General features: G+C 66.9%; 57 protein-coding genes (2 of these 57 only partly in view). 24 read left to right on the forward strand and 33 right to left on the reverse strand.

Going from position 1 to position 53,870, the window contains the following annotated elements; all coding sequences use genetic code 11:
* The 3 genes from ACYVGE_RS14140 to rlmE all read right to left on the reverse strand — a co-directional run.
* Positions 1-11, reverse strand: the start of a protein-coding gene (locus ACYVGE_RS14140) for a hypothetical protein (protein WP_460730771.1). It extends 151 nt beyond the left edge of the window; the window shows 11 of its 162 coding nt (coding positions 1-11); the start codon lies at positions 9-11; its stop codon lies beyond the left edge, outside the window.
* Positions 12-81: 70 nt separating this feature from the next.
* Positions 82-2,001: an ATP-dependent zinc metalloprotease FtsH gene (gene ftsH / locus ACYVGE_RS14145; RefSeq protein ID WP_460730772.1), complete on the reverse strand. Its 1,920-nt coding sequence runs from the start codon at positions 1,999-2,001 to the stop codon at positions 82-84.
* 52 nt (positions 2,002-2,053) lie between these two features.
* Positions 2,054-2,686 carry a 23S rRNA (uridine(2552)-2'-O)-methyltransferase RlmE gene (rlmE, locus tag ACYVGE_RS14150; RefSeq protein WP_460730879.1) on the reverse strand — a complete coding sequence of 211 codons (633 nt, stop codon included), beginning with the start codon at positions 2,684-2,686 and terminating at the stop codon, positions 2,054-2,056.
* Positions 2,687-2,760: 74 nt separating this feature from the next.
* On the opposite strand from rlmE, the gene yhbY reads away from it, so the two are divergent.
* Together yhbY and ACYVGE_RS14160 are read left to right on the forward strand one after the other, a co-directional pair.
* Positions 2,761-3,066, forward strand: a complete 306-nt coding sequence (gene yhbY, locus ACYVGE_RS14155) for a ribosome assembly RNA-binding protein YhbY (protein ID WP_460730773.1) — start codon at positions 2,761-2,763, stop codon at positions 3,064-3,066.
* A gap of 25 nt (positions 3,067-3,091) precedes the next feature.
* Positions 3,092-3,472: an Mth938-like domain-containing protein gene (locus ACYVGE_RS14160; RefSeq protein ID WP_460730774.1), complete on the forward strand. Its 381-nt coding sequence runs from the start codon at positions 3,092-3,094 to the stop codon at positions 3,470-3,472.
* 52 nt (positions 3,473-3,524) lie between these two features.
* Here the strand turns inward: ACYVGE_RS14160 and ACYVGE_RS14165 are convergent, their stop codons facing one another.
* The 7 genes from ACYVGE_RS14165 to surE form a co-directional block, all read right to left on the reverse strand.
* The gene (locus ACYVGE_RS14165; RefSeq protein WP_460730775.1) at positions 3,525-4,103 is read right to left on the reverse strand and encodes a relaxation protein; all 579 of its coding nucleotides are present in this window, start codon (positions 4,101-4,103) and stop codon (positions 3,525-3,527) included.
* A gap of 48 nt (positions 4,104-4,151) precedes the next feature.
* Positions 4,152-5,555 (reverse strand): alpha/beta hydrolase family protein, encoded by a 1,404-nt coding sequence (locus ACYVGE_RS14170; RefSeq protein WP_460730776.1) that lies wholly within the window; start codon positions 5,553-5,555, stop codon positions 4,152-4,154.
* On the reverse strand, positions 5,552-6,208 hold the full coding sequence (locus ACYVGE_RS14175) for a hypothetical protein (protein WP_460730777.1): 657 nt from the start codon (positions 6,206-6,208) through the stop codon (positions 5,552-5,554). Before ACYVGE_RS14175 ends, ACYVGE_RS14170 begins: the two co-directional genes overlap by 4 nt.
* A gap of 302 nt (positions 6,209-6,510) precedes the next feature.
* Positions 6,511-7,323 (reverse strand): peptidoglycan DD-metalloendopeptidase family protein, encoded by an 813-nt coding sequence (locus ACYVGE_RS14180; RefSeq protein ID WP_460730778.1) that lies wholly within the window; start codon positions 7,321-7,323, stop codon positions 6,511-6,513.
* Positions 7,320-7,937, reverse strand: coding sequence for a YqaA family protein (locus ACYVGE_RS14185; RefSeq protein WP_460730779.1), 618 nt, complete (start codon positions 7,935-7,937; stop codon positions 7,320-7,322). The genes ACYVGE_RS14180 and ACYVGE_RS14185 overlap by 4 nt, the downstream gene beginning before the upstream one ends.
* Positions 7,934-8,611, reverse strand: coding sequence for a protein-L-isoaspartate(D-aspartate) O-methyltransferase (locus ACYVGE_RS14190; RefSeq protein WP_460730780.1), 678 nt, complete (start codon positions 8,609-8,611; stop codon positions 7,934-7,936). The genes ACYVGE_RS14185 and ACYVGE_RS14190 overlap by 4 nt, the downstream gene beginning before the upstream one ends.
* On the reverse strand, positions 8,608-9,387 hold the full coding sequence (gene surE / locus ACYVGE_RS14195; protein WP_460730781.1) for a 5'/3'-nucleotidase SurE: 780 nt from the start codon (positions 9,385-9,387) through the stop codon (positions 8,608-8,610). Before surE ends, ACYVGE_RS14190 begins: the two co-directional genes overlap by 4 nt.
* A 201-nt stretch (positions 9,388-9,588) precedes the next feature.
* Here surE and ACYVGE_RS14200 point away from each other — a divergent pair, with 201 nt between their 5' ends.
* Complete coding sequence (locus tag ACYVGE_RS14200) at positions 9,589-10,158, forward strand: Smr/MutS family protein (RefSeq protein WP_460730782.1); 570 nt, start codon at positions 9,589-9,591, stop codon at positions 10,156-10,158.
* A 59-nt stretch (positions 10,159-10,217) separates the two neighbouring features.
* On the opposite strand, the gene ACYVGE_RS14205 is transcribed toward ACYVGE_RS14200, so the two are convergent.
* From ACYVGE_RS14205 to ACYVGE_RS14245, 9 genes are all read right to left on the reverse strand, one after another.
* Positions 10,218-10,448, reverse strand: a complete 231-nt coding sequence (locus ACYVGE_RS14205) for a hypothetical protein (protein WP_460730783.1) — start codon at positions 10,446-10,448, stop codon at positions 10,218-10,220.
* A gap of 130 nt (positions 10,449-10,578) precedes the next feature.
* Positions 10,579-11,619, reverse strand: coding sequence for a tRNA pseudouridine(13) synthase TruD (gene truD / locus ACYVGE_RS14210; protein ID WP_460730784.1), 1,041 nt, complete (start codon positions 11,617-11,619; stop codon positions 10,579-10,581).
* 31 nt (positions 11,620-11,650) lie between these two features.
* Positions 11,651-12,142 carry a 2-C-methyl-D-erythritol 2,4-cyclodiphosphate synthase gene (ispF, locus tag ACYVGE_RS14215; protein WP_460730785.1) on the reverse strand — a complete coding sequence of 164 codons (492 nt, stop codon included), beginning with the start codon at positions 12,140-12,142 and terminating at the stop codon, positions 11,651-11,653.
* A 28-nt stretch (positions 12,143-12,170) separates the two neighbouring features.
* A complete protein-coding gene (gene ispD, locus ACYVGE_RS14220; protein WP_460730786.1) occupies positions 12,171-12,911 on the reverse strand; it encodes a 2-C-methyl-D-erythritol 4-phosphate cytidylyltransferase in 741 nt (246 codons plus the stop codon).
* A complete protein-coding gene (gene ftsB, locus ACYVGE_RS14225) occupies positions 12,908-13,255 on the reverse strand; it encodes a cell division protein FtsB (protein ID WP_460730787.1) in 348 nt (115 codons plus the stop codon). The genes ispD and ftsB overlap by 4 nt, the downstream gene beginning before the upstream one ends.
* 16 nt (positions 13,256-13,271) lie before the next feature.
* The gene (eno, locus tag ACYVGE_RS14230) at positions 13,272-14,558 is read right to left on the reverse strand and encodes a phosphopyruvate hydratase (RefSeq protein ID WP_460730788.1); all 1,287 of its coding nucleotides are present in this window, start codon (positions 14,556-14,558) and stop codon (positions 13,272-13,274) included.
* A 34-nt stretch (positions 14,559-14,592) separates the two neighbouring features.
* Positions 14,593-15,426 (reverse strand): 3-deoxy-8-phosphooctulonate synthase, encoded by an 834-nt coding sequence (kdsA, locus tag ACYVGE_RS14235; protein ID WP_460730789.1) that lies wholly within the window; start codon positions 15,424-15,426, stop codon positions 14,593-14,595.
* Positions 15,423-17,090 (reverse strand): CTP synthase, encoded by a 1,668-nt coding sequence (locus ACYVGE_RS14240; RefSeq protein ID WP_460730880.1) that lies wholly within the window; start codon positions 17,088-17,090, stop codon positions 15,423-15,425. Before ACYVGE_RS14240 ends, kdsA begins: the two co-directional genes overlap by 4 nt.
* Before the next feature lie 182 nt (positions 17,091-17,272).
* Positions 17,273-17,551: a hypothetical protein gene (locus ACYVGE_RS14245; RefSeq protein WP_460730790.1), complete on the reverse strand. Its 279-nt coding sequence runs from the start codon at positions 17,549-17,551 to the stop codon at positions 17,273-17,275.
* A 384-nt stretch (positions 17,552-17,935) separates the two neighbouring features.
* Here ACYVGE_RS14245 and parE point away from each other — a divergent pair, with 384 nt between their 5' ends.
* A complete protein-coding gene (parE, locus tag ACYVGE_RS14250) occupies positions 17,936-19,825 on the forward strand; it encodes a DNA topoisomerase IV subunit B (protein WP_460730791.1) in 1,890 nt (629 codons plus the stop codon).
* A gap of 379 nt (positions 19,826-20,204) precedes the next feature.
* Here the strand turns inward: parE and hutG are convergent, their stop codons facing one another.
* Both hutG and ACYVGE_RS14260 read right to left on the reverse strand, forming a co-directional pair.
* Entirely contained in the window at positions 20,205-20,987 is a 783-nt protein-coding gene (gene hutG / locus ACYVGE_RS14255; RefSeq protein WP_460730792.1) for an N-formylglutamate deformylase, read from the reverse strand.
* A 13-nt stretch (positions 20,988-21,000) separates the two neighbouring features.
* On the reverse strand, positions 21,001-22,260 hold the full coding sequence (locus ACYVGE_RS14260; RefSeq protein WP_460730793.1) for an NAD(P)/FAD-dependent oxidoreductase: 1,260 nt from the start codon (positions 22,258-22,260) through the stop codon (positions 21,001-21,003).
* Between the two features lie 287 nt (positions 22,261-22,547).
* Here ACYVGE_RS14260 and ACYVGE_RS14265 point away from each other — a divergent pair, with 287 nt between their 5' ends.
* Positions 22,548-24,131: a M4 family metallopeptidase gene (locus ACYVGE_RS14265; RefSeq protein ID WP_460730794.1), complete on the forward strand. Its 1,584-nt coding sequence runs from the start codon at positions 22,548-22,550 to the stop codon at positions 24,129-24,131.
* An 81-nt stretch (positions 24,132-24,212) separates the two neighbouring features.
* The gene (locus ACYVGE_RS14270; protein WP_460730795.1) at positions 24,213-25,313 is read left to right on the forward strand and encodes a M35 family metalloendopeptidase; all 1,101 of its coding nucleotides are present in this window, start codon (positions 24,213-24,215) and stop codon (positions 25,311-25,313) included.
* An 80-nt stretch (positions 25,314-25,393) separates the two neighbouring features.
* Here the strand turns inward: ACYVGE_RS14270 and ACYVGE_RS14275 are convergent, their stop codons facing one another.
* Entirely contained in the window at positions 25,394-27,145 is a 1,752-nt protein-coding gene (locus ACYVGE_RS14275) for an N-acyl-D-amino-acid deacylase family protein (RefSeq protein WP_460730796.1), read from the reverse strand.
* Between the two features lie 125 nt (positions 27,146-27,270).
* Positions 27,271-27,750 (reverse strand): FKBP-type peptidyl-prolyl cis-trans isomerase, encoded by a 480-nt coding sequence (locus ACYVGE_RS14280; RefSeq protein WP_460730797.1) that lies wholly within the window; start codon positions 27,748-27,750, stop codon positions 27,271-27,273.
* Between the two features lie 177 nt (positions 27,751-27,927).
* On the opposite strand from ACYVGE_RS14280, the gene ACYVGE_RS14285 reads away from it, so the two are divergent.
* Both ACYVGE_RS14285 and ACYVGE_RS14290 read left to right on the forward strand, forming a co-directional pair.
* Entirely contained in the window at positions 27,928-28,407 is a 480-nt protein-coding gene (locus ACYVGE_RS14285; protein WP_460730881.1) for a C40 family peptidase, read from the forward strand.
* Positions 28,408-28,585: 178 nt separating this feature from the next.
* Positions 28,586-29,197: a C40 family peptidase gene (locus ACYVGE_RS14290; RefSeq protein WP_460730798.1), complete on the forward strand. Its 612-nt coding sequence runs from the start codon at positions 28,586-28,588 to the stop codon at positions 29,195-29,197.
* 83 nt (positions 29,198-29,280) lie between these two features.
* On the opposite strand, the gene ACYVGE_RS14295 is transcribed toward ACYVGE_RS14290, so the two are convergent.
* Positions 29,281-29,763: an acyl-CoA thioesterase gene (locus ACYVGE_RS14295; protein ID WP_460730799.1), complete on the reverse strand. Its 483-nt coding sequence runs from the start codon at positions 29,761-29,763 to the stop codon at positions 29,281-29,283.
* Positions 29,764-29,856: 93 nt separating this feature from the next.
* On the opposite strand from ACYVGE_RS14295, the gene ACYVGE_RS14300 reads away from it, so the two are divergent.
* The 3 genes from ACYVGE_RS14300 to ACYVGE_RS14310 all read left to right on the forward strand — a co-directional run bounded on the left by ACYVGE_RS14300 (position 29,857) and on the right by ACYVGE_RS14310 (position 31,696).
* Positions 29,857-30,261 (forward strand): hypothetical protein, encoded by a 405-nt coding sequence (locus tag ACYVGE_RS14300; RefSeq protein ID WP_460730800.1) that lies wholly within the window; start codon positions 29,857-29,859, stop codon positions 30,259-30,261.
* Between the two features lie 80 nt (positions 30,262-30,341).
* Positions 30,342-31,208: a subclass B3 metallo-beta-lactamase gene (gene bla / locus ACYVGE_RS14305; RefSeq protein ID WP_460730801.1), complete on the forward strand. Its 867-nt coding sequence runs from the start codon at positions 30,342-30,344 to the stop codon at positions 31,206-31,208.
* Positions 31,208-31,696, forward strand: a complete 489-nt coding sequence (locus ACYVGE_RS14310; RefSeq protein WP_310053675.1) for an NUDIX hydrolase — start codon at positions 31,208-31,210, stop codon at positions 31,694-31,696. The genes bla and ACYVGE_RS14310 overlap by 1 nt, the downstream gene beginning before the upstream one ends.
* Before the next feature lie 13 nt (positions 31,697-31,709).
* On the opposite strand, the gene ACYVGE_RS14315 is transcribed toward ACYVGE_RS14310, so the two are convergent.
* Both ACYVGE_RS14315 and ACYVGE_RS14320 read right to left on the reverse strand, forming a co-directional pair.
* The gene (locus tag ACYVGE_RS14315; RefSeq protein ID WP_460730802.1) at positions 31,710-32,141 is read right to left on the reverse strand and encodes a GNAT family N-acetyltransferase; all 432 of its coding nucleotides are present in this window, start codon (positions 32,139-32,141) and stop codon (positions 31,710-31,712) included.
* 89 nt (positions 32,142-32,230) lie between these two features.
* Entirely contained in the window at positions 32,231-33,583 is a 1,353-nt protein-coding gene (locus ACYVGE_RS14320; protein ID WP_460730803.1) for a dicarboxylate/amino acid:cation symporter, read from the reverse strand.
* A gap of 248 nt (positions 33,584-33,831) precedes the next feature.
* On the opposite strand from ACYVGE_RS14320, the gene ACYVGE_RS14325 reads away from it, so the two are divergent.
* A complete protein-coding gene (locus ACYVGE_RS14325; RefSeq protein ID WP_460730804.1) occupies positions 33,832-35,529 on the forward strand; it encodes an alkaline phosphatase in 1,698 nt (565 codons plus the stop codon).
* Between the two features lie 116 nt (positions 35,530-35,645).
* Here the strand turns inward: ACYVGE_RS14325 and ACYVGE_RS14330 are convergent, their stop codons facing one another.
* A complete protein-coding gene (locus ACYVGE_RS14330; protein WP_460730805.1) occupies positions 35,646-36,098 on the reverse strand; it encodes a CopD family protein in 453 nt (150 codons plus the stop codon).
* Between the two features lie 188 nt (positions 36,099-36,286).
* Between ACYVGE_RS14330 and ACYVGE_RS14335 the strand changes: the two genes are divergently transcribed.
* The 3 genes from ACYVGE_RS14335 (at position 36,287) to ACYVGE_RS14345 (ending at position 40,564) form a co-directional block, all read left to right on the forward strand.
* Positions 36,287-36,877, forward strand: a complete 591-nt coding sequence (locus ACYVGE_RS14335; protein WP_460730806.1) for a class I SAM-dependent DNA methyltransferase — start codon at positions 36,287-36,289, stop codon at positions 36,875-36,877.
* 132 nt (positions 36,878-37,009) lie between these two features.
* On the forward strand, positions 37,010-38,257 hold the full coding sequence (locus ACYVGE_RS14340) for a polyhydroxyalkanoate depolymerase (protein ID WP_460730882.1): 1,248 nt from the start codon (positions 37,010-37,012) through the stop codon (positions 38,255-38,257).
* 240 nt (positions 38,258-38,497) lie between these two features.
* Positions 38,498-40,564: a prolyl oligopeptidase family serine peptidase gene (locus ACYVGE_RS14345; RefSeq protein ID WP_460730807.1), complete on the forward strand. Its 2,067-nt coding sequence runs from the start codon at positions 38,498-38,500 to the stop codon at positions 40,562-40,564.
* Between the two features lie 68 nt (positions 40,565-40,632).
* On the opposite strand, the gene ACYVGE_RS14350 is transcribed toward ACYVGE_RS14345, so the two are convergent.
* Positions 40,633-41,556 carry a sensor domain-containing protein gene (locus ACYVGE_RS14350; RefSeq protein ID WP_460730808.1) on the reverse strand — a complete coding sequence of 308 codons (924 nt, stop codon included), beginning with the start codon at positions 41,554-41,556 and terminating at the stop codon, positions 40,633-40,635.
* Entirely contained in the window at positions 41,553-41,930 is a 378-nt protein-coding gene (locus ACYVGE_RS14355; protein WP_460730809.1) for a PadR family transcriptional regulator, read from the reverse strand. Before ACYVGE_RS14355 ends, ACYVGE_RS14350 begins: the two co-directional genes overlap by 4 nt.
* Before the next feature lie 138 nt (positions 41,931-42,068).
* On the opposite strand from ACYVGE_RS14355, the gene ACYVGE_RS14360 reads away from it, so the two are divergent.
* From ACYVGE_RS14360 to ACYVGE_RS14380, 5 genes are all read left to right on the forward strand, one after another.
* Positions 42,069-42,533 carry a DUF1579 family protein gene (locus tag ACYVGE_RS14360; RefSeq protein WP_460730810.1) on the forward strand — a complete coding sequence of 155 codons (465 nt, stop codon included), beginning with the start codon at positions 42,069-42,071 and terminating at the stop codon, positions 42,531-42,533.
* A 251-nt stretch (positions 42,534-42,784) separates the two neighbouring features.
* Positions 42,785-43,606: a peptidylprolyl isomerase gene (locus ACYVGE_RS14365; protein ID WP_460730883.1), complete on the forward strand. Its 822-nt coding sequence runs from the start codon at positions 42,785-42,787 to the stop codon at positions 43,604-43,606.
* Positions 43,607-43,789: 183 nt separating this feature from the next.
* Positions 43,790-44,092, forward strand: a complete 303-nt coding sequence (locus ACYVGE_RS14370) for a hypothetical protein (RefSeq protein ID WP_460730811.1) — start codon at positions 43,790-43,792, stop codon at positions 44,090-44,092.
* A gap of 160 nt (positions 44,093-44,252) precedes the next feature.
* Complete coding sequence (locus tag ACYVGE_RS14375; RefSeq protein ID WP_460730812.1) at positions 44,253-46,085, forward strand: DUF885 domain-containing protein; 1,833 nt, start codon at positions 44,253-44,255, stop codon at positions 46,083-46,085.
* A 227-nt stretch (positions 46,086-46,312) separates the two neighbouring features.
* On the forward strand, positions 46,313-47,167 hold the full coding sequence (locus ACYVGE_RS14380) for a DUF72 domain-containing protein (RefSeq protein WP_460730813.1): 855 nt from the start codon (positions 46,313-46,315) through the stop codon (positions 47,165-47,167).
* Between the two features lie 105 nt (positions 47,168-47,272).
* Here the strand turns inward: ACYVGE_RS14380 and ACYVGE_RS14385 are convergent, their stop codons facing one another.
* The 3 genes from ACYVGE_RS14385 to ACYVGE_RS14395 are packed head-to-tail and all read right to left on the reverse strand — an operon-like array spanning position 47,273 to position 48,972.
* Positions 47,273-47,578 (reverse strand): antibiotic biosynthesis monooxygenase family protein, encoded by a 306-nt coding sequence (locus tag ACYVGE_RS14385; RefSeq protein WP_310053688.1) that lies wholly within the window; start codon positions 47,576-47,578, stop codon positions 47,273-47,275.
* Positions 47,579-47,617: 39 nt separating this feature from the next.
* On the reverse strand, positions 47,618-48,517 hold the full coding sequence (locus ACYVGE_RS14390; RefSeq protein WP_457098033.1) for a DMT family transporter: 900 nt from the start codon (positions 48,515-48,517) through the stop codon (positions 47,618-47,620).
* A gap of 59 nt (positions 48,518-48,576) precedes the next feature.
* A complete protein-coding gene (locus ACYVGE_RS14395; protein WP_460730814.1) occupies positions 48,577-48,972 on the reverse strand; it encodes a cupin domain-containing protein in 396 nt (131 codons plus the stop codon).
* A 158-nt stretch (positions 48,973-49,130) separates the two neighbouring features.
* On the opposite strand from ACYVGE_RS14395, the gene ACYVGE_RS14400 reads away from it, so the two are divergent.
* Positions 49,131-50,033 carry a LysR substrate-binding domain-containing protein gene (locus ACYVGE_RS14400; RefSeq protein ID WP_460730815.1) on the forward strand — a complete coding sequence of 301 codons (903 nt, stop codon included), beginning with the start codon at positions 49,131-49,133 and terminating at the stop codon, positions 50,031-50,033.
* Here ACYVGE_RS14400 and ACYVGE_RS14405 read toward each other — a convergent pair.
* The gene (locus ACYVGE_RS14405; RefSeq protein ID WP_460730816.1) at positions 50,030-50,395 is read right to left on the reverse strand and encodes a TfoX/Sxy family protein; all 366 of its coding nucleotides are present in this window, start codon (positions 50,393-50,395) and stop codon (positions 50,030-50,032) included. The genes ACYVGE_RS14400 and ACYVGE_RS14405 overlap by 4 nt on opposite strands.
* Before the next feature lie 121 nt (positions 50,396-50,516).
* On the opposite strand from ACYVGE_RS14405, the gene ACYVGE_RS14410 reads away from it, so the two are divergent.
* From ACYVGE_RS14410 to ACYVGE_RS14420, 3 genes are all read left to right on the forward strand, one after another.
* Complete coding sequence (locus tag ACYVGE_RS14410; protein ID WP_460730817.1) at positions 50,517-51,461, forward strand: DMT family transporter; 945 nt, start codon at positions 50,517-50,519, stop codon at positions 51,459-51,461.
* Positions 51,462-51,539: 78 nt separating this feature from the next.
* Entirely contained in the window at positions 51,540-53,210 is a 1,671-nt protein-coding gene (locus tag ACYVGE_RS14415; protein WP_460730818.1) for an ExeA family protein, read from the forward strand.
* A 3-nt stretch (positions 53,211-53,213) separates the two neighbouring features.
* On the forward strand, positions 53,214-53,870 hold the 5' portion of the coding sequence (locus tag ACYVGE_RS14420; RefSeq protein ID WP_460730819.1) for a general secretion pathway protein GspB. The gene runs 129 nt beyond the window's last position; the window shows 657 of its 786 coding nt (coding positions 1-657); its start codon is at positions 53,214-53,216; its stop codon lies beyond the right edge, outside the window.

Here is a 53,870-nt window from a genome sequence, read left to right on the forward strand (position 1 = left end):
TGTTGCTCCATGCGCGTCGTCCCCAAAGAAAAAGGCCAGAGCGGACTCTGGCCTTTTCGGATCGAAGCGGCAACCGGCGGATCAGGTCTGCGCGGCAGGACCCGCGATCGGCGGCAGCGGCGGCACTTCGCTCGACTTGTCGCTGCCGTTCTTGCCCCAGCCTTCCGGCGGCGGCGGCACGCGGCCTTCCATGATGGCGTCGATCTGCTTGGCATCGATGGTTTCGTACAGCAGCAATGCCTCGGCCATGTCATGCAGCTTGTCGAGGTTCTCCTTGAGGATCTGCGTGCTGCGTGCGTAGGCCTTGTCGAGGATGCTGTGCACCACTTCGTCGATCTTGCGCGCGGTTTCGTTCGACACGTTCTTGTGTTGCGTCACCGAACGACCGAGGAACACTTCGTCCTCTTCCTCGCCATAGGCGATCGGGCCCAGCTCGTCCGACAGGCCCCACTTGGTGACCATGTTGCGCGCCATCTTGGTCGCGCGCTCGATGTCGTTGGACGCGCCGGTGGTGACCTTGTCGGCGCCGAAAATGAGTTCCTCGGCGACGCGGCCGCCGTACAACGAGCACAGCTGCGATTCGATCGCGACCTTGTTGTAGCTGTACTTGTCGCCTTCCGGCAGGTACATGGTCACGCCCAGCGCGCGGCCGCGCGGAATGATCGTGACCTTGTAGACCGGATCGTGCTCGGGCACGACGCGGCCGACGATGGCGTGGCCGGCCTCGTGGTAGGCGGTGAGCTTCTTCTCGGACTCGCTCATCGCCATCGAGCGGCGCTCGGTGCCCATCAGGATCTTGTCGCGGGCGCGGTCGAAGTGGTCCATGCGGACTTCCTTCGCATTCTCGCGCGCGGCGAACAGCGCGGCCTCGTTGCAGAGGTTGGCGAGGTCGGCACCGCTGAAGCCCGGGGTTCCGCGCGCGATGGTCATCGGCACGACGTCGTCCGCCAGCGGCAGCTTGCGCATGTGCACGCGCAGGATCTGCTCACGGCCCTTGACGTCGGGCAGGCCCACCACGACCTGGCGGTCGAAGCGGCCCGGACGCAGCAGCGCGGGATCGAGCACGTCGGGGCGGTTGGTCGCGGCGATGACGATCACGCCCTCACCGCCTTCGAAACCGTCCATCTCCACCAGCAACTGGTTGAGGGTCTGCTCGCGCTCGTCGTGGCCACCGCCGAGGCCGGCGCCGCGATGGCGGCCGACCGCGTCGATTTCGTCGATGAAGATGATGCACGGCGCGTGCTTCTTGGCCTGCTCGAACATGTCGCGCACGCGGCTGGCGCCGACGCCGACGAACATCTCGACGAAGTCCGAACCGGAGATCGAGAAGAACGGCACCTTGGCTTCGCCGGCGATCGCGCGGGCCAGCAGCGTCTTGCCGGTACCCGGCGGGCCCACCATCAGCACACCACGCGGGATCTTGCCGCCGAGCTTCTGGAACTTGCCCGGGTCACGCAGGAACTCGACGAGCTCGTGCACTTCTTCCTTCGCTTCGTCGCAACCGGCGACGTCGGCGAAAGTGACCTTGACCTGGTCCTCGCCCTGCATCTTCGCGCGCGACTTGCCGAAGCTCATCGCGCCCTTGCTCCCGCCCTGCTGCATCTGCCGCATGACGAAGATCCAGAAGCCGACGATCAGCAGGATCGGCAACAGATTGAATACGATCGACCAGAACGACGGCCCTGTGTTGGGCGGCTTGCGGGTGATTTCGACCTGGTGCTGGAGCAGGTCGGTGACCAGCCAGTTGTCGGACGGGCCATAGGCCGTGCCCTTGCTGCCGTCCTTGCGCTCGAACTGCAGCGCATTGACCGCCAGGTTGGTGTCATCGGTGTACTCGACCGACTTCACTTTGTCGGCCTTCACGTCCTTCATGAACTGGGAATACGTGACCTCCGTGGAGGTCGCCCCCAGTCCGGTGCGCGGGCCGAACGCCTGGAACACCACCATCAATACGACGGCGACGATGACCCAGAGCAGCAGATTTTTTGCGAGATCGTTCATTGGTTCGCCCGTTCAGCGGTCCGTGCCGGCTTCAAATAATGTGTTGGAACTGTCATTTCATCTGCGCCAGCTTTCCCTGCGCCAGTGCATATACCTCCGGCGAACGCTTGCGCGAGGCCGCCGGCTTGCGGATCACGACCTTGGCGTAGCGACGGCGCAGGTCGCGCACGTAATCGTCGAAACCTACGCCCTGGAACAGCTTGATCAGGAACGTGCCCCCGACGCGCAGGTGACGGTCGGCAAAGTCCATTGCCAGTTCCGACAGATGCATCGCCCGCGGCAGGTCCACCGCGTCCACACCGCTCATATTGGGGGCCATGTCGGAGAGGACAAGGTCCACAAGCTGGCCATCCAGCGTGTTTTCCAGATGCGATAGGACCGCATCCTCCCTGAAATCCCCATGAAGGAACTCCACGCCCGCCAGGGACGGCATCTCGAGGATGTCCAGGGCGATCACGCGGCCCTTCGCACCCAGCGCCTGCCGCACCCATTGCGACCAGCCGCCGGGCGCCGCGCCGAGGTCGACCACGACCATGCCGGGCTTGAGCAGGCGGTCGCGCTCGACCAGCTCCTCCAGCTTGTAGGCGGCGCGCGAACGCAGCCCCTCGGCCTGGGCCTTCTTCACGAAGGGATCGGAAAAGTGTTCCTGGAGCCAGCGATGACTGCTTTTACTGCGGGTGGCCACGAAAGCGCTCGCCCGGGAGAGTTGGGCCTCCATGATACCCTGCACGCCCGTTTCGCCCGCCCGTGATACTGCCCATGAGTACCGTCCTGACCTCCGCCCAGACCCGTTTCCTGCGTGGGCAGGCGCACGATCTGCGGGCGATGCTGCAAGTGGGCGGCAAAGGCATCACCGACGCCCTGATCGCCGAGGTCGACCAGGCGCTCGAACACCACGAGCTGATCAAGGTGAAGGTCGCCGCCGAGGATCGGGACGCGCGCGACGCCATGATCGGCGAGATCGCTGAACGGGTCGGCGCCGCCCTGGTACAGCGCATCGGCCATACCGCGGTGCTGTACCGGCCGAGCAAGGACAAGCGCCAGATCGTGTTGCCCCGGGCCTGAACAGCCAGATCGTCGTGGCGGCTCCATGCAACTGAACCTCGAACACCCCGACCATGAATTCCTGCTGCGCGGTGCCGACGGCCGGATCGCGGTGGTCAACGACCGCCAGCTGAACTCCAGCTTCATCATCGCCCCGGACCGGCTGGTCGAAGCGTGGCTTGTCCAGGATCCGCGCGCTCTCGTGGCCGCCGACCTCGAGGCCCTGCTCGGGCTCGATCCGGAAGTGGTCCTGCTTGGCACCGGAGCCACCCAGGTCTTTCCGCCCCCCTCCGTCATGGCCTACTGCATGGAGCGCGGCATCGGCATCGAAGTCATGGCCAATGCGGCCGCGGCACGCACATTCAATGTGCTGGCCAGCGAAGACCGGCGGGTAGTGGCTGGCTTCATCCTGCAACCTGCTCCTTAGAGTCGAGTCCAGCGACAGAGCCCATCGCCGACGCCTGGCGAACCTGACCCTTTTATTTGGTCAGTCGTTTCAGTGCCCTGTGGCCCGGGGCTTCACCGGACGGTACTGCTTCTTGTCGCCGAACTTCGGCGCCTTGCTGTCCCACATTCGCGCACAGGCGGCCATCACACAGGGTCACGTCGGCGGCGTTGTACGCCTTCAACAGCTCGGCGGCGACCTGATTGCGGCGGATTTCGTCGTAGTAGCGGTTCGACAGCCAACCGCCGGCCACTAGCAGCAACGCCAGAGTGCCCAGCGCGATCCCGGCGACCTTCCAGACCAGATGCTTGTGCAACCGCTCGGCACGCTCCAGCTGCGCGGACAGGGCGAACGCCGCCTTGTGCAACTGCTGGCTCGCCTCCTCTAGGCGCGCTTCATAGCCGGCCACCGGCCGCTCGATGCCTTGGCGTACGCTCGCGATGATTTCGCCAGGGAGGCGCTTGAGTTCATCATCGGCCGCCTTCCGCAGGACCATCGGCACCTGCTGCGTGAGTTGCCGCAATTCTGCGGACGATTGTTCGCAGCGGCGCTCGAAATGCTCGACCAGCGCGGCGATCCTGCTGATCCGTGCGACTTCGTTGTATTCGCTCATTGGGATGGACTCGGGCGGGGAAACGGCAACTGGCCACTACGGAATGCGTCAACGGCTTCGCGCGCGCGGTGCATGGTGGTGGGCCTCTTGCTGGGCCTGTTGTTGCTGTTGCTGTTGCTCAAACTGCTGCTGTGCAGCCAGCTGTTCCTGCCGGTCGACCTCGGCCCGCGCCTCCGCCATGAGCGCCCGTCCCGGGGGCAGGTCCGCCAGCGTCTGGGTCATCTTGCGGAAGGTGGCGTCATCACCACGGTTCGTGGCGTCCAACATTCGGTCCAGGAACGCGTCGAAGTCCTTCACCGGCGACAGCTCGCGCGCGGCGTTGGAGTTGGAGGGGCTGTGGGATGCTTCGCGTTCGTGAGACGAGTGCGGGTGGCTGGGGTCCAGAGTTCCCTGCCGCAGCGGCGCATGCACCTGACCGTGCGGGTGCAGGTAGTCCGGCAGCGAAACACCGGACCGCAGGGGTTCGCTGTGGCCGTGCTCCTGTTGCGCCAGCAGCGCCCGATACGCGCGTTGCGCCTCGTGCTCGGCCTCCTGCGCGGCCGGTGCGCCCGGCGGCAGCGGGCCGTGGGCAACGTCGAAGGCGTCCTGTACCCAGCCCACGGTGCTGCGCGACAACGCGGTGATGCCGCCGCGCGTCAGGGCCACGTCGCTGCGATAGCGGTCGATCATCGGTTCGTAGTGCTGCGCGAGATCGCGAGCCTGCGGGTTCAGTACCGAGTGGTGACCTGCGACATTGAGGAAGTTGTTGATGGCGTGGTACCCGAGCGACCCGCCCGCCGCCACGATCACAGCGCGATCGTTCATCAGCCACTCGCGGTCGTTCTCGTAGCCCGCATGCTTGAGCGTGGCGATCTGCTGCGGTGTGGCGTAGACCCGGACCTGTCCGTAATGGTGGCTGGCCGCGCTCACCACGTCGGCCGCCATCACGTGGTTGATGACCTGGCCGCCGCCTTCGGGAATGCGTAGCCCGAGACTGACTGCTCCGTAGGCGTTGAAGGTTTCGCCTTTCAGGTCGAAGTGGTGCGCTGTGATCTGTGCGAGACAACCGCCCAGCGAGTGGCCGGTGACGGTGACTTCGGGGGCGTACCCGCCGTGGAAAATCGCTTCTCTCTGTGCGAGCTCCTTGGCACGCCTGGTCAGCTCGATGGCCTCCGGCGCCTGCAAGTTGGCGCGGCCCAGCACCATGCCGGCATCGGCCTTGCCACCATCCTGCCAAGGCTCCCGATCAAATTCAGTGCCGCGATGGGCCACCACGATGTCGCCGGTGTCCTTGCGCTGGTAGATCGTGCCTTGGTAGCCGGTCTCCGGGTTGTTGACGTGCTCGCGGATTATGAACGTCACGCCTTCAAACGTGACCTCAGGCCCCTTACCCGGCGGATAGACGCCCTGGCGAACAGTCGGGTCGTAGACATGCTTCGCCAGATCAGCGTACTGCTGCGAGGTCTGGCTCATGGCTGCACCTGCTCAGCCGTCAATGTGATGGTGAACAGCTCATCGTCAGTGATGCCAGGGGCAAACTGGCTGCGATCAGGCTGACCGATGGTCGAATAGTTCTCGATCCCCGAAGGGAGCAAGTAGAATTCCTTGGGAAAGTAGGTCTTCTTCTGCCCCCCGGCCGATACCTCCTTTGCCGATAGATCCGGTTCAAACGTGGTTTCGTTTTTGTCCTTCCCGGTGGCGCTGAAAGACACACTGACGGCGACGAACTCCCACCGGCACACGCCATTTCCGTAATAGTCCGCATCCGGCAATCGGTCGAGGTAGAACGTACCTTCGTATCGGGTGTCCGAGACCTTGATCAACTCGAACGGGACGCCGGTGTTGAGGCCGGTCGTAAGCCCCGCCCACTTGTCGCGTTTGCCACAGGCGTCAGAGTTGACCACCTGATAACTCCCCATTCCCTCGACCATTGCGAACGGCCCCGGCGCGTCGTCGATGGTCGCGGTGATCTTGTAGGCCAGCATTGGATGTGGCTTGAGATCGACGTGCAGCTCGTCCGTGTTTTGGGGTTCGGTAGCGTCGCCGTTGAAGCGGTGGCAGGCGGCCAATGCCAGCACCGGCAAGAGGCACGAGAGGGCTAGGCGGGCCAACGGGGAACACTTCATGTCGAGTCCTTTCGATCAACGGCGAGGCGCCGCGCGATTATGGTCACGGCTATCCAGCGAAGGCGTTGCGCGAAAACGAACAGGTTGTTCGTGGCAGAGCATCGACCTTGATGCAGCCTGCCTTCAGCAGCGAACGCATGCCAACTGACCCAAGGCGATCAGTAGGAAACGGGGGAACGGGGTCGGCGCCATGAGGCGCGGGACGTGCCGGTCTTCCAGCAAAGTCCCTGGATCCCCGCATTCGCGGGGATGACGAGCGATGGGTCGGCTCGGTATGTTCTGCCGCTTCCGCGCTGGCGCCTTCAGCGCTTCGGAAGGTACGTCAGCGGATCCACCGGCTTGCCGTTGTAGCGGATCTCGAAATGCAGCATGTCGCGCGGCGCGCCGGTGCGGCCCATCACCGCGACCTGTTGGCCTGCCTTGACGATCGCGCCTTCGTTGACCATGCGCGAACGGTTGTGGCCGTAGGCCGAGAGCCAGGCATCGTTGTGCTTGATGATGATCAGTTCGCCATAACCGACCAGGCCGGAGCCGGAGTACACCACGACGCCATCGGCCGCTGCCGTGACCGGTGCGCCGCCTTCGCCGGTGATGTCGATGCCCTGCTTGGTCGGTTCGCCGGCGACGAAACGGTTGAGCAGCGCGCCATCGGCAGGCCAGCGCCAGCTGATGTCGCTCACTGGTGCAGCGGGAGGTGGCGGCACCGGCGTGGTTGCAACCGGTGACGTCGCTGCCGGACGCACCGGCTTTGCCGTGCCTGCCGTGAGCCGCGATGGCGCAGTAGTGGTCGGCGGCCGCGTCGCGGTCGGAGCAGGCCGAGTTGTCGCTGCCGCGGAACCGTTCCGTGGATACAGGCGCAGGCTCTGGCCGGGATAGATCGTGTACGGCGCACTGATGCCGTTCCATGCCGCGAGGTCGCGCACGTCGATGCCGTTGCGGAACGCGATGCCGTAGAGCGTGTCGCCGCGTTGCACCTGCGCGGACGTGCCGTATTTCGGCGTCGAGACGCGCGGAGCCACCGGGCTGGTCGAGGTCTTGCGCACCACGGTGCTGGTGCAGGCGGCCATCGCGACGGTCGCGATGGCGAGGAAGGCAATCCGGGTGATGTTGGTCATACGCCCTGTCGAGCCCTCCAGATCACCCAGCCCACCAGCGCAGCCAGCAACACCGTCGCAAACCAGCCGATCGGCTCGATGTAGCGTCGCAGCATCTGTTCCGCGCGCGGGCCGCCGATGCGGATTGCGGCGGCGAGAAGAAAGACCCGCTTGCCGCGCCCGATGAGCATGCTCAGGAAATACTGCAGGAGGGGCACGCCGACGATCCCCGATGCCCATGTGAACACCTTCATCGGAATGGGCATGAAGCCGCCCAGCACGAGGAACAAGAACACCGCCCACGGCGACTCGGCCATCTTTGCCTGCACGATCTGTATGCCCGACTCGATGCCATGCAGCATGCCCAATGCCGCGAACACCGGCTTGAGCGCTTCGAATGCGTAATGCCCCAACGCATAACCGACCATCGCGCCGGCCATGGAACCGGCCAGGCTGAGGGTCGCGAACCAGAACCCGCTTTTGGGCTTGGCCACGCACATCGGCGCGAGCATGACCTCGGGCATCACCGGGAAGATGATCGCTTCGACGAAACTCAGGCCGGTCAGATAGACCGGTGCGTGGCGATGGCGCGCCCAGCTCAGGGCACGTTCGTAGAGGGGACCAAAGATTTTCAATCAACCATCCCGGAAAGCAGGGGCACGAATACCACCGGCGCCATCACCTCCTGGGTGATCTGGCTGTCGGCGTCCTTGTGCAGCTTCAACAGCGACTGCGACGACGCTCCGCCCACCGGTGCGACCAGGTTGCCGCCCGGGGCGAGCTGTGCGGTCAGGGCATCGACCAGGGCCGGTGCGGCGGCGGTGACGATGATGGCGTCGAACGGGCCATTTTCTGCCCAGCCGATACGGCCATCGTCGTGCTTGCTGCGGATGTTCATGCCGAGCGTGCGGAAACGCTTGCGCGCCGTGCGCAGCAGCTCGCCGATGCGCTCGACGGTATGCACTTCCAGTCCCAGCGCGGCGAGCACCGCCGCCTGGTACCCGGAACCGGTGCCGATTTCGAGGACCTTTTTCGGCGCGCATTCGAGCACCGCTTCGGTCATTCTCGCCACGACCCAGGGCTGCGAGATGGTCTGGCCCTGGCCGATCGGCAGTGCGGTGTCCTCGTACGCCCGGGTCGCCAGTGCCTCATCGACGAACAAATGACGCGGCACGGTGCGGATCGCGTTGAGCACGCGCTCATCGCGGATGCCGTTTTCGCGCAGGCGATCGACCAGGCGGTCGCGCACGCGCTGCGACGTCATGCCTTGTCCAATCGCTTCGGGTTGCAGTCGCATGCGCATCATCATGCAGCCTTTCCCGTCGCGGCGGCGAGGCCGCCTACCCAGCTGGCGACCTGCTCGAGCGCGGTGTAGCGCGTCAGGTCGACCTGGATCGGCGTAATCGAGATATGGCCGCTGCGCACCGCGTGGAAATCGGTGCCCACGCCAGAGTCGGCTTCGGGCCCCGCCGGGCCGATCCACCACCATTGCCGGCCACGCGGATCGCGCTGCTGGATGCAGGGTTCGGCGCGATGGCGGTTGCCCAGGCGCGTGACTTCGAACCCGGCCAGTTCGTCCCACGGCAGGTCGGGGACATTGACGTTGAGGATCGTGTCGGCCGGCAGGGGTTCGGCGACCAGCCTGGCGATGATCTCGACCGCGGCGCGGGCGGCGCTTTCGTAATGCCGTCCCTTGTGGTCGGTGGTGACCAGCGAAACGGCCACCGCCGGCAGGCCGAGGAAACGCCCTTCCATGGCGGCGGCAACGGTGCCGGAATAGATCACGTCGTCGCCCAGATTCGCAGTGTTGTTGATGCCGGAGACGACGATGTCGGGTTCGGTTTCGAGCATGCCCGTGATGGCGACATGGACGCAGTCGGTCGGGGTACCGAAGACGCGCCAGGTGGCGGCGTCCTGCTGGTTCACCCGCACCGGCATGTCGAGCGTGAGCGAGTTGCTGGCGCCGGAACGGTCGCGGTCGGGCGCCACCACCAGCACCTCGTGGCCGGCCGCGCGCAGGCCCGCGGCAAGGACCTGGATACCAGGGGCGTCTACACCGTCGTCGTTGCTTACAAGAACGCGCATCAATTCAGAAAATCTGGGGGATTGGAACGGAGTAGCCATGATAGCCGATGGCCCCACCGCAGGCCGGCCGCGGCAACCCGGAAACGACGCATGGGCGCCCGTTTGTGCCGAGCGGCCGTCGCTTCAGGCCATGCGCGTCCCCCGCGTGCGCGGATGAGCGCGCAGGCACCATCGGCATCCCCATCGCGGTAGGCTGCCGCCATGACGTCAGACCAAGACGACGATGCCGACCTGTTCCGCTCTGCGGTCGGTCCCGTGCGCAAGCTGCGCGATGTGACGCCGCCGCCGGCATCCAAACCGAAGCCGAAACCGCGCGCGCGCATGGCCGAGCGGGATGAAGCGGCCGCACGCGACGAGTTCCGCCACGCCCTCGACGCGACACTGGTGGAGTCCGGCGACGTGCTCTCCTACCGCCGCGATGTGTTGCCGCCGCGAGTGCTGCAACGGCTGCGCCGTGGCGAGATCGCCGTGCAGGACGAGGTGGACCTGCACGGCGCCGATGTGCGCGAAGCCGAAGCCCTGCTGCGCGCCTTCCTCGCGCACGCGCGTGACCACGACGCCGCCTGCGTACGCATCATTCATGGAAAGGGGTTGCACGGTGGCGGCCCAGGCCCCTTCTCGAGCCGCGACGTGCCGGTACTGAAAAACCTGGTGGACCGCCTGCTGCGCCAGCGCGCAGACGTCCTCGGTTTCCACTCCGCGCCGCCCACGCAGGGCGGCACCGGAGCGGTGCTCGTGCTGCTGGCGCCGCGTCGTTCCGGCTCAGCCTGAGCGGTCAGCCAGGCGGAGCCAATCCGGGCAGCGCAGGAGCTGGATCACTCGTCCTTGGATCACTCGTCCTTTGCGACGATTTCGCGGGGCGGGTTCACCCAGGTCAGATCGATGCCACGACGGCGGTCGTAGGCTTCGATACGTGCCATATAGGCCTCATTGTTGGACATGCGGGTCTGCTGCTGTGATTGCGGTTTTGCGCTGTAACTGGTCGTGCCACCCGAGCTGGCGCAAGCGGCCAGGCCGAGCATCGACACGGTCAATACAGCCATGCGCACTGACATTTTCATGACGGCACTCCCGAAGGCTCTGCGTCCGTTTCATGCAGACGGCACCGGCACCAAGCCGGGTGCACTTCCTGCTTATACGCCGGGCCAATTAACGGGCCAGTGTCGTCAATGGCTTTCCGACGAGCGGTCGTCAGGCCGGAACTGACGAGCTGACGGCGCCAAGTTCTGCCAGTACGACCGTGGCGTAGGTGCCGGGCGGTAGTGCGAACGAAAGCTCCAGCGAGGCGTCATCGCGCCACTGCCAGGCGATGTCCAGCGGACGCAGTCGCAAGGAGCGGCGCTCCTGTTCGAGGCCCGCGGCCTCCAGGCCCCTGCGCAGCGCGATTGCCTCTTCCCCGTCGAGCGCCCGGGTTTCCAGTTCAGCGGCGTCCGCCCGGCTGCGCAGTTCGCCGCGTCCCCACAACGGACCGCTCGGATGGATGTCGAATGCGGCCAGGCGCGCCGCCAACTCCGCGGTGAAAGGCTCCGGACCGAACACGCTGCGACTGCCATCCAGCGACCAGACTTCGCCCTCGAGCGCGCTGTCCCAATTGCCGGCCTCGACGCGTGCGGCGAGCACGCGGTTGAACAGTTCCGAGCGGGCCGCCGACAGCAGCAGCGTGCGCTCCTCGCGGCGAACCCGGCGTCCGCCGAACATCGCCAACGCCTGCGCGACGTTGTCGCCGGCGCGGCCAAAGCGTTGCTCGCCGAAATAGTTGGGCACGCCGCGCGCGGCAATCGCCTGCAGGCGCTGCTCGATGGCATCGCGATCGCCACTGACCGCGCGCAGAACCAGCACGAAGCGGTTACCCGCCAGGGCGCCGCGCGGCAGCTTGCGCGAATGCCACGTGTGTTCGAGCACGCGCAGTTCTTCGCAGTCGAGCGCGGCGATATCCGGCGCGATTTTCTTCGGGAGGTGCACGCTGAAACGCTGGCGGGTAACGGCATGCCGGTCCTTGAGCCCGGCATAGCTCACCGCCATTTCCGGCACCCTCGCCCACGCTGCGATGCGCTTCGCTGCGAACGCGGTATTCATGCCGCGCTTTTCGATCGTCAGCAGCAGGTGTTCGCCGCTGCCGCTGGGCTCGAAACCGGGCAGCTCTTCGACACGGAAGTCATCGGGCGTACTGCGCATCCTCGCTGCGAGGACGGCCTCGCCGTGGGCATGGGGCAAAGTCTGGTGTTCTTCCACGTTCGTTTCGTCCGCGCTTCCGCGCTGATCCTTACGCCACGGGCTCGGCGCGCACGAGCAATACCGCCGCCTGCGCGGCGATCCCTTCGCCACGCCCGGTGAAGCCGAGCTTTTCGCTGGTGGTGGCCTTGACGCTCACCGCGTCCACATCGATCCCCAGGTCCGCCGCCAGCCGCTCGCGCATCGCCGGTGCGTGCGGGCCCACCTTGGGCCGCTCGCAGACCACCGTGATGTCGGCGTTGCCGACGCGCCAGCCACGTTCACCAATCAATTCATTGCAGCGACGCAGGAAGGCGCGACTGTCCGCGCCCTTCCACTGAGCGTCGCTCGGCGGAAAGTGCTGGCCGATATCGCCCAACGCCAGCGCCCCGAGCATGGCATCGCACAGCGCATGGATGGCCACGTCGCCGTCGGAATGGGCGACCACGCCCCGGTCGTGGGGGACACGGACGCCGCCCAGCATGACGTGGTCGCCCTCACCGAAGGCGTGCACATCGAAGCCCTGGCCGATGCGGATGTTCATTTCGCCAACCGGTAATGGGAACGGCCGTTCATTCGCATTCCCCCTGACTCGCCTTGCCCAGCAGGAACTCTACCAACGCGAGGTCCGCCGGCGTGGTGACCTTGATGTTGTCCTCGCGTCCTTCCACCAGGCGGGGTCGGAGACCGGCCCGCTCCATCGCCATCGCCTCGTCGGTCACGACGACGCCGTCGGTGCGTGCGCGCTCAAGCGCCGCCGCCAGGGCGCCACGCCGGAACGCCTGCGGCGTGAGCGCGCGCCACAGTCCCTCGCGCGGCTCGGTGGCGGCTATGTCGCGCTGTGCATCGGAGCGCTTGAGCGTGTCGCGTACCGGCGCGGCCAGGATGGCGCCATCCGCATGCGCGTCGGCGGCCGCGATCAGGCGATCGATATCGCCCAGGCGCAGGTTCGGCCGCGCCGCATCGTGTACCAGCACCAAGGCAGTGTCGGCGACACCGGCTGGCAAGGCCTGCAATGCGGCGAGCACGGAATCCGCGCGTTCGCGGCCTCCCTGGCAGCGCAGCACCGGCTTGCCCCACAAGGATTCCCAATTCGGCCAGCGCGTATCGTCGGCCGCCAGCGCCACCACGGCACCGGCGACGCGAGGATGGGACAGCAGGACTTCCAGCGCGTGCGCGATCAGCGGCCGACCCGCGACTTCCAGGTACTGCTTGGGGATATCGCCGCCAAAGCGGCTGCCGCGTCCGGCTGCGGGGATGACCACCCAGACGGGATCCGCCCAGACAGGACCCGCGGCGTGCGTCGTGGTCACTGCTTCGGCTCGGAAGGCGTCGCGTCCTCGTCCGTCGCCGTGGACCCTTCCGGCTCCACCACGCGATAGAAGGTTTCGCCGGGCTTGATCATGCCGAGCTCACTGCGTGCGCGTTCTTCGACGGCCGCCTCGCCGGATTTGAGGTCCTCGACTTCCGCCCCGAGCGCGGCGTTGCGCTGCTTGAGGCCTTCGTTCTCGCGCGCCTGTTGTTCGACCTGCTGGCGCAGGTCGGCCACCGAACGGCGGCCGCCCTCGCCCCACCACAGGCGGTACTGCAGGAATGCGAGCAGCGCCAAGAGCGCCACCAGCAGGAGCCCGACAACCTGGTTCGGCAGCCAGCGCATTCCCAAGCGTCTTGCCTCAGCGCTTCAACGACACGAAGGCGTCGCGGCCGGCGTACTTCGCGGCGGCGCCGAGGGCTTCCTCGATGCGCAGCAGCTGGTTGTACTTGGCCACGCGGTCGCTGCGGCACAGCGAGCCGGTCTTGATCTGCGTCGCCGTGGTGGCGACCGCGATGTCCGCGATGGTCGTGTCCTCGGTTTCGCCGGAACGGTGCGAGACGATCGCCGCGTAGCGGTTGGCGTCGGCCATGGCGATGGCTTCCAGCGTCTCGGTCAGCGTGCCGATCTGGTTGACCTTGATCAGGATGGCGTTGGCTACGCCCTGGTCGATGCCTTCCTTGAAGATCTTCGGGTTGGTGACGAACAGGTCGTCGCCGACCAGCTGCACCTTGTTGCCGATGCGGTCGGTGAGCAGCTTCCAGCCGGCCCAGTCGTGCTCGGACATGCCGTCCTCGATCGTGATGATCGGGTACTGCGTGCACCAGTTGGCGAGGAAATCGACGAACTGCTCCGAGGTCAGGCGCTTGCCTTCGCCGGTGAGGTTGTACTTGCCGTTCTCGAAGAATTCGCTCGAGGCGACGTCGAGACCGAGCAGGATGTCCTCGCCGGCCTTGTAGCCGGCCTTGCCGATCGCTTCGAGGATGGTCTCCAGCGCTTCCTCGTTCGAACGCAGGTCCGGCGCGAAGCCGCCTTCGTCGCCGACGGCCGTGCTCAGGCCGCGGCCCTTGAGCACCGACTTCAGCGCGTGGAACACCTCGGTGCCGGCGCGCAGCGATTCGGCGAAGCTGCCCATGCCCACCGGCAGGACCATGAATTCCTGCATGTCGACGTTGTTGTCGGCATGCGCGCCGCCGTTGATGATGTTCATCATCGGCACTGGCAGCACGACTTCGCGGCCGTTGGCGAGGTGTTGCCACAGCGGCATCTTCTTCGACGCAGCCACCGCGTGCGCGTTTGCCATCGACACGGCCAGCAGCGCGTTCGCACCCAGGCGGCCCTTGTTCTCGGTGCCGTCGAGGTCGATCAGGCGCTTGTCGAGTGCGACCTGGTCGGCGGCGTCGAGGCCAGTGAGCGCGGAGGCAATCGTCGTGTTGACGTTCTCGACCGCCTTGCGCACGCCCTTGCCGAGGTAGCGGGTCTTGTCGCCGTCGCGCAGTTCGACAGCCTCCTTGGTGCCGGTCGAGGCGCCCGAGGGCACCATCGCGCGGCCGAAGCTGCCGTCACTCAGGGTGACGTCGGCTTCAAGGGTCGGGTTGCCGCGGCTATCGAGGATTTCGCGGGCGTGGATCTTGGCGATCGTGGTCATCGTCAGTGGTTTTTTTGTTTGAAGGGAATTTGGATCAGACGCCGGCTTCGAGGAAGCCGTTCTTCTTGGTGATGCGGTCGATCTCGAGCAGCGTCTCAAGCAGGGCGCGCATCTTCGGCAGCGGCCACGCATTCGGGCCGTCGCTCAGCGCCTCTTCCGGCCTGGGATGCGTCTCCATGAAGATGCCGCTGATGCCCACGGCCATCGCCGCGCGCGACAGCACCGGCACGAACTCGCGCTGGCCGCCGCTCTTGCCGCCGGCGCCGCCGGGCAGCTGCACCGAGTGCGTCGCGTCGAACACCACCGGGCAGCTGGTGTCGCGCATCACCGCCAGCGAACGCATGTCACTGACGAGGTTGTTGTAGCCGAAGCTGGCGCCGCGCTCGCAGACCATGATGTCCTTGTTGCCCGTGGCCAGCGCCTTGTCGGCGACGTGCTTCATTTCCCACGGCGACAGGAACTGGCCCTTCTTGATGTTCACCGGCTTGCCGGCGCGGGCGACGTTCTGGATGAAGTCGGTCTGCCGGCACAGGAACGCCGGCGTCTGCAGCACGTCGACGACGCTCGCGACCTCGTTCATCGGCGTGTATTCGTGCACGTCGGTGAGCACCGGCAGGTCGAGCTGGCGCTTCACTTCCGACAGCACTTTCAGGCCCTCTTCCATGCCCGGGCCGCGGAACCCCGACACCGAAGTGCGGTTGGCCTTGTCGAAGCTGGACTTGAAGATGAAGGGGATGCCGAGCTCGCTGGTGATTTCCTTGAGCGTGCCCGCGGTGTCGAGCTGCAGCTGCATCGACTCGATCACGCAGGGACCGGCGATGAGGAAAAAGGGCTTGTCGAGACCGATCTCGAATCCGCAAAGCTTCATGCCGTGGCTTCCTTGAGGAGGCGGCCGCCCGCCTTGTGCTCGCGCGCGGCGCGGACGAATCCGATGAACAACGGATGGCCATCGCGCGGCGTGGACAGGAATTCCGGGTGCGCCTGGCAGGCCAGGAACCAGGGATGCCTGGAACGCGGCAGCTCCACCATTTCCACCAGCGTCTCGTCCATCGACTTGGCGCTGATCACCAGGCCCGCGTTCTCGAGCTGGTTGAGGTAGCGATTGTTGAACTCGTAGCGGTGGCGATGGCGCTCGCCCACGACGTCCTTGCCGTAGACCTCACGCGCCAGCGTGCCGGGCTTGATCCGCTGGTCCTGCAGGCCCAGGCGCATCGTGCCGCCCAGGTCGGATTCCTCGGTGCGGCGCTCGATGTCGCCGCTGGCGGTGCGCCATTCGGTGATCAGGCCAATGACCGGATGATTGGACTGCTTGTCGTTCTCCGTGCTGTTGGCATCGGCGAAACCGAGCACGTTGCGCGCGTAGTCGACCACCGCGGCCTGCATGCCGTAGCAGATGCCGAAGTAAGGCAGGCCGTGTTCGCGCGCGTACTGCGCGGTGAGCACCTTGCCCTCGAAGCCGCGATCACCGAATCCGCCCGGCACCAGGATGCCGTCGACGCCTTCCAGCGCCTTCGCGCCGCTCTGTTCGACCTCGGTCGACTCCAGCCACTTCAGCTTGACCTTGGTGCGCTGGCGCAGGCCACCGTGCTTGAGCGCCTCGGCCAGCGACTTGTAGGCGTCCTGGTGGTCGATGTACTTGCCGACCACGGCGATGGTGACTTCGTCGACCGGATGCTCGGCGGCATCGACGACGGCGTTCCATTCCGACAGGTCGGCATCGGGCTTGGCCTTGCCTTCCAGGCGCAGGCGCTCGACCACGATCTGGTCGAGCTGCTGCTGGTGCAGCCACATCGGAATCTTGTAGATGTTGTCCAGGTCGACCGCGGAGATGACGGCCTTTTCCGGCACGTTGGTGAACAGCGCGATCTTGCGGCGCTCTCCGTCGGGCAGTTCCTGCTCGCTGCGGCACAGCAGCACGTCGGGCTGGATACCGATCGAACGCAGCTCCTTCACCGAGTGCTGGGTCGGCTTGGTCTTCAGCTCGCCCGCGGCGGCGATGTACGGCACCAGTGTCAGGTGCATGAACAGCGCCTTGTCCTGTCCGCGTTCGGTGCGGATCTGGCGGATGGCTTCGAGGAACGGCAGCGACTCGATGTCGCCCACCGTGCCGCCGATCTCGACCAGGCCTACGTCGTAGCCGGCCGTGGCCTCGTCGATGCGGCGCTTGATCTCGTCGGTGATGTGCGGGATGACCTGCACGGTACCGCCGAGGTAGTCGCCGCGGCGCTCCTTGCGGATCACCGATTCGTAGATCTTGCCGGTGGTGATGGAGTTCTTGCCGGAGAGGCGCACGCGCAGGAAGCGCTCGTAGTGGCCCAGGTCCAGGTCGGTCTCGGCCCCGTCGTCGGTGACGTAGACCTCGCCGTGCTGGAACGGGCTCATCGTGCCCGGATCGACGTTGATGTAGGGGTCGAGCTTCATCATCGTCACGCGCAGGCCGCGTGCTTCGAGGATGGCGGCCAGCGAGGCGGCCGCGATGCCCTTGCCAAGCGAAGACACCACGCCGCCGGTGACGAAGACGAGCGGCGTTATGGAATTTGGGGGGGTCATGGGGAAGCGGGCTCCCGGAAAGCCATAGTTTACAGACTGGTTGCGGCCGCGGCGAGCTTGACGGCGGCGGGACGGTTCGTTCCGCCCCGCATCCCTCTTCGCCGCGGCCAAAAAGCAGAACGCCCCGGCATGCGGGGCGTTCTGCCTGGGAATTGCGGCAGGAACTAGCGGCCGTCTTCCTCGGGTTCGTCGGGCTGTTCCTGGTCCGCGCCGGACTTGGCGTCCTTCTTCGCGGACTTCGGCTTGGCATCCTGCTTACCGTCCTTGCGGGCATCGGCCTTGGCGGCATCGGCCTTGGCTTTCGCCGCGTCGGCCTTGGCCGCGGCGGTAGCCTGGTCCTGGGCGTGTGCCTGGTCCTTGGCGCCCGCGTTCTGCGCGAAGGCGGTGGGCGCCGCCAGCGCGGCGGCAATCAAGGTCGGGAGCAGCAGCTTGCGGATCGTCATTGATTTCTCCTCGTTTGCTGCCAGGACATCGACAGCGGCGTCACCTTACGGCATGGGGCCATGCCCGGGACTGAACAGCATCCCCATGATGCAGACGCCTGGATACCCGGGCGCCTGCATGCGACGAGGCCCGCTCGATCAGCGGCGTGGCTCGTTCTTTCGCTGCTGGTCGCGTGTGTCCTTGCCCTTGGCCAGCTGCTTGCCCTTGTCGTCGATGGCCTCCCGGTACATCGCCGGTAGGGTTCGCGTTCACGCTATCCTGCGCATTCCGTCACTCTCCCCCGGCTGCCGCGCTGCTCCTGCGCGTTACATGCATTATTTGCGCGTATTCCGCCGCTCCATGCCCAGCCACAACCCTTGCAAGCACCACGTGAAAACAGCCGAATGAGCTCCCGTTACGACGCCGCCGATATCGAAGTCCTCTCCGGCCTTGACCCCGTCAAGCGCCGCCCCGGCATGTACACGGATACCGCGAGACCGAACCACCTCGCACAGGAGGTCGTCGACAACGCCGTCGACGAAGCCCTGGCCGGGCATGCGCGCTCGATCGAGGTGACGCTGTACAACGACGGCAGTTGCGAGGTGTCCGACGACGGTCGCGGCATGCCGGTGGACATCCATCCGGAAGAGAAGATTCCGGGCGTCGAACTGATCCTCACGCGCCTGCACGCGGGCGGCAAGTTCAGCAACAAGAACTACACCTTCTCCGGCGGCCTGCACGGCGTCGGCGTGAGCGTGGTCAACGCGCTGTCGAAGCACGTCGATGTCTTCATCAAGCGCGAGGGCAACGAATACAAGATGAGCTTCAAGGACGGCGACCGTGCCTCGAAGCTCGAGGTCGTAGGCAGCGTCGGCAAGAAGAACACCGGCACGCGCCTGCGCTTCTGGCCGGATCCGAAGTACTTCGACACGCCCAAATTCAACCTGCGCGCGCTCAAGCACCTGCTGCGCGCGAAGGCGGTGCTGTGCCCTGGCCTCACGGTGAAGCTGTTCGACGAAGGCACCGGCGAGAAGCACGAATGGATGTATGAGGACGGCCTGCGCGATTACCTCAAGGGCGAGCTCAGCGGCCTGGAGGCATTGCCGCCCGACCTGTTCGTCGGCTCGCTGAAGAAGGACACCGAAGTCGTCGACTGGGCGGTGGCCTGGCTGCCGGACGGCGAACTGGTGCAGGAAAGCTACGTCAACCTGATCCCCACCGCCCAGCACGGCACCCACGTCAACGGCCTGCGCACCGGCTTCACCGACGCGCTGCGCGAGTTCTGCGACTTCCGCAACCTGCTGCCGCGCGGCGTGAAGCTGGCGCCGGAAGACGTGTGGGACCGCGTCGCCTACGTGCTCAGCATCAAGATGACCGACCCGCAGTTCAGCGGGCAGACCAAGGAGCGCCTGTCGTCGCGCCAGGCCGCGGGCTTCGTCGAAAGTGCCGCACACGATGCGTTCTCGCTGTGGCTCAACCAGCACACCGACCTGGGCGAGAAGATCGCCCAGCTTGCGATCGAGCGCGCCGCCGCGCGCTTGAAGACCGAGAAGCAGATCGTCCGCAAGAAGATCACCCAGGGACCCGCCCTGCCCGGCAAGCTCGCCGACTGCACGTCGCAGGACCTCTCGCGCACCGAGCTGTTCCTGGTGGAAGGCGATTCGGCCGGCGGCAGCGCCAAGCAGGCACGCGACAAGGACTTCCAGGCGATCCTGCCGCTGCGCGGCAAGATCCTCAACACGTGGGAAGTGGCTTCGGGCAGCGTGCTGGCATCGCAGGAAGTGCACGACCTCGCCGTCGCGATCGGCTGCGACCCGGGCAAGGACGACATCTCCGGCCTGCGCTACGGCAAGGTGATCATCCTCGCCGACGCCGACTCCGACGGCCTGCACATCGCCACGCTGCTCAGCGCGCTGTTCGTCAAGCATTTCCCGTCGCTGGTCGATGCCGGCCATGTGTTCGTGGCGATGCCGCCGCTGTTCCGCGTCGACGTGGGCAAGCAGGTGTTCTATGCGCTGGACGAGGAAGAGAAGCGCATCCTGCTGGACAAGATCGAGCGCGAGAAAATCCGCGGCCAGGTCAACGTCACCCGCTTCAAGGGCCTGGGCGAGATGAATCCCTCGCAGCTGCGCGAATCCACGGTCCATCCCGACACCCGTCGCCTGGTGCAGCTTACCGTCGACGACAACGTCGAGACGCATGCGCTGATGGACATGCTGCTGGCGAAGAAGCGCTCCGGGGATCGCAAGGCGTGGCTTGAAACCAAGGGTGACCTGGCCACTTTGGAAGTCTGACCGGCTCTCCGCATCCTCTGCCGTGGCGACGGCGCATGCATCGCCGCGACGGAAGGAACTACCTGGCGCGGCTTGAAACCAAGGGTGACCTGGCCACTTTGGAAGTCTGACCGGCTCTCCGCATCCTCTGCCGTGGCGACGGCGCATGCATCGCCGCGACGGAAGGAACTACCTGGCGCGGCTTGAAACCAAGGGTGACGTGGCCACTTTGGAAGTCTGACCGGCTCTCCGCATCCTCTGCCGTGGCGACGGCGCATGCATCGCCGCGACGGAAGGAACTACCTGGCGCGGCTACCTCGAAAGTCTGACCGGCTCTTTTGCATACTCTGCCGTGGCGACGGCGCAGGCATCGCCGCGACGGAAGGGCTACCTGGCGCGGTCATGACAGCGCGGCCTCCAGCAGCGAGCGGATCACCGCCTGCGCATCGGCGGCCTTGCCTTCGTCGTATGCGAACGTGGTCTCGTCCATGTAGATGCGCTGGCCGATCTCGAGCTGGATGGCATCGATGCCGTTGGCGGGATCGGCGTAATGACGGGTGATGTAGCCGCCCTTGAAGCGGCCGTTGACCACGAAGTCGTAACGCGATTGCGCGGCAAGCGCCGCCTCCACTTGCGCCTGCCGCCGTGGCGAACAACTCGCGCCGCCGGACGTGCCGAGGTTGAGGTCGGGCAGGCGCCCGGGGAACAGGAATTCGAGGTCGCTGCCCTTGATGGAGTGGCCTTCCCACAGCAACACGCGGCCATGGGCCGCGCGCAGGCGCGCCAGTTCGCCCTGCAACGCTTCGTGGTACGGCCGCCAGTATGTTTCCGTACGGGCCGCGATCTCGTCCGCGGACGGCGCCTGCCCATCGAGGTACACGGGCGCACCGGTGAACTGCACCGCGGGACACAGGCCGGTGGTGTTCTGGCCGGGATACAACGACGTGTCGTCCGGCGGCCGGTTGAGGTCGATGACGTAACGCGAATAGCGCGGCACCAGCATCGAGGCACCGAGTTCGCGCGCGAATGCGTACAGGCGCGCGATGTGCCAGTCCGTGTCGGGCGCGAGTCGCGCGCGATCGACCATCCGCTCCTTCAGCGCGGTTGGAATCTCGCTGCCGTTGTGCGGGACGCTTACCAGCAACGGCGCGGTGCCGCGATGGAGTTCGAAGACATCGTTCATTTGATCGTTTCCATCAAACAAAGCGCGCCGGCGAATACGGCGCAGGATCAACGGCGGCTGCCGAACCGGCCACGAGATCGGCGACCAGCTGGCCCGTGGCAGCGCTCATGCTCACGCCCATCATGCCGTGCCCGGTGGCGATCCACAGGCCGTCGCGTCCCGGCACGCGGCCGATCAACGGCACGTCATCGATGCACATCGGCCGCCACCCGTACCACTTCTCACGCACCTCGGGACCGGCGGGGCGGCGCAGGTATTCCGCGGCGCCGCGTTCCAGCGCGGCGAGGCGGCGCTCGTTGAGCGTTTCGTCGTAGCCGGAAAACTCCATCGTGCTGCCCAGGCGGAAACCGCTGCCCCAGGCCGTGACGCAGACGGACCGCTCGCGCAGCACGATCGGGCGACGCGGCACCAGCGAGGGCGCCGAATACGTGATCGAGTAGCCCTTGCCCGGCTGCATCGCGCGCCGCAACCCCGGGAAGCCGATCGCCGCTGCCAGCCGCGGCGACCAGGCCCCCAGCGCGAAGACCGCCTCGCGCGACTTCCACGTGCCGTGCGACGTACGCAGCGACACGCCATCGCGACCCGCATCGACTGATTCGAACGCGCATTGCTCCACGATCTCGCCGCCACGCTCGCGCACCAGCCGCGCCAGCTCATCGACATAACGATCCGGACGCAACACCGCATCGCCATCGAAACGCAGCGCACCGGCGACACCAGGCTTGAGCGCCGGTTCCATCGCTTCGTAGTGGCGGCCGTCGATGGCCTCGACGGAAACCCCGAACTCGCGCAGCGCGGACATTTCCTTCTGCTCTTCGGCGAAGGCACTCGCGTCGCGGAAGACGTAATCGACGCCGGCCTCGGCGAACTCGCACTCGATGCCATAGTCGCGTACCCATTGCGCCAACCGCGCGCGCGAATCGTTGAGCAGGACCGACTTCGCCTGTGCGCTGCGCTGCCAATCGCGCGGATTGCAGCGCGCGGCGAAACCGAGCAGCCAGCGCCACAGCGCGGGGTCGATGCGCGGCTTGATGTAGAGCGGCGCGTCCGGCGTGAGCATCCAGCGCAGCGCCACCGCGACCATGCCCGGCGCGGCCAGCGGCGGTGCATGGCTCGGGGTGATGGTGCCGCAGTTGCCATGCGATGCGCCGCCACCGACAACGCCGGCATCGATGACACGGACGCCGCGCCCGGCTTCGAGCAATGCCAGCGCCGACGCCAGGCCGATCACGCCGGCCCCCACCACGATGATGTCGTTGGAATCCTTGTGCATTGCGCGAAAGGGCGTTGGAAGCGTTAGGGTCGTTGGAAGCGATAGGGTCGTTGGAAGCCGGCAAAAAGAAAAGAAACCAGCGGCCGGCGCTTCGCCTTTGCCGCATTGCAGCATGACAGAACCCCACCCGCTCGCCAAAGATGCGCGGGTTCCCTCCGTGCTGCATGGGCCGCAGACGGATTGGTCACTCAACTCGTTCTGGACGCCGCCGTTGCGGGGCGCACTGAACGCGAGCGTGCGCAATCCCGGTTCTCCGGTCCTTCGACATCACTCCAGGGTAATCAACGATGCAACATCGTCTCCTCAGCGCGGCGGTTCTCGCCTCGCTCGCTGTTTCCGCTCCCGCTTTCGCCGGCAAGGCCGATTCTCCGGCCGCCCAGCGCGCCCGCGGCCTGATCGACGCCAACGCCACTGCCGTCCAGCGCGCGGCCGAGGACAGCTTCACCGTCAAGAACGTCGTGGTCGAAGGCGGCACCGAACACGTCCGTTTCGAACGCCAGTACCGCGGCCTGCCGGTCATTGGCGGCGACTTCGTCGTCCATTCGAAGAACGGCCAGTTCAAGTCGGCCAGCCTGACCCTGAAGACCAACGGTCGTCCGGACGTGGTGCCGCAGATCAGCGCCGACCAGGCGATCGTCGAAGCCGGCGCGGAATTCGGCACCGGTTTCCACGGCGTCCCGACCGCCAGCCTGGTGGTGTATGCCCGCGGCGCCCAGCCCGTGCTGGCGTACGAAGTGCGCATGAACGGCACCAAGGCCGACCAGACCCCGACCGAGATGCGGTACTTCGTCGATGCGAAGAACGGCAAGGTCCTCGATGGCTGGGATACGGTCGAAACCACCGCCGCGATCGGCACCGGCAACACCCTGACCCTGGGCCAGGTATCGCTCGACACCGACTCGACCGGCACCGGCTACCAGATGGTCGACACCACCCGTGGCAACGGCGTCACCAAGGACAACTTCAACGGTTCGACGTCCTCGACCACCGGCACCACCTTCACGGACGCCGACAATGCCTGGGGCAACGGCAGCAACGCCGATCGCGCCTCCGCCGCCGCCGACGCCCACTTCGGCGTCGCCGCGACCTGGGATTTCTACAAGAACACCTTCGGCCGCAACGGCATCAAGAACGACGGCAAGGGCGCCCTGAGCCTCGTCCATGTCGGCAGCAACTGGGTCAACGCGTCGTGGAGCGATGGCTGCTTCTGCATGCGCTACGGCGATGGCGACGGCACGACCTATCGCCCGCTCGTCGCGCTCGACGTGGCCGGCCATGAAATGACCCACGGCGTGACCGCGGCGGTGAACGGCCTGGCCTACTCCGCCGACGCGGGCGGCCTCAACGAGGCTACGTCCGACATCATGGGCACGATGGTCGAGTTCTCGGTCAACAACGCCAACGACCCGGGCGACTGGCTGATCGGCGAAAAGATCTACATCAGCAACCCGAACGGCACCAAGGCGCTGCGCCAGATGTTCAAGCAGAACCTCGATGGCGGTTCGTTCGTCTGCTATCCGAACAAGGGCTTCACCCGCCGCAACGACCCGCACTACACCTCGGGCGTCGCCAATCGCTTCGCCTACCTGCTGTCGGAAGGTGCGGTGGTGCCGGCCGGCTTCGGTGCGGGTACCAGCTTCAACCTGACCCCGGCCTCGCTGGTGTGCAATGGCGACACCACCATCGCCGGCATCGGCCGTACCAAGACCGCGGCGATCTGGTACCGCGCGATGGACCTGTACTTCACCTCCAGCACGACCTACCCGCAGGCGCGTGCCGCGACCCTGCAGGCGGCAGCCGACCTGTACGGCGCGACTTCCGCCGAATACCAGACCGTCGCACGTGCATGGAGCGCGACCGCGGTCAACTGATCCAGTCGTCACGGATGGCCCGTGGTCGCGGGCCATCTTTTCCCAGCATCTGCAGCACCCCGCAACCAGAGGAAAAACGGAATGAAACTGATCGGCGTCGTTTCCTGCTCCGCCGTACTCGTGGGCACCATTGCCGCTGCGGCATCCGCACAGCCATCGGCGAAGGCCAATCCGCTGCGCGTCAGCATCGTCGCCGCACAGGCGTCCAGCGGCGGCTTCCTGGGCGCCGTCGAAGTCACCGTGACCAATACCAGCAACCACACCGTGCGCGTGCCGAAGTGGGAACTGCCATCCGATTCCATGGAAGCGAAGCTGTTCCAGGTCAGCCGCGACGGCCAGCCGGTGCAGTACGAAGGCTCGATGGCCAAGCGCGGCCTGCCCAAGGCCGAGGACTTCGCGATCCTGCGTGCAGGCGAAACCCTGCGCACCACCATCGACCTCTCGGGCAGCTATGACATGTCCAAGAGCGGCGACTACGTCGTCACCCTGCTGTCGCCGCTGCAGCACGCCTCGATGTCGAACGGCGAAATGCTCAAGCACGACAACGGCCTGCCGATGACCATCCAGTCAGCGCCGCTGCGCCTGTGGGTCGACGGTACCGACATGCTCGCCAAGGGCGGCAGCCAGATCATGAAGAAGCCGCCGTCGGGCGGTGGCACGGTCGTCAACGGCGTCACCTTCGTCGGTTGCTCGACCACGCAGATCAGCCAGGCCGGCCAGGCCGTGGTCGACGCCCGCACCTATACCGAAAACGCCAAGGGCTATCTCAACGGCGGCACGGTCGGTGCGCGTTACACCACATGGTTCGGCGCCTACACGTCGGCGCGCTACTCCACCGCGAACCAGCACTACGTCTCGATCGATGGCGCGATGGACCAGAGCGGCGGCCAGATCAAGATCAACTGCGGTTGCAACGGCAGCGAGTACGCCCATGTGTTCCCGAACTCGGCGTACGAGATCTTCGTCTGCCGCGCCTTCTGGCCGGCACCGGCGGTGGGCACCGACTCCAAGGCCGGTACGCTGATCCACGAGATGAGTCACTTCACCGTCGTCGCTGGCACCAACGACTGGGTCTACGGGCAGGCCGGGGCCAAGAACCTCGCCATCACCAACCCGACCAACGCGCTGGACAACGCCGACAACCACGAATACTTCGCCGAGAACAACCCGTTCCAGAACTGAGCGAAGCATCGCGCAACACAAAAACGGCCCGCGCATGCGGGCCGTTTTCTTTGGGGTGTCCAGAGCTCAGGGCAGCAGGGCTACTTCGTCGCGCTGGCCCAGCCCGTCCATCCCGGCCCGCGCACGACCTGCCCGGGCGTGGCGCCGGTATGTTCGCCAGCGCGCAGGACCTGCACGCCGTTGACGAAGACATCGCTCACTCCGGTCGCGAACACCATGGGCTTTTCGAACGTCGAGTGGTCGCTGATCGTGGCCGGATCGAACACCACCAGGTCGGCGTGGCAACCCGGATCCAGGCAGCCACGATCGCGCAGCTTCCAGTTGTCGGCGGGCAGGCGGGTGAGGCGGCGGATGGCTTCCTCCAGCGGCATCAACCTGCGATCGCGCACGTAATGGCCAAGGAAGCGGGCGAAGTTGCCGTAGGCGCGCGGATGCGTGCTGGACTTGAGGAAGACGCCCTCCGGCGCCGACGACTCCGCATCCGACCCGAGGCTGACCCAGGGCTGGCGCAGGCCGAGCTCGACGTTGTCCTCGCTCATCAGGAAATAGGCGGTGTCGACGCGCGAGTCGTCCTCGAGCATCAGGTCCAGCACGGTGTCCTCGACCGGGGTGCCACGCTGCGCCGCGACCTGGGCCAGCGTGCGGCCGATCAACGGCTTGAGTTTTTCCGACTTGAAGCCGATGAACAGCACGCGCTCGGGTGAGCCGGCCTGCAGGCGCAGGTTTTCCCACCCGGCGTTGGGGTCCTTCATGTCGGCGATGACGCGGGCGCGCGTCTTCGGATCCCGCAGCCGCTGGTTCAGCGCCTCGCGGCCACCGGCCTGCACCCACGGCGGGATGCTCGCATCCAGTCCGGTCGCACCCGCGGTGTAGGCATACATGTCGGCTGCGACATCGAGCCCCTGCGCACGCGCGCCATCAATGCTGGCAATGGCCTGCGCCATCTTCGGCCAGTTCCGCTCGCCTGCGGCCTTGAGGTGATAGACCTCGGTGTGTTGCTTCGTCGCGCGGGCGATGCCGATGGTCTCGTCGAGTGCGTCCTGCAAGCCGTTGGCTTCGCTGCGCATGTGGGCGACGTAACCACCGCCGGACTCGGCGGCAGCGTTGGCCAGCGCGGTGAGCTCCGTGGTCTTCGCGTACGAACCCGGTGCGTAGATGATCGCGGCGCCTACCCCGAGCGCGCCTTCCTGCATCGCGGCGCGCACCTCGTCCTGCATGCGAGCCAGCTGCACGGGCGTGGGCTGTATGTCGCCTTCGCCCAGCTCATGTATCCGCACCGTCGCCGCACCGACGAACGAGGCGATGTTCGGCGTGATGCCGCGCCGCTGCAGGTAATCCAGGTAATTGCCCAGCGTGGTCCACTCGATCGGATACCGGATGTCGCCCTGCTGGCGCAGCATCTCGGCTTTCATCTCCGGATTGAGCGGCCCCATCGACCAGCCCTCGCCAAAGATCTCCAGCGTCACGCCTTGTTTGGTATCGCTCACGCCGCGCCCGTCGGCGATGAGCGATTCGTTCGCCCAGCTCAGCACGTTGATGAAACCCGGCGCGACCGCCTGGCCCTTGGCATCGAGCACCTGTGCCGCCTCGGCAGGACTTCCCGCTGGCAGCAGCGCCGCGACCCGATCGCCGCGCACCCCGATGTCGACGCGTCGCGGCGGGGTCCCGCTGCCGTCGTAGACCAGCCCATTGCGGATCAGCAGGTCGTAGCGCGCCAGCGCCGCAGGCTGCGGCGGCGATGTGCTGCAACCGGCAAGGGTGAGCACGCCAACAGAGAACACACCGATCGAAAACACGCCGATAGAAGACGCGATCTGGACAATCCGGCTCATAGGGATCCCCCCACATTGAAGTGCGGGCGATTACACCATGGGCGCGACTGAGCGGTGCGCGCGGTGCAGAAACGACAACGGCCCGCATGCGCGGGCCGTCGTGGAGCAGCGGATAGCGCCGGTACTCAGTGCTGGTGGCCGCCTTCGCCGTGCACGTGGCCGTGCTCGACTTCCTCGGCCGAGGCTTCGCGCACGTCGACGATCTCGATGGCGAAATGCAGGTTCTTGCCCGCCATCGGGTGGTTGAGGTCGACGTCGACCACGCTCATGCCGACCTTCTGGATGGTCACGGCGCGCGGGCCGAAGTTGGTCTGCAGGATGACTTGCATGCCCGGCTCCAGGCGCTGGTTGCCGAAGTGCTTCTTCGGGATGCGCTGGCTCAGGCCGTCGCGCTTCTCGCCGTAGGCATCGGCGGCGGCCACGTCGACTTCGAACTTGTCGCCCGCCTCGCGGCCATCCATCGCGGTTTCCAGGCCCGGAATGATGTTGCCGTGGCCGACCAGGATCACCAGCGGATCGCGGCCTTCGGAGCTTTCCAGCGACTCCTGGCCCTGCTCGCTGACGGTGTAGTGGAAGCTGACGACGCGGTCTTTCTCGATCTTCATTGCTTGACTCGGTGGTGGGCCACGGCTGTGGCCGAGAGCTGCCGCGCCTTGTCGGCTGCGGCGGGAACGGCCAAGCTTCGGTTCGTGAAGACGAATATTCCGAGCCCTGCCAAGGGAGTCGCGCATTATCCCGGCAACCCCGGCGCCATGCCAGCGCGAGGGTCGCTTCTCTTACTAATGTGGCTGGCGTTGCTGCTTACGGGCTGTGGCGGCGACAAGCTGGTCCGCCAGCCACTGCCGGCACATCGTTCCTGGCCAGTGGTGGCCCCGGCCGACCCGGTCCGCGCCAATGCGGTGCTGATGCGGGCGATCAGCCTGGTGGGCACGCCCTATCGCTATGGCGGCAACACCCCCGACACTGGTTTCGACTGCAGCGGGCTCGTCAATTACGTCTACCGGGACATGCTCGACCTGCGCCTGCCGCGCACCTCGGGCGAACTCGCCGCATGGCAGGGGCCCCGGATCGCCCCGGAGCGGCTCGCGGCGGCGGACCTGGTGTTTTTTGGCTCCGGCAGGGGCGTCAGCCATGTCGGCATCTACGTGGGGGAAGGCCGTTTCGTCCATGCCCCCAGCACGGGCGGCACCGTGCGGCTGGACTATCTGGACGGGCCGTACTGGCGCGACCACTACAGCGGGGCCAAGCGGGTCCTCAACTGACCAGCGGCCGGTTTTGCCAACTTTGACGGCGGATTTAACGAATCCCTAACTTCTTCTGAACAACATCACCCGGTCGGGTAGGCATGATCGCCACCAGTTTGTGAATCGCGATGACTGCGTGACGCCAGAGTACGGCCGCCCTGCTGGTACCACCCCTTCCCGGCTTGCCCGGGGTTTGTTGCGTTTGTCGCTCGCGCTGGCGCTCACCGCCCCGGCGTTGTCGGCCTTCGCGGCACCGGTGGACGATGCTGCGCCGTTCCCCGTCAAGCACCCGGCCGCGGTTGCACCCGAATCGCTGTCCGGCCGCGCGCTCGACCTGGTGGCAGGCGCCAATCGCCTGTTGAACCCGGCGGCTGCGCTGGAACTGCCCGCCGAAGCCATCGGCACGCCCATCGGCGACGACAGCAAGGTCAAGAGCGTGCTGCAGAAGGCGCTCGCCCTGCTCGGCACGCCGTACCGCTGGGGCGGCACCGATCCCAACAAAGGTTTCGACTGCAGCGGCCTGGTCGGTTACGTCTTCCGCAATGCGCTGGGCATCGAACTGCCGCGCGTGTCCCGCGACATGGCCAAGAACGGCGAGCTCGTCACCGACCGCGCCAAACTGGTCGCCGGCGACCTGGTCTTCTTCGGTCGCAAGGGCCGCGTGAACCACGTCGGCATCTACCTCGGCGACGGCCGCTTCGTCCATGCCCCGCGTACCGGCAAGGACGTCACGGTCTCAAGCCTCGAAGAGGGTTACTGGAGCGGGCGCTTCGTGCAGGCACGACGCGTGAACACCAGCGGCGGCTGATCCGCCCGACGCAAGAGACCAAAGGCCGCCTTCGGGGCGGCTTTTTCATTTCCGCAGTTCCATTTCCACGGCTTCATTCCGCGTCAGCCGGGATCGCGGAAGTGCTCGATCGTGGCTTCGATGCCCTTGCTCAGCTCCATCACCTTGAGCGCGTACTCGGCCAGGCGCTTGTCTTCATCGCTGGCCATCTGCAGGGGCGGCACGGGCGTGGCCTTGGCGTTGGCGTCCATCGCCACGAACACGATCACGCAATGCGTGCACAGGCGGGTCTCTCCGCCCATGGGGTCGCGGGCGCTGACGTCGATGGAGAAGTGCATGCTGGTGTTGCCGGTATGGATGAGCTTGGCGCGCACCGCCACCAGATCGCTGATCAGGATCGGCGCGACGAAGCGGATCCCACCGACGGCGACCGTCACGCTGTAGTGGCCGCTCCAGCCCACCGCCGCGGCATAGCCGGCCTGGTCGATCCATTTCATCACCACGCCGCCGTGGACCTTGCCACCGTAGTTGACGTCGACGGGCTCCGCCAGGAAACGCATGGTGAGTTCGCGCTGGGTTCCGCTCATGGCCGACTCCAGGAATGAGACGTGCAAGTGTGCACCTTGCGACGTCCCGTGGGCGTGGGCGATGCTTCCGCCACCATTGGGGAGGAAGCAGGCATGGGGCGTACGATCCTCGGCGTTGTGGCGGGACTGGTTGTCGCGTGGCTCACGATCACGCTGTGCGAATTCGCCAGCATGTTCCTGCACCACCCGCCGCCGGGCATCGACCTGCGCGACCCACAGGCGCTGGCGGCCCATGTCGCCGCCGCCCCGACACCGGTGATGCTGATCGTGCTGGCAGGGTGGTCGCTGGCCGCCTTCCTCGGCGGCTGGATCGCGGCACGCATCGCGCGGCATCGCCGGGCGGCCGCGCTGGTCATCGGCACGCTGGTCGTCGTCATGGTGCTCGCCAAGCGCATGCTGATTGCCTATCCGCTGTGGATGACGGTCGCCGGCCTCCTGCTGCCACTGTCGCTGGCCTGGCTGGCCGCGCGCCTGGCGACACCGCGCACATCGCCCTGACGCCGCTGTCGGATCGCGCACTGGCCCGGCCGTGCGCGATCGCCGACACTGTCGCGCCCCCGGTTTCGCACGCTCCCACGATGCATCGATTCGCGCTCGTCGCCTCCCTGCTTGCCATCACATCGATCGCCCACGCCGCCGAACCGGTGCTGCCGCAATCGAGCCGCTACGAAACCGACGATGCCTGGCGCCAGCCGATCGCACCGTTTCAACTCGCCGACCACACCTGGTACATCGGCACGCAGGGTCTGAGCGCCCTGCTGATCCGCACGCCGGAAGGCGCGGTGCTGATCGATGGCGGCCTGCCGCAGGCGGCGGACATGCTGCTGCAGCGGATGCGCGACCTCGGTGTGCAACCGCAGGAACTCAAGCTGATCCTGCACAGCCACGCGCACGGCGACCACGCCGGGCCGATCGCCGCGATCAAGCGGGCCACTGGCGCGCGCGTGGTCAGCAATGCCGAATCCGCCGTGCTGCTGGCGCGCGGCGGCAGCAATGACCTGCATTTCGGCGACGGCATCCTGTATCCGCCGGTGCAGGCGGACCGCCTGGTGATGGATGGCGAAGCCGTCGAGTTGGGCGGCCTGCGCTTCGTCGCGCATTACACGCCGGGCCACACGCCCGGCAGCCTGAGCTGGACCTGGCGCGACACGCGCAATGGCAAGCCGCTGGACATCGCCTATGCCGACAGCCTGAGCGCGCCGGGCTACCAGCTGGTCGACAATCCGCGCTATCCCCGCATCGTCGACGACTATCGCCGCGGCTTCGCGGCGGTGCGCGCGCTGCCCTGCGACGTGCTGATCACGCCGCACCCGGATGCGAGCGGCTGGACGCCCGCCAATACCACCACGCCGCATCCCGCGCCCGTCACCTGCCGCGACTATGCCGACAAGGCCGAAGCGCGGTTCGACGCGCAGCTGGCGACGCAACGCAAGGAACGACCGTAATGCCCTACACCCCGATCGTCGCCACGCTCGGCTACGTGCTGTCCGCGGATGGACGCGAAGTGCTGATGGTCCATCGCAACGCACGCCCCGACGACCACCAGCTCGGCAAGTACAACGGCCTGGGCGGCAAGATCGAACCGGACGAAGACGTGCTCGCCGGCATGCGTCGCGAGATCCACGAGGAAGCCGGCATCGACTGCGTCGACCTGTCGCTGCGCGGCACGATCAGCTGGCCCGGTTTCGGCAAGCAAGGCGAGGACTGGCTCGGCTTCGTCTTCCTCATCACCCGTTTCACCGGCACCCCTTTCGAAAGCAATGCCGAAGGCCCGCTGGAGTGGGTGCCACGCGAGCGCCTGCACGACCTGCCGATGTGGGAAGGCGACCGCCAGTTCCTGCCGCTGGTGTTCGACGACGACCCGCGCCCCTTCCACGGCGTGATGCCGTATCGCGACGGACGCATGCTGTCGTGGAAGTTCTCGCGCGCGTGATCGCGCCGGAGGCCTAGTCAGCCGGGTTCGAGGCTACGAGATACTCCATGTTGACCGATGCCGGCGCCGTCTCGACGAAACCGTACTTCGCATACAGATGGCGGGCTTCGCCATCGGCGACGAGGGTGACATAGGCCGAAGGCTCCGCGTTCGCGCGCAGCCACGCATCGAGCGCGGTCATGATCCGTTTGCCCAGCCCACGTCCCTGGAATGGCGGTGCCACCGCGATATCGACGACGGTGTAGAAGCAGCCGCCATCGCCGATGATGCGTCCCATCCCGATCACTTCACCGTCGTGGCGCAGGCTCACGCCATACAGCGTGTTGGGAAGCCCCTTGCGCGCGGCCTCGATTGTTTTGGGCGACATGCCGGCGACGCTGCGCAACCGGCAGTAATCGTCGGCGCCGGGAAACTGTTCGACCAGCTGGATGTTTTCTTCGGCCATCGCCACCGCTCCGCCATCAGTGCATTCATGCCCGGATATCTTGCTGCGCAGGCATGAAAAGGATGTGTGAGGTTCGCGATGCGGACTGGTTAGCCGGTGGCGTCGCTGCGGATCTCCGCCATCTCGCCCTCGGCCACGCCGACGTTGCTCGAAGCCGCTGCGTACAGTTCGCGGTCGAGCAATCCGGTTTCCTTCGCCACCAGCACCGGCACCAGCATCTGGCCGGTCACGTTGGTCATCGTGCGCATCATGTCGAGGACGCGGTCGATGGCGTACAGATAGCCGATCGCCTCCAGCGGCAGGCCGGCGGCGCTGAGCACCACCGTCGCCATGATCACCGCGGTGCCGGGTACGCCGGCGGTACCGAAACTGCCCAGCACCGACGCCAGCGCGATGATCAGGTACTTGTCGAACGTGAGGTCGATGCCCGCATATTGCGCGATGAACACCGCCGCCAGCGCCGGATAGATCGCGCCGCAACCGTCCATCTTGATGCTGGCGCCGAGCGGGACGACGAAAGCGGCGTAGTCGCTGTCGACGCCGTGGTTGTGGACCACGCTGCGCAGCGACACCGGCATCGCGGCGAAACTCGACGAGGCGACGAATCCCACCTGCATCGCGGGCGCGGCGCCACGGAAGAAGCGGATCGGATTCAGCCCGTGCGCCAGCAGCAGACCGCTGTACACCACCACGATGTGGAACGCGCAGGCCGCGTACAGGGCGACGACGAAACTCGCCAGCGGCTTGAGCTGTTCGAACCCATAGCCGCCCACCAGCGCGGCGATCAGTCCGAACGTACCCAGCGGCGTGAATTCCAGCACGAAGCGCGTGACCTGGATCATCGTCTCGCTGGCCTCGCCGCACAGCCGGCGCAGGTGTGCGGTCCGCTCGCCCAGCTTGACGAAGGCAAAGCCGATCAGGCCGGCGAAGAAGATCACCTGCAGCACCGTGCCGTTGCGCGGCACCAGCACCTTCATGCCGTCGGCGGTCTTGGCGGTGTCGGCACCCGCCATCGCCGCGATGGGATTGGACGGCACGATGTTGAACAGCACGTCGAGCACGCCGGGCGGGTTCTTGGGGACGTAGTCGGACGCCATCTTCAGCGTGCCGACATCGACGCCGACACCCGGCTTCACCACCCAGCCCGCGAGCAGGCCAACGCCGACCGCCAGCACGGCGGTGATCGCAAACCACAGGAAGGTACGTCCGCCGAGCGCGGCGATCGACTTCTGCCCATGCAGCGCGCTGACCGCGTTGATGACCGCAAAGAACACCAGCGGCACCGCGATCATCTTGATCAGGTTGACGTAGACGTCGCCAAGCGGACCGAACCACGTCGCCGCATCCTGGCCGAACAGCCAGCCCGCCAGCGCGCCCAGGACGAAGCCGAGCACCACGCGCTGCCAGAACGGGATCCGCAGCCAGCCGGAAACCACCTTCATCATCCGGAAAATCTCCGTTGCGCCGGCCGGGCCGGGCCGGCCCGCGACCCAGGGCCGCAACTCAAGCCCGCAACATAGCCGAGGCCGGCGCGGCGTGGCGAGCCGTGAATGCAATCCGTTGTTCCAAACCGGAATGAGCATGGGCCCCCTCTCCGCCCACCCGTTTGCGCAAAGCCGGCCACGAAATCCCGCGCGATCGGCTTGGCATAATCCGCGATTCCCTGTTCACCCGGTCCCGGCAGGTTTTCATGTCTTCCTTGCGCGTCCTCGGTATTGCCCTGGCTTCCACCCTGCTCGGGGCCTGTGCCAGCACCGCGCCACGCGCGCCGGCCAGCGGGCCGTTCATGGTGGAGGTGCCGGCGATCAAGCGCCCCGATGGCGAAACCCCGGCTTGGTGGTTCCGAGACGGCGCCGCGCAGGCGGCCCAACGCGGCGCGATGGGCGGACACGCGAAGAACGTGATCCTGTTCGTCGGCGACGGCATGAGCCTCACCACCGTGGCGGCAGCGCGCATCCTCGAAGGCCAGCGCAAGGGCGCACCGGGCGAGGAAAACCGCCTGAGCTGGGAGAACTTCCCCGCCACGGCCCTGAGCCGGACCTACAACACCGACTCGCAGACGCCGGATTCGGCCGGCACCATGTCGGCGATGGCCACCGGCGTGAAGACACGCGCCGGCGTGCTCAGCATCGGCCAGGAAGCCAGGCTCGGCGACTGCGCGGCGGCATTGAAGACGCCGGTGCTGACGCTGTGGGAACTCGCCGCCAGCAGTGGCCTGGCGACGGGCGTGGTCACCACCACGCGCGTCACCCATGCGACGCCGGGCGCGACCTTCACCCATTCCGCGCACCGCAACTGGGAGAGCGACGCGGCGATGACGCGTTACGGCGATCCCGCGGGTGGCTGCACGGACATCGCGCGACAGCTGATCGAATCGCCGTACGGCAGCGGTCCGGACGTGCTGATGGGCGGCGGTCGCGCCAACTTCATGCCGGACACGCAGGCCGATCCCGAATATCCCGATACGCGCGGCCTGCGCAAGGACGGGCGCGACCTCATCGCGCTCTGGCGCCAGCGCCATCCGCAGGGCGCCTACGTGTGGGACGCGCAGCAGCTCGCGGCGGCGCCGGGCGACCAGCCGGTGCTTGGCCTGTTCGAGCCCAGCCACATGCATTACGAACACGATCGACCGCAGGACCGTGGCGGCGAGCCTTCGCTGGCCGAGATGACGCGCGCCGCGATCACGCGCCTGCAACGCAACGACAAGGGTTTCGTGCTGCTGGTCGAAGGCGGGCGCATCGACCATGCCCACCACAACGGCAACGCCTACCGCGCGCTCGACGAGACGATCGCGCTGAGCGATGCGGTGCGCACCGCCACGGAACTGACCTCGGCCGATGACACGCTGATCCTGGTCACCGCCGACCACGCCCACACGCTGAGCTTTTCCGGCTATCCCGAACGCGGCAACCCGATCCTCGGCAAGGTCCGTGGCAGCACCGGCGAGGAGGAAGGCAAGGACGCGTATGCACGCGATCTGCTTGGCCTCCCCTACACCACGCTCAACTACGCCAATGGCCCTGGCTACACCGGCGAAAGCGACGTGCAGCCAGCGGGCGCCAAGCGCAATCCGCACGATCTGCACAAGATCAAGCCGGCGATCGGCCGTCCCGACCTCACCAACGTCGACACCACCGACCCCGATTACCTGCAGGAAGCGATCGCGCCGTTCACCCAGGAATCGCACGGCGGCGAGGATGTCGGCATCTGGGCACGCGGCCCTGGCAGCGATGCCGTGCGCGGCAGCGTGGAGCAAAACACGATCTTCCACTTCATGCTGCAGGCGATGCCGGCATTGCGCGAAGCGCTATGCGCCAAGGGCGACTGCGACCGCAATGGTGTGCCGGTGGAGCTGCCGAAGCCGGCGGATTTCAGAACGGCGCCATGAACTCGCTCCGTCATCCCGGCGAAAGCCGGGATCCATTTTGATCTTGCCGTTGCTTTGGCTAGCAGAGCAGGAGCAACGGCAAAATGGATCCCGGCTTTCGCCGGGGTGACAAGGTCTCAGAACGGCTTTGCCAGCACCAGATAAACGATCGCGATCAGCAGGAACACCGGCAATTCATTGAACCAGCGCAGCGCGCGCGACGACGGCAAGGGCCGGCCGGCCTCGACACCCTTCAACCAGCGGCCGGCGACGATGTAGTACGCCAGCATCACCGCCACCAGTGCGAGCTTCGCGTGCAGCCAGCCGCCGGTCGCGAACATCTGCGGCAGGGCATCGCCGAACACGCGGTGTCCCTGCCACATCAGCAGGCCGAAGACGAGCGCCAGCCCGAACATGATGTGGCCGAAGCGGTACAGTCGCCGCCCCATCAGCAGCAGGCGCGCGCGTACCCCCGGATCGTTCCCGGCCTCGGCGAGGTTCACCAGGATGCGCGGCAGATAGAACACTCCCCCCATCCACGCCATGACGAACACGACGTGGGCGGTCTTGATCCAGAAATAGGCTTGCATTGGCTGCGCGTCCCGGGAATGGTGTCGAGGCGCGATAGGATGGCACGAATGCGTTCCACCCTTCTTCGTCATCCCGGCGAACGCCGGGATCCAGCATTTGATTCGCGTTGGCCTGTTCTCGCGAGAACAAGAGGCAGCGGCTGGATCCCGGCGTTCGCCGGGATGACGATCCTAAAGCCTGCACCTCGATGACTAAACACTACGATCAGAGCTACTTCGACACTTGGTACCGGCAGCGCGGCATCGGCGACAGCGCGCGGCTCGCGCGCAAGGTGGCGATGGCGGTGACGACTGCCGAATACTTCCTCGAGCGTCCGCTGCGCACCGTGCTCGACATCGGTTGCGGCGAAGGCGTGTGGCGCGCGCCCCTGCTCAAGCTGCGACCGAAGGCCCGGTACCTCGGCTTCGACAGCAGCGAGTACGCGATCCGCCGCTACGGCGCGCGCCGCAACCTGCACCTGGCGGGCTTCGGCGACTTCGCCCTGCTGCGCCCGTGCCCGCCGGTGGACCTGCTGGTGTGCAGCGATGTCATGCACTACCTCGACACGCGCGAACTCGACCGTGGCCTGCCGGGCCTGGCCGAGTTGTGCGGCGGCGTCGCCTTCCTCGAAACCTTCGCGCGCGAGGACGGCGCCGAGGGCGATGAGCACGACTTCCGCAACCGGCCGGCGAAGTTCTATCGCCAGCGCTTCGGCAAACTCGGCTTCACCCAGATCGGCTCGCACCTGTGGCTGTCGCCCGCCCTGCGCGACCACGCGACCGCGTTGGAAATCCAATAAGCCACCCCCGGCGGCGCAACCCCGGAAACCGCGACTCGCTTCACAAACCCGTCGCCACCATCGGCTATGCTGCGGCGCGTCATGGCGCTTTCGAACGCGCCGTTCCCAGGGTCAGGGGCCCTACCGCGAATGCTGCTTTACCACCTGCACGAACTCGGCCGCGCCTGGATGCAGCCGTGGAACTACTGGGCCGAGGCCAATTCGCGCATGTTCGGCGCGTCGGGCAGCTGGTTGTCGTCGTTGCCGGGCGCTTCGCGCCTGTCCGCCGGCTACGAGCTGATGTATCGCATCGGCAAGGACTACGAGAAGCCCGAATTCGGCATCCATTCGATCGAGAAGGACGGCAAGAGCCATCCGGTGGTCGAGCGCGAGGTGTTGAAGAAGCCGTTCTGCCGCCTGCTCCGCTTCAAGCGCTTCGCCGACGACGCCGGCAACATCGCCGACTTCAAGGACGACCCGTCCGTGCTGGTCGTCGCGCCGCTGTCGGGCCACCACGCCACGCTGCTGCGCGACACGGTCAAGACGCTGCTGCGCGACCACAAGGTCTACATCACCGACTGGGTCGACGCGCGCATGGTGCCGCTCGAGGAAGGCGCCTTCCACCTCGACGACTACGTCGCCTACATCGAGGAATTCATCCGCACGATCGGCGCCGACAACCTGCACGTGATCAGCGTGTGCCAGCCGACCGTGCCGACGATGGCGGCGGTGTCGCTGATGGCTTCGCGTGGCGAGAAGACGCCGCGTTCGCTGGTGATGTTCGGCGGGCCGATCGACACGCGCGAGAATCCGACCAAGGTCAACGACCTCGCCACGCACAAGCCGCTGTGGTGGTTCGAGGCCAACCTCGTCCACGCCGTGCCGCCGAACTACCCCGGCCACAACCGCCGCGTGTATCCCGGCTTCCTGCAGCACGGCGGCTTCATGGCGATGAATCCGGAACGCCATTTCCAGTCGCACTGGGATTTCTACCAGGACCTGGTGAAGGGCGACCTCGAGGACGCCGATTCGCACCGCCGCTTCTACGACGAGTACAACGCCGTGCTCGACATGCCGGCCGAGTACTACCTGGAGACCGTCGACGTCGTGTTCCAGCGCCACCTGCTGCCGAAGGGCGAATGGGTGGTGCGCGGTGAGCGCGTGGATCCCGGCGCGATCCAGGGCACGGCGATCATGACGATCGAGGGCGAGCTCGACGACATCTCCGGCCAGGGCCAGACCCGCGCCGCGCATGCGCTGCTCACGGGCATCGCGCCGGAAGACCATCGCCACCTGACCGTCGAAGGCGCCGGCCACTACGGCATCTTCAGCGGCCGCCGCTGGCGCACGCAGGTGTATCCGCAGGTGCGCGACTTCATCGCGCAGTACGCGGCGAGCTGAAGCAACAGGCATCCAAGCGGAGCTGGCCCACCGGATCGGCTACTCCCTCCCCCGCTTGCGGGGGAGGCCCCCATCCCAGCCTTCCCCCGCAAGCGGGGGAAGGAGCAAAGCGCCGCACTGCAACCGTTGCGAGAGCGCGTATCTCGAAACAACGTGTTGACACTCCACACCTAGCCCAATGGTCATGTTGTCCGCGCCGCGCAAAGGTTGAACCATGGGCTCCTTGTCCCGGAGCCCATCATGAAGCCATCAGCCGCGCTGCTGACCCTCGCCCTTTTCGCCCATACACCCGCTTTCGCTGCCACCGCCGAGGGTCCATCGCGCCTGCTGACCGGCCAGGACCTGTTCTCGCTGGAAGTCGCCACCGATCCACAGATCAGCCCCGACGGCCGCACCATCGCCTACGTGCGCCGTTCCAACGACGTCATGACCGACCGCGCGCGTTCGGCGATCTGGCTGATCGACGTGGCGAGCGGCACGCAGGCGCCCCTGATCGCGGGCACGGGATCGCACATGCAGCCGCGCTGGTCGCGCGACGGCTCGCGGCTGGCCTACGTGTCCACTTCCGATGGCGGCGGCGCGCAGCTCTACGTGCGCTGGATGAAGACGGGCGCAGCGGCGCGCGTCACCGGCCTGCCGGAGACGCCGTCGGGCATCGAGTGGTCGCCCGATGGCAACCGCATCGCCTATTCGATGTTCGTTCCCGCCGAAGGCGCCTCGCTGGGCAAGGCGCCGGCGAAGCCCGAGGGCGCGCAATGGGCCGAACCGCTGCAGGTGATCGACGCCGTCACGTACCGCAACGACGGCGACGGTTACGCCAAGCCCGGCTTCGAGCACATCTTCTGGGTGCCCGCGGAGGGTGGCGCACCGACGCAGGTCACCTTCGGCCAGCACAACGCCGCGGGTCCGCTGTCGTGGACACCCGATGGCAAGGCGATCGTGTTCAGCGGCAACCTGTCGAAGGACTGGGAGCGGCAGGCGGTCGACACCGACGTGCACGTCGTGACGCTCGCCGACAACGGCATCCGCACGCTCACCGACCGCAACGGGCCGGATCGATCGCCGGTGGTGTCGCCCGATGGCAAGCGCATCGCCTATCTCGGCTTCGACGACCGCCGGCTGGGTTACCAGAACACGCTCCTGTACGTGATGGACAGCGACGGCCGCAACGCTCGCGTGCTGACCGGCAGCCTCGACCGCAGCGTCGACGGCCCGGTGTGGTCCGGCGACGGGCGTTCGGTCTTCGTCGACTACGACGACCATGGCAGCGTGCGCGTGGCCCGCGTCGGCCTGGACGGCTCGGTGCGCACGGTCGCGGAAGGATTGACCGGCAGCGGACTCGACCGGCCCTACAGCGGTGGCGAATACAGCGTGGCGCGCGACGGCACGCTGGCCATCACCAGCGGCACCCCGCTCCGCCCCTCCGACGTGGCGGTGGTGCGCGGCGGCAAGGCGCGGCGCCTCACCCACCTCAACGAGAGCCTGCTGGCGGCGAAGACGCTCGGCGACGTGCAGCCGTTGCCGGTGAAGGCCTTCGACGGTCGCGAAGTCGATGCGTGGATGGTGACGCCGCCCAACTTCGATGCGTCGCGCAAATATCCGCTGGTCCTGGAGATCCATGGCGGTCCGTTCGCGGCCTACGGCCCGGCGTTCTCGACCGACGACCAGCTCTACGCCGCGGCCGGCTATGTCGTGGTGTACGTCAACCCGCGCGGCTCGACGTCGTACGGCGAGGATTTCGCCAACCAGATCGACAAGGCGTATCCGGGCCACGACTACGACGACCTGATGAGTGCGGTGGATGCGGCGATCGCCAAGGGCTTCGTCGACAGCGACAACCTGTTCGTCACCGGTGGATCCGGCGGCGGCGTGCTGACCGCCTGGATCGTCGGCAAGAACGACCGCTTCCGCGCGGCGGCGACGCAGAAGCCGGTGATCGACTGGACCAGCTTCGCGCTTACTTCGGACGGCGCGATCTACTACCACAGCTACTGGTTCGACAAGCTGCCGTGGGAAGACCCGCAGGGTTACTGGGCGCGTTCGCCCCTGTCGCTGGTCGGCAACGTGAAGACGCCGACGCTGGTGGTCGTGGGCTCCGAGGATTACCGCACGCCGGTGAGCGAAGCCGAGCAGTACTACACCGCGCTGCAGCTGCGCGGCGTTCCCACTGCGCTGGTCAAGGTGCCCGGCGCGAGCCACGGCGGCATCGCGGCGCGGCCGTCGCAGTCGGCGGCGAAGGCGTCGGCGATCCTGGCCTGGTTCGAACGTTATCGCGGCAAGGACGGGTCCGGCGCCGCGGCGAAGTAATCCACGCTTCCGCAATGCAAAGAGCCGGCATCGCTGCCGGCTCTTTTTGTTTGCCGAGATGGCGCGGCTCAGTCGAACTGCGAGGTCTTCACCAGCATGTGCTTGGCCAGCTGCCCGTGCAGGTGGCCGATCGCGCGGGCCAGGTGCAGCGTGGCGAACAGCAGCACCACGCCGACGATGAAGCACAGCGGCAGCGCCCACCAGCCGTCGACGCCGATCACGTTGACGTCGTCCATCCACAGACCGCCGTTGAATCCGCCGAACAGCGCGGCAACCGGTGCCGCGATCAGGCCCAGCGACGTCGCCAGCCCGGTGACCGCCACGGTGAAGTAGGCGATGCCCAGCGGCAGCATCAGCAGGAAATACAACTGCGTGGCCCAGGTGCGCGGATCGGTGAAGAGGTCCTTGATGCGTTCCAGCCACGGCCTGCCGCGGGTGGAATACAACGGCCGGCGCGGCATGCGTTCGCCGAGCATCACCTCGACGATGCGTCCTTCCACCAGCGACAACACGCGGATCGAGCCGAAGTACAGGATCACGAACGGAATGCCGATGATCAGCACCGCGAGACCGCCCGACAGCGAGATGCCGGTGACGACCCAGGTGAAGTAGAAGATGCCCGTGGCCAGCGCCAGCAGCATGTAGAACAGCGCCGCATACGTGCGCGGCTCGGCGATCACGCCGAAGAAGCGGCTGATCCACGAACGGTTGGCGACTGGCGGGCGCGTGGTCGGCGTACGCAGCGCGCTCTGCACCTTCACTTCAGTGTCGCGGTAGATGTCGGCGACTTCGTCCGGCGCGCCATAGCTGCTGGCCACGGCGGCGATCACCTCGGCCTCGGACTTGCCGGGGTTCTCGGTCAGCTCCGAACGCAGGTATTCCTCGGCGTCGTACAGCGCGTCCTGCACCAGCGCCGGATCGGCACCGGCCAGCGAGCGGCGCAGCTGCTCGAGGTAGTCGGGAATGGTGGTCGGCAAAGCGGTGGCGTTCATTTGGCTTCCCCAAGGACAGCGTCGACGGAATCACGGGTGGCGCGCCAGGCGGCGGACCATCCGCGCAGGGCTTCGCGCCCGGCTTCGGTAATGCGGTAGTAGCGGCGCGGCGGGCCGGACACGGAGGGTTCGACGAAGCTGTCTAGCAGCCCGTTTCCCTCCAGGTTGCGCAGTACGGGGTACAGCGCGCTCTGCTTGCCGCTGAGGACGCCCTCGCCCTCCTGCTCCAGGCGCTTGGCGATCTGGTAGCCGTACATGGGCTCGCCGGCAGTGCCCAGTACGGCGAGCAGGGCCAGAGACACGGTGCCGGCGCTGAGCTCCTTCTGGAACTTGCGCAGGTGGCTGTCGAGCGTAATGGGGGAATCCGGGGTCATGGCGTGTGTCCGGTAACTTGAAGCAAACACTACTGCTAACTTCGCTATACCGTCTCTGCCATTAGTCACGGGGTGCCGTTGGTCATGGGCGGGACTGGCGCCGTATCCTCGCCGCTCCGTCCCAACCAGAACGCCACGATGGATATGCCGCGTCCCGGCGCCGAACACGAGCGCCTGTTTTCCCGCCTGCAAGGCCGCTGGTCAGGGCCCGAACAGCTGGCACCCTCGCCCTGGGGCGAAGGCGGCGCCGCGATCGGCCGCACGCATTGCCGCGTCGCCCTCGATGGCATGACGCTGGTCCAGGAGTACGAGGAGGAAAAGGATGGCCACGTCTGCTTCCGCGGCCACGGGGTCTTCCTGATCGAACCCGGCAGCGGTGACGTGTTGTGGTGGTGGTTCGACAGCATGGGTTTCCCGCCCGAACCCGCGCGTGGCCGTTGGGAAGGCGACACGCTGCTGTTCGAGAAGAAGACGCCACGCGGCGAGGCGCGCTACCGCTACGACTTCGCCGGCGACGGCTATCGCTTCACCATCGAGAACCGCTTCCCGGGCCAAGTCGAATTCAGTGAATTCATGCACGGCAATTACCGCCGCGCTGAATGATGATTTCGAATGACTTCGAACAATGATTTCGAACAACCGGGTTTGATCCGTCGCGGCGTCCCTCGCGACCCTTAGGAGCTTGCATGCACTTCAACCGCGTAGTCCTGCTGTCCGCCATGCTCGGCCTGGCCTGTACCGCACATGCCGCCAAGCCGACGAAGAAGCCGGCCGCCCGGTCCTCGACGCATAAAGCGCCGGCACGGAAAGCGGAGCCGGCGACGCCAGCCGCGCAGGCCACCAAGCCGAAGTCGATGCAGGAGATCCTCGACGCAACCCAGGCGGCCGATTGGCGCACGCTCGATCCGGCCAACACGCTGTACCTCGATCTCGCCTCGGGCCGCGTCGTGATCGAACTCGCCCCCGGCTTCGCCCCCGCGCATGTCGCCAACATCCGCACGCTGGCGAAGGAAGGGTATTGGAACGGACTGAGCATCAACCGCTCGCAGGACAACTTCGTCGTGCAGTGGGGCGATGCCGCCGAGGACGACCAGCAGAAGAAGCCGCTCGGCACCGCCCAGGCCAAGCTGCCCGCGGAATTCGAACGCACGGGCAAGAGCGTCAAGTTCGACCGCCTGCCCGACAGCGACGGCTGGGCGCCACAGGTGGGGTTCGCCGAGGGTTTTCCGGCCGCGCGCGATCCGCAGGCCGGCAAGACGTGGCTGGCACATTGCTACGGCGCCATCGGCGCGGGTCGTGATGTCGCCGCCGATTCCAGCAACGGCACCGAGTTGTACGTCGTGACCGGCCAGTCGCCGCGCCAGCTCGACCGCAACATCACCGTGGTCGGGCGCGTCGTGCAGGGCATGGAATTCCTCTCCGTGCTGCCGCGCGGCACCGGTCCGCTCGGTTTCTACGAGAAGCCCGAACAGCGCACCGCGATCAAGGCGATCCGCCTTGCATCGGAGGTACCGGAAAACGACCGCGTGCCGCTCGAGCTGCTGCGCACGGACACGCCCGCCTTCACCCAGCTGGTGGAAGCGCGCCGCAACCGCCGCGACGAGTGGTACAAGCGGCCCGCTGGGCATATCGACCTGTGCAACGTGCCGCTGCCGGTGCGTCCCGCGAAGAAATGACGCCAGCGTTCCCGAAGCAGAAAGGCCGCCGAAAGGCGGCTTTTCTGTCTGCAGCGCATGACCCGGAACGCCTGCCGTGCAGCGGCTCCGGTTCGACAAAGCCCGATCGCTCCGTCACGCACCCTTGCCGCTTCAGCGCCTAGCCTGACCGCGCCCCAGCCCAGACCAGGACAAGGCCGCGCCATGCCCCAACTGCGTTTGCGAATCACCGGCAGCGAGGACGATGCACGCGCGATCGGCAACCTGCTGGCGAGCATCGAAGGCATCGAGCACGTGGAGGAAGTGGCCGACCTCATGGGCCACATGGACGATGACGATTCCAGCTCCGCCGGCCTGCCCGACGACCAGGGCCCCGGCGTGCACGAACTGGAGATAGACGCCCCCAACAACGCCACCGCCGCCAAGGTGAGGGAGGCGGTGGAAGCGCTGGCATTCGAACTCGACGTGCTCGTCGAATTCGAGTCCGACGAGGAATGGAGCGAATAGCCCGCGGCTTCGTTCGCACCCACCTTCCCTGCCGGCCAACCGCGACGCATCACAACCCCGACTTGCGGCCCGCGCATCGCCGCGGGCATGGCGATATGCTCGGCCGTCGCAGCTCCGCTGCACACCCGACCACCCTCCATCCGAGATGCCCGAGACCACCATGCGCCTGCGTCCCGTCCCAACGGCGATCCCACTGTCGATCGCCCTCGCCCTCCTGATCTCCACCTCCGCCTGCCAGAAGCACGAAACGCCCGCTTCCACCGCCACGCCGGCGGCGACGCAGGCTTCCACCACCGCAGCCGACGCGAAGTTCGCCGACCTCTCCAAGCGCTGGCTCGACGGCTGGCTGGAACAGCAACCGGTCAGCGCCACCCAGACCGGCAAGCACGACTTCGACGACCGCATCGACGACTTGAGCGCCGCCGGCCGCCAGAAGTTCACCGATTTCAGCAAGCAGATGCTGGCCGAGGTCGATGCGGTCGACGCCGCCAAGCTCTCGCGCGAAAACCAGGTCGACCTCGCCATCCTGCGCAACCAGATCCGCTACGACATCTGGCAGATGGACACGCTGCAGAGCTGGGCATGGGATCCGCAGGTCTACAACGGCATCGCCGGTGGCGCGCTGTACACGCTGATGGCACGCGACTTCGCGCCGATGCCGCAGCGCCTCAAGGCCGCGACCGCACGCATGGAGAAGATTCCCGCGCTGTTCGCCCAGATGCGCGAGAACCTCGACCTGGCGCGCGTGCCGAAGATCCACGCCGAAACCGTCGCCAAGCAGAATGCCGGCATCACCAGCATCGTCGACGACATGATCGCCCCACATGCGGGCGAACTCAGCGGCGCCGATCGCGTCCGCCTGGATGCCGCGATGGCCTCGCTGAAGAAGGCCGTCGCCGAGAACCAGGCCTGGCTCGACAAGACCCTGGTGCCCGGTGCGAAGGGTGACTTCCGCATCGGCCAGAAGCTGTACGACGAGAAGCTCGCTTTCGCGTTGAACTCGCCGCTCTCGCGGCAGGACATCCGCACCCGCGCCGAAGCCGCGATCAAGCAGACGCGCACCGAGATGTACGACATCGCCCGCAAGGTATTGGCCGGCAAGCCGAATGCGCCCGCGGAGATGCCGGACACGCCGAGCGACGAGCAGCAGCAGAAGGCGATCGAAGCCGCGCTCGAACTTGCCTACGCCGATCGCCCGGCGCGCGACAAGGTGGTCGAACTCGCCAAGCAGGCCACCGCCGATGCGACCGCGTTCGTGCGCGAGAAGCAGCTGGTATCGGCGCCCGATGCGCCGGTGCAGATCATCCTCATGCCGGAATTCCAGCGCGGCGTGTCCGTGGCCTACTGCGATTCGCCCGGTCCGCTGGACAAGGGCCTGGACACGTTCTACGCCGTGTCGCCGATCCCGGATGACTGGAGCAAGGAGCAGGTCGATTCCTTCCTGCGCGAATACAACACCCGTTCGATCCACGAGCTGAGCATCCACGAAGCGATGCCGGGCCACTACCTGCAGCTGTGGCATTCCAACAAGTACCCGTCGACGCTGCGCGCGGTGCTGGGCTCGGGCTCCTTCATCGAAGGCTGGGCGATGTACGGCGAGAAGGTCATGGCCGATGCCGGCTACATGAACAACGATCCGCTGATGCAGCTGATCCAGCGCAAGTGGGCGCTGCGCGCGATGGCCAACGCGATCCTCGACCAGGCCATCCACGTCGATGGGATGAGCAAGGAGGACGCGATGAAGCTGATGACCGTGACCACCTTCCAGCAGGAGCGCGAAGCGTCCGGCAAGTGGGTGCGCGCGTCGCTGACCTCGGCCCAGCTGCCGACCTACTTCGTCGGCTACAGCGAGCACATGGACCTGCGCAACGAAGTGCAGAAGCGCGAAGGCGACAAGTTCAACATCAAGGCCTACCACGACAAGCTGCTGTCGTTCGGCTCGCCCCCCGGCCGGTTCGCGCGCGAACTGATGCTGGACGAACCGATCAAGTGACACGCCGGGCCGGCGCGCGTCGCAAGGCGCGCGCCGGCCTACCGTGGCCGGTCAGCCGGGCGGACGGGCGGACGAATGGACACCGCCAGGTCCTTGTCACAGTGGGCGGCGCCGCCCGACCCGTCCGGGTGGCGGCCGCCCTTGCCCGCAATGCCCGCACTTCGCCGTTCGTTCAGTAGCAACATCCAGCGGTACCATCCCGGGCCCTCCCAAAGTCCCCTGCCTGCATGAGCCGAAAACCCGCCTTGCCCGATGACTGGTCGCGCACCTCGGTGCCCGCCATCGACGGCATCCGTGTCGGTATCGGTGGCTGGAACTACGTGCCCTGGCGCAACAACTTCTATCCACCCGGCCTGGTGCAGCGGCGCGAACTCGAATATGCCTCGCGCCACCTCAGCGCGATCGAGATCAATGGCACCTACTACGGCGCGCAGCGGCCCGCGGTTTACGAGAAGTGGGCATCGGAAACACCCGACGGTTTCGTGTTCTCGCTCAAGGCGCCGATGCGGATCATGCAGTCGCGCGTGCTCGCGAATACCGGAGCGCAGGTCGAGGACTTCCTTGGCGGCATCGCATCCCTGGGCGATCGCCTGGGGCCGGTGGTCTGGCAGTTCGATGTCGGCCGCAAGCTGGAACGCGAGGACTTCACCGCCTTCCTCCACCTGCTGCCCGACGAAGTCGATGGCCGCCGCCTGCGCCACGTGCTGGACGTGCGCGACTCGTCATTCGTCGACGCACGCTTCGTCGCTTTGTTGCGCGAACGCAACCTGGGCGCCGTGTTCACCGACTCACGCGACTATCCCTCGTTCGCCGACATCACCACCGACTTCGTCTACGCGCGGCTGATGCGCTCGCGCAGCGAGATCGACACCGGCTACACCGCCGAGGAACTGGCTCATTGGGCCGAGCGCGTAAGACTGTGGGCGCGGGGCGGGCATCCGGAGGACCTGCCGCACATCGCGGCCAACGGCATGCCACCGACCGAGCAGCGCGACGTGTATGTGTTCTTCATCAGCGCCGCGAAGGAACGCAATCCAGCGGCGGCGATGGCGTTGACCGAACTGTTGAAACGAGTGCGGTAATCGCACCGACAGCGGGACGCTCTGAGTAGAGCAAAGGCCTACCGCCCATTGTTCGCATTTTGCGAACTCGTTGTTCGCAGATTCCCACATCAATATGCTGGCGGATCAGCCCGCTGACCGTACCTCGTAGTGCTCCACCTGCGGCTCGCGCGCGAGCAGGAAGCCCTCGTCTTCCGGGTAGTACTTCGCCTTCAACAGGTCATCGCCGGCGAAGGCACGGATCGCATCCTCGCTTTCCCAGTAGCTCAGGGTGAGGAAGTGGGCGATGTCGCCTTCATCGCGCCGCAACACCTGCGCGCCGAGGTTGCCCGGCGTGCCGCGGTAATCGGGCATCGCGCGATCGGAGAGGAACGTCGCATATGCATCGGCGCGATCGAGGCGCGTGGTGCCATGCCAGAGTCGGGCGATCATGCCTCACCCCTTGATGAGTGGCGGAATACCCGCCACATCTCAGCGCGACGGTTGCTGGCTCATGGCCACACTACCCAGGATGAGCGCGGCCGAGATTGCCATCGTCCAGGTTAAGGATTCGCCAAGCAGCAGCCATGCCCAGGCAACGCCGAACACCGGGATCAGGTAGGTCACGGTCGAGGCACGGCTCGCGCCGACACGGGCGATCAGGCGGTAGTACATGACGAAGGCGATGCCCGTGCACAGCACGCCGAGCATGCCCGCGGACAGCCACGACTTCAGGGGGATCGCATGCTGCGGCCAGGTGGCGATCGCAAACGGCAGCGTGAGCAGGGTCGAGGTGCCCAGCGTCGCCGACGCCACCGCCGCCGGCGGCAGGCCGGTCAGGTGGCGGCGTACCAGGTTGATGCCGATGCCATAGAGGAACGCCGCCGCGCTGCCCGCCAGGACCGCCCAGCCGATGCTCGCGCCCGCGATCTTGCCGCTGGCCAGCACCACGACGCCGGCGAAGCCGGTGAACAGGGCGACCGCGCGCTTGGCACCGATCTTCTCGCCGAAGAACAGGAAGCCGACGAGCGCGGTGAACAGCACCGTCATCGCATTGGAAATCGCGCCGACGCCCGCGGGGGCCCGCTGCGCCGCCCACGCGAACAGCATGAATGGCACGGCGGAATTGATCGCACCGATCAGCGCGAGCTTGCCCCACAGCTTCGGCGAAGCGAAGTGCGAGCGATAACGCCACAGGAACGGCAGCAGCACCAGCGAGCCGAGGCCGAGGCGCACTTCCACCAGCGGCATCGGACCGAAGTCGTTGGCGGCCACGCGCATGAACAGGAACGAGGCGCCCCAGATGGCGCCGAGCACCGCCAGTTCCACCGGCGTCAGCCAGGCGCTCTCGCGCAGGCTGCGCAGCGGGCGATCGGTGGCAAGAGTGTTCATGGTGCGAGTCCTCATCGGGAAGCTGTCATGCGGGCCGGTTGGCGTGATCGCAGCGACAGTCAACCTTGGCTGTAATTGAAACGATGTGCACGGCTTGCGGCTTCGCGCGCGGCGCCCAGCGCCGCCGGATCCAGGTTGAAGCCGAACAGGCGCACGCCGGTCTCGCTCCTCGGCCTGTGGCTCGTGCCCGGCAGGAAGCGCACGTAGGTTCCCGCGCCATGGCGCGCGTGGCCTTCGATCACTTCGCCTGCGATCACGTAGTAGTGCTCGCCGGTGTCGTGGTCGTCGACGTACGGCCAGGTGCTGCCCGGCTCCATGTCGATCACCCACACGCGCACGCTGCCGTCGGACGACAGGTCGCGCCGCGAGCAGCCGTGGCCCACGCGCACTGCCGGAATGTCGTCGATCAACGACGCCTGCAGGGTGGAAACCGAGATCGCATCCAGTCGGCCCATGTCTTGTTCCGTTGGCGATGGGCGCATGGCGCCCGTGGGGGAGGTGCACGACACGGCCTGTCGGGCAGCACTGTCGGCATACGCAATTTTCGGCCCACGGCCATCCGGCACAAGCGCATACTTTCGCCGACAGACACAAACCAGATTTGAGGCTCATGATGGCCCTGCGTGCGGACCTGCTCCCGGCCCTGGCGGCATTCGAATCCGCCGCGCGCCACCAGAACTTCGCCCACGCCGCGGAAGAACTGCACCTCACCGCGAGCGCCGTCAGCCACCATGTCCGCAAGCTCGAAGCGCGGCTGGGCGTGGTCCTGTTCCAGCGCCATGCGCGCGGGGTATCGCTGACCGCCGAAGGGCGCCAGCTGGCCGACGCCGCGGGCAGCGCGATGGCCGACATGGAAAGCGTGGTGCGCAGCCTGCGCGTCGCACGCGCGGAACTGGATCGCGTGCACATCACGACACTGCACTCGCTCACCTACACCTGGCTGCAGCCACGCCTGCCGCAATTCGCCGCGCTGCATCCGAACGTGCGGCTCACCGTCGATACCGAGGTGGCGCTGACCCGCTTCGACGATGGCGGGCCGGACCTCGGCATCCGCCATGGCGCGGGGCACTGGCCGGGACTCACCGCGCACCACCTGATGGACGACTACCTGTTCCCGGTGGCGTCGCCCACCCTGCCCGGCGTGGAAGACGTGCGCGATGCCGCCGCGATCACGCGCCTGCCGCTGGTGTCCGACCTCGCCCGCCAGGGCTGGCACGACTGGCTGCGCGCGGCCGACGTGCATGGCGCTTCGATCGAGGAACGCTACCGCTTCAGCGACAGCACGGCCGCCCTGAATGCCGCGGTGCATGGACTGGGTGCCGCCCTGGCGCGGGACAAGATCGTCGCGCCCTATCTCGCCGCCGGCATGCTTGTCCGCCTGCCCGGCCCGGCGTTGAAGGCGCGCTGGGGCTATTACGTGGTGTATCCGGCGCACAAGCGCCTCAAGCCCGCGGCGCGTGCCTTCGTCGACTGGCTGCTCGCCCTGCCCGGCGAATCCGCTAACCCACCTGGCTAACGAGGACGCTTGGAGGCGCGGACGCGCTTCGGCGGTGCGTTGGCCTTGCGCAATGCCGCCTCGTAGGCGAGTTGCGCCCACGGCAGCATGTCCTGCGCGGATTCCATGGCGGCGGCCGGCGCGGACCAGTAACTGAGGGTGATGGGCTCGCGCTGCTTTTCGTACACGAACGGCGCACTGCCCGCCGCCTCGAAACGCGCCTGCGTCTGCGCATCGACTTTCAGGTACAGCGATTCGTCGATCACGAGCGCAAAAAACACGCCATCGCGATAGAGGCCGTGGCCGCCAAACATCCTGCGCGCGGTCACCGGACCGAAGCCGGCGAACAGGTCCTGCAGGTAATCGATGAAGTCGTCGCGCATGGAGGATGTACTGCCGGCAGGAAACACGGGCGACGCGCCTTCCCGACGCTTCCCTGCACCAGCTTGCCATGACCAGGGCCGGTCGCGCGCCAGGCGGGCAGGCTCGCGGATAATGCCCCCCATGCCCATGACCGACACCCGCAAGGCCTTCCTGCAAATCCACTTCTGCGTGGTGCTGTGGGGCTTCACCGCCATTCTCGGCAAGATGATCTCGCTGCCGGCGTTGCCGCTGGTGTGGTGGCGCCTGCTGATCGTGGTAGCCGCACTCGCGCTGGTGCCGCGAGTCTGGCGCGGGCTGCGCGCGATGCCGCCGCGGCTGATCCTCGCCTACGCCGGCATCGGCGCATTGGTGTCGCTGCACTGGCTCACCTTCTACGGCGCGATCAAGCTGTCCAATGCCTCGGTGGGCGCGACCTGCATCGCGCTGGGCACCGTCTTCGTCGCGATGATCGAACCGTGGCTCACGCGTACCCGCTTCTCCAAGCGCGAACTCGCCCTGGGCGTGCTGGTGCTGCCCGGCGTGGTGCTGGTGGTCGGCGGCGTACCGCACGGCATGCGCGCGGGCATCGCTGTCGGCGCGCTGTCGGCGCTCCTGGTCGCGATCTTCGGCTCGCTCAACAAGCGCTTCGTCGAGCATGCCGATCCGCTCACCGTCACCGCACTCGAACTCGGCGCCGGCGCGATCGTGCTCACGGCGCTCGCCCCCGTGATGCCGTTGCTGTTCCCGGCCTTCGCCGGCGACCTGCTGGTGCTGCCAAGCACGCGCGACGTCCTGCTGCTGCTGGCCCTGTCGCTGGCCTGCACGCTGTTGCCGTTCACGCTGTCGCTGGTGGCGCTGCGGCACATGAGTGCCTTCGCCCAGCAGCTGGCGGTCAACCTGGAGCCGGTCTATGCCATCGTCCTGGCCATCGTGCTGCTGGGCGAGCAGCGCGAGTTGAGTGCGCAGTTCTATCTCGGCGTCGCGATCATCCTCGCCGCGGTCTTCATCCACCCCTTGCTGGGCACGCCGCATCGCCTGCGACCGGAAGTGCTGGGCACCGCCGAATCCAAGGGCGCGGCCGAATAGCCACGCCTGAACGAGACGGGCATCGCTACACGCCCGGGTTCGTGGCAGGCTAGACGCCGGTCCACCCCTGGTCTGCGCATGTACCTCGAGCACTACGGCCTCAAAGAGCCGCCTTTCTCGATCACGCCCGACCCGCGCTTCGTGTTCCTCAGCGAGCGCCATCGGGATGCACTGGCGCACCTGCTGTTCGGCATCGGCCAGGGCGGCGGCGGCGGCTTCGTGCAGCTCACCGGCGAGGTGGGCACCGGCAAGACCACCCTGAGCCGGCTGCTGCTGGAACAGATCCCGCCGCATACCCGCGTCGCCCTGGTACTCAATCCACGCGTGACGCCGGCGGAACTGCTGGCAACGATCTGCGAAGAACTGCACCTGCCCGTCGACCCGGGCATGTCGGGCAGCATCAAGGCGCTCACCGACGCGCTCAACGCCTACCTGCTCGACGCCTATGCGCAGGGCCTGCGCGTGGTGCTGATCATCGACGAGGCGCAGAACCTGTCCGTCGACGCGCTGGAGCAGGTGCGCCTGCTCACCAACCTCGAGACCGACACCCAGAAGCTCCTGCAGATCATCCTGCTCGGCCAGCCGGAACTGCGCACGATCCTGGCGCGGCCAGACCTGCGCCAGCTCGCGCAGCGCATCACCGCGCGCTACCACCTGACCCCGCTGGACGCGCACGAAACCGCCACCTACCTGCGCCACCGCCATCGCGTCGCCGGCGGCCTGCACCTGCCGTTCGATGCCGGCGCGATCAAGCGCATCCACGTGCATTCGGGTGGCGTACCGCGCCTGATCAACGTGATTGCCGAGCGCGCCCTGCTCGGTGGCTACGCGCACGACGACACCCGCATCGATGCCCGCACGGTCGATCGCGCCGCGCGGGAAGCACTGGCGCCGAAGGCGTCGTCGGCCTGGCGCGCCAGGCGCTGGCTGATACCCGGCGGCGTGGGCGTGGCGGCACTGGCCCTGGTCGCGGGCGTGTACGCATGGCGGGCGCCGCCGGCAGCTCCGGTGGCGAAGCCGATGGCAACAAAGTCGATGGCCGCAACGATCACCGCGGCCACTCCCGCGACGACGGCGGACAAGGTCCGGCCCGCTCCACCCGCCGCAGCCGCGCAACCCGCGCGTCCCGCGGTCCTCGATGCCGATGCGCTGGCCAGTCGCATCGATGGCGCCGCAGCCGCTTCGCCACTGGCGTGGCAGCACTTGCTGCAGGCGTGGAAGCTGCCATCCGACAACCTCAGCATCTCCATCGCCTCGGGCTGCTCCTTCGCGATCGCCGCCGATGCCTACTGCCTGCGCGCACGGGGCACGCTCGACCGCTTGGTGGCGCAGGATCGACCCGTGTTGTTGCGCCTGCGCAGCGGCACGCACGAGGCGTGGGCCGTGCTCCTGGGCGCCGATGCACGCATCGCCCGCGTGTCGCTCGACGGCCACACGCTCGATATCGAACGCCTGGCGCTGGCGCGCCACTGGAACGGCGAATACGCGGCACTGTGGCGCGGCCCCGCCAACCTGACCCTGCCCGTCGCCGGAGAAACGCCGTCGCTCACGTGGGTGCGCGACCGCCTCACGACGCGCTACCTGCCGGCGGATGCCGTCGCCACCCTCGATGCCGACATGCTCGCCGCGGTGCGGCGCTTCCAGGGCGACAGCGGACTCGCCAGCGACGGCGTGATCGGTCCGGAAACCCTGATGGCCCTCGCCGCGCGCGACGAAGCCGGCCCGCGCCTGTTGAAGGGACTGGAGTAGTCCATGTCGATGATCCTCGAAGCGCTGCGCAAGTCCGAAGCCGAGCGTCGCCGCGGCCAGGCGCCCGACCTGCTCAGCGATGCCACCCCGATCGCGTCAACGGCAACGACCGCGACGCGCAACCGGAACGCATCGATCGCGGTGGCAGCAGCGGCCCTGGCCACGCTGCTGCTGCTCGCATGGTGGTTGCGCCCGGCGCTGGGGGAGCCCGCGAGCAGCCCCACCGCCCGCGAACCCAACGCTGACGAACCGAAGGCCCCGGCGGTCGTTTCGCTGCCCGCATCCCTGCCCCTGCAGCCGCGCGCGAGCGCGCCTGTCACGACGGCCGCGACCGGCGCCGTCACCACGACATCCGTGGCTCCGCTCGCACCACCGCCGGTGGTGTCGCCGCGGTCCCGGCCGCCGGCGGCCGCCGCGACGCCGGACAACCCCGCGACAGCTTCCGCCGCTTCTGTCGCTTCCGTCGCTGCCGCCGTCGTCCCCGCCCCTCAGCCGGCGCCCACGCAGGTCGTGTCCGAACCACCATCCACGGCCGCGCAACCCTCGTTCACCAGTCCCGACCTGCCCCTGCGGCTCTCGGACCTGTCGTCCGATGAGCGCCAGCAACTGCCCGCGTTGAAGGTGAGCATGCACATGTGGGCGCCCGCTGCCGCCGACCGC

The organism is Lysobacter rhizosphaerae (assembly GCF_054779795.1).

Excerpts from the sequence above, each read along its gene's own strand:
- ACYVGE_RS14365 (WP_460730883.1), top strand. The coding sequence starts at position 42,785 with ATGCAGGAGATCCTCGACGCAACCCAGGCGGCCGATTGGCGCACGCTC.
- ACYVGE_RS14380 (WP_460730813.1), top strand. The coding sequence starts at position 46,313 with ATGAGCCGAAAACCCGCCTTGCCCGATGACTGGTCGCGCACCTCGGTG.
- ACYVGE_RS14275 (WP_460730796.1), bottom strand. The coding sequence starts at position 27,145 with ATGAGCCGGATTGTCCAGATCGCGTCTTCTATCGGCGTGTTTTCGATC.
- hutG (WP_460730792.1), bottom strand. The coding sequence starts at position 20,987 with ATGAACGATGTCTTCGAACTCCATCGCGGCACCGCGCCGTTGCTGGTA.
- ftsB (WP_460730787.1), bottom strand. The coding sequence starts at position 13,255 with ATGCGCTGGCTGCCGAACCAGGTTGTCGGGCTCCTGCTGGTGGCGCTC.
- ACYVGE_RS14315 (WP_460730802.1), bottom strand. The coding sequence starts at position 32,141 with ATGGCCGAAGAAAACATCCAGCTGGTCGAACAGTTTCCCGGCGCCGAC.
- ACYVGE_RS14350 (WP_460730808.1), bottom strand. The coding sequence starts at position 41,556 with ATGAACGCCACCGCTTTGCCGACCACCATTCCCGACTACCTCGAGCAG.
- ACYVGE_RS14300 (WP_460730800.1), top strand. The coding sequence starts at position 29,857 with ATGGGGCGTACGATCCTCGGCGTTGTGGCGGGACTGGTTGTCGCGTGG.
- ACYVGE_RS14370 (WP_460730811.1), top strand. The coding sequence starts at position 43,790 with ATGCCCCAACTGCGTTTGCGAATCACCGGCAGCGAGGACGATGCACGC.
- ACYVGE_RS14375 (WP_460730812.1), top strand. The coding sequence starts at position 44,253 with ATGCGCCTGCGTCCCGTCCCAACGGCGATCCCACTGTCGATCGCCCTC.
- ACYVGE_RS14175 (WP_460730777.1), bottom strand. The coding sequence starts at position 6,208 with ATGAAGTGTTCCCCGTTGGCCCGCCTAGCCCTCTCGTGCCTCTTGCCG.
- ACYVGE_RS14165 (WP_460730775.1), bottom strand. The coding sequence starts at position 4,103 with ATGAGCGAATACAACGAAGTCGCACGGATCAGCAGGATCGCCGCGCTG.
- ACYVGE_RS14345 (WP_460730807.1), top strand. The coding sequence starts at position 38,498 with ATGAAGCCATCAGCCGCGCTGCTGACCCTCGCCCTTTTCGCCCATACA.
- ACYVGE_RS14400 (WP_460730815.1), top strand. The coding sequence starts at position 49,131 with ATGGCCCTGCGTGCGGACCTGCTCCCGGCCCTGGCGGCATTCGAATCC.
- ACYVGE_RS14245 (WP_460730790.1), bottom strand. The coding sequence starts at position 17,551 with ATGACGATCCGCAAGCTGCTGCTCCCGACCTTGATTGCCGCCGCGCTG.
- ACYVGE_RS14170 (WP_460730776.1), bottom strand. The coding sequence starts at position 5,555 with ATGAGCCAGACCTCGCAGCAGTACGCTGATCTGGCGAAGCATGTCTAC.
- ACYVGE_RS14265 (WP_460730794.1), top strand. The coding sequence starts at position 22,548 with ATGCAACATCGTCTCCTCAGCGCGGCGGTTCTCGCCTCGCTCGCTGTT.
- ACYVGE_RS14355 (WP_460730809.1), bottom strand. The coding sequence starts at position 41,930 with ATGACCCCGGATTCCCCCATTACGCTCGACAGCCACCTGCGCAAGTTC.
- ACYVGE_RS14295 (WP_460730799.1), bottom strand. The coding sequence starts at position 29,763 with ATGAGCGGAACCCAGCGCGAACTCACCATGCGTTTCCTGGCGGAGCCC.
- parE (WP_460730791.1), top strand. The coding sequence starts at position 17,936 with ATGAGCTCCCGTTACGACGCCGCCGATATCGAAGTCCTCTCCGGCCTT.
- eno (WP_460730788.1), bottom strand. The coding sequence starts at position 14,558 with ATGACCACGATCGCCAAGATCCACGCCCGCGAAATCCTCGATAGCCGC.
- ACYVGE_RS14285 (WP_460730881.1), top strand. The coding sequence starts at position 27,928 with ATGTGGCTGGCGTTGCTGCTTACGGGCTGTGGCGGCGACAAGCTGGTC.
- ACYVGE_RS14415 (WP_460730818.1), top strand. The coding sequence starts at position 51,540 with ATGTACCTCGAGCACTACGGCCTCAAAGAGCCGCCTTTCTCGATCACG.
- ACYVGE_RS14205 (WP_460730783.1), bottom strand. The coding sequence starts at position 10,448 with ATGAAAATGTCAGTGCGCATGGCTGTATTGACCGTGTCGATGCTCGGC.
- ACYVGE_RS14310 (WP_310053675.1), top strand. The coding sequence starts at position 31,208 with ATGCCCTACACCCCGATCGTCGCCACGCTCGGCTACGTGCTGTCCGCG.
- ACYVGE_RS14360 (WP_460730810.1), top strand. The coding sequence starts at position 42,069 with ATGGATATGCCGCGTCCCGGCGCCGAACACGAGCGCCTGTTTTCCCGC.
- ACYVGE_RS14190 (WP_460730780.1), bottom strand. The coding sequence starts at position 8,611 with ATGATGATGCGCATGCGACTGCAACCCGAAGCGATTGGACAAGGCATG.
- ACYVGE_RS14385 (WP_310053688.1), bottom strand. The coding sequence starts at position 47,578 with ATGATCGCCCGACTCTGGCATGGCACCACGCGCCTCGATCGCGCCGAT.
- ACYVGE_RS14320 (WP_460730803.1), bottom strand. The coding sequence starts at position 33,583 with ATGAAGGTGGTTTCCGGCTGGCTGCGGATCCCGTTCTGGCAGCGCGTG.
- ACYVGE_RS14390 (WP_457098033.1), bottom strand. The coding sequence starts at position 48,517 with ATGAACACTCTTGCCACCGATCGCCCGCTGCGCAGCCTGCGCGAGAGC.
- ACYVGE_RS14260 (WP_460730793.1), bottom strand. The coding sequence starts at position 22,260 with ATGCACAAGGATTCCAACGACATCATCGTGGTGGGGGCCGGCGTGATC.
- ACYVGE_RS14335 (WP_460730806.1), top strand. The coding sequence starts at position 36,287 with ATGACTAAACACTACGATCAGAGCTACTTCGACACTTGGTACCGGCAG.
- ACYVGE_RS14325 (WP_460730804.1), top strand. The coding sequence starts at position 33,832 with ATGTCTTCCTTGCGCGTCCTCGGTATTGCCCTGGCTTCCACCCTGCTC.
- surE (WP_460730781.1), bottom strand. The coding sequence starts at position 9,387 with ATGCGCGTTCTTGTAAGCAACGACGACGGTGTAGACGCCCCTGGTATC.
- ispF (WP_460730785.1), bottom strand. The coding sequence starts at position 12,142 with ATGAACATCCGCATCGGCCAGGGCTTCGATGTGCACGCCTTCGGTGAG.
- kdsA (WP_460730789.1), bottom strand. The coding sequence starts at position 15,426 with ATGAAGCTTTGCGGATTCGAGATCGGTCTCGACAAGCCCTTTTTCCTC.
- yhbY (WP_460730773.1), top strand. The coding sequence starts at position 2,761 with ATGAGTACCGTCCTGACCTCCGCCCAGACCCGTTTCCTGCGTGGGCAG.
- ACYVGE_RS14405 (WP_460730816.1), bottom strand. The coding sequence starts at position 50,395 with ATGCGCGACGACTTCATCGATTACCTGCAGGACCTGTTCGCCGGCTTC.
- ACYVGE_RS14280 (WP_460730797.1), bottom strand. The coding sequence starts at position 27,750 with ATGAAGATCGAGAAAGACCGCGTCGTCAGCTTCCACTACACCGTCAGC.
- ACYVGE_RS14160 (WP_460730774.1), top strand. The coding sequence starts at position 3,092 with ATGCAACTGAACCTCGAACACCCCGACCATGAATTCCTGCTGCGCGGT.
- ACYVGE_RS14270 (WP_460730795.1), top strand. The coding sequence starts at position 24,213 with ATGAAACTGATCGGCGTCGTTTCCTGCTCCGCCGTACTCGTGGGCACC.
- ACYVGE_RS14200 (WP_460730782.1), top strand. The coding sequence starts at position 9,589 with ATGACGTCAGACCAAGACGACGATGCCGACCTGTTCCGCTCTGCGGTC.
- ACYVGE_RS14395 (WP_460730814.1), bottom strand. The coding sequence starts at position 48,972 with ATGGGCCGACTGGATGCGATCTCGGTTTCCACCCTGCAGGCGTCGTTG.
- ACYVGE_RS14180 (WP_460730778.1), bottom strand. The coding sequence starts at position 7,323 with ATGACCAACATCACCCGGATTGCCTTCCTCGCCATCGCGACCGTCGCG.
- ftsH (WP_460730772.1), bottom strand. The coding sequence starts at position 2,001 with ATGAACGATCTCGCAAAAAATCTGCTGCTCTGGGTCATCGTCGCCGTC.
- ACYVGE_RS14410 (WP_460730817.1), top strand. The coding sequence starts at position 50,517 with ATGCCCATGACCGACACCCGCAAGGCCTTCCTGCAAATCCACTTCTGC.
- bla (WP_460730801.1), top strand. The coding sequence starts at position 30,342 with ATGCATCGATTCGCGCTCGTCGCCTCCCTGCTTGCCATCACATCGATC.
- ACYVGE_RS14330 (WP_460730805.1), bottom strand. The coding sequence starts at position 36,098 with ATGCAAGCCTATTTCTGGATCAAGACCGCCCACGTCGTGTTCGTCATG.